This is a genomic window from Amycolatopsis sp. NPDC004079 (genome assembly GCF_040610415.1).
Lineage (GTDB): Bacteria > Actinomycetota > Actinomycetes > Mycobacteriales > Pseudonocardiaceae > Amycolatopsis > Amycolatopsis halotolerans.
In genome coordinates this window covers 54,217-111,505 of record NZ_JBEXMH010000021.1, presented here as the reverse complement: position 1 = coordinate 111,505, position 57,289 = coordinate 54,217, and the positions used below count along the sequence as shown (strand labels likewise).

51 protein-coding genes (2 of these 51 running past the window's edge) are annotated in these 57,289 nt (G+C 69.8%); 25 read left to right on the top strand and 26 right to left on the bottom strand.

From position 1 onward, the window contains the following. A protein-coding gene (locus ABZX37_RS22665; RefSeq protein ID WP_354742462.1) for a DinB family protein crosses the window boundary here: on the bottom strand, positions 1-417 show its 5' portion. The gene continues 129 nt to the left of window position 1, outside the view; only the first 417 of its 546 coding nucleotides appear in the window; the start codon lies at positions 415-417; its stop codon lies beyond the left edge, outside the window. Between the two features lie 117 nt (positions 418-534). On the opposite strand from ABZX37_RS22665, the gene guaA reads away from it, so the two are divergent. Continuing rightward, a complete protein-coding gene (gene guaA / locus ABZX37_RS22660; protein ID WP_354742460.1) occupies positions 535-2,091 on the top strand; it encodes a glutamine-hydrolyzing GMP synthase in 1,557 nt (518 codons plus the stop codon). A gap of 43 nt (positions 2,092-2,134) precedes the next feature. Here guaA and ABZX37_RS22655 read toward each other — a convergent pair whose 3' ends face one another. From ABZX37_RS22655 to ABZX37_RS22630, 6 genes are all read right to left on the bottom strand, one after another. Further along, complete coding sequence (locus ABZX37_RS22655; RefSeq protein ID WP_354742458.1) at positions 2,135-2,365, bottom strand: hypothetical protein; 231 nt, start codon at positions 2,363-2,365, stop codon at positions 2,135-2,137. Next, on the bottom strand, positions 2,358-3,647 hold the full coding sequence (locus ABZX37_RS22650) for a PspC domain-containing protein (protein ID WP_354742456.1): 1,290 nt from the start codon (positions 3,645-3,647) through the stop codon (positions 2,358-2,360). The genes ABZX37_RS22655 and ABZX37_RS22650 overlap by 8 nt, the downstream gene beginning before the upstream one ends. 155 nt (positions 3,648-3,802) lie before the next feature. Beyond that, positions 3,803-4,342: a hypothetical protein gene (locus ABZX37_RS22645; RefSeq protein WP_354742454.1), complete on the bottom strand. Its 540-nt coding sequence runs from the start codon at positions 4,340-4,342 to the stop codon at positions 3,803-3,805. Positions 4,343-4,512: 170 nt separating this feature from the next. Continuing rightward, entirely contained in the window at positions 4,513-5,073 is a 561-nt protein-coding gene (locus tag ABZX37_RS22640; protein ID WP_354742452.1) for a hypothetical protein, read from the bottom strand. After that, positions 5,070-5,567 carry a hypothetical protein gene (locus tag ABZX37_RS22635; RefSeq protein WP_354742450.1) on the bottom strand — a complete coding sequence of 166 codons (498 nt, stop codon included), beginning with the start codon at positions 5,565-5,567 and terminating at the stop codon, positions 5,070-5,072. Before ABZX37_RS22635 ends, ABZX37_RS22640 begins: the two co-directional genes overlap by 4 nt. A 32-nt stretch (positions 5,568-5,599) precedes the next feature. After that, entirely contained in the window at positions 5,600-7,060 is a 1,461-nt protein-coding gene (locus ABZX37_RS22630; protein ID WP_354742448.1) for a hypothetical protein, read from the bottom strand. A 246-nt stretch (positions 7,061-7,306) separates the two neighbouring features. Between ABZX37_RS22630 and ABZX37_RS22625 the strand changes: the two genes are divergently transcribed. Further along, positions 7,307-8,566, top strand: a complete 1,260-nt coding sequence (locus tag ABZX37_RS22625) for a PspC domain-containing protein (protein ID WP_354742513.1) — start codon at positions 7,307-7,309, stop codon at positions 8,564-8,566. A gap of 44 nt (positions 8,567-8,610) precedes the next feature. Further along, a complete protein-coding gene (locus ABZX37_RS22620) occupies positions 8,611-9,279 on the top strand; it encodes a response regulator transcription factor (protein WP_354742446.1) in 669 nt (222 codons plus the stop codon). Here ABZX37_RS22620 and ABZX37_RS22615 read toward each other — a convergent pair. Then, positions 9,276-10,184, bottom strand: coding sequence for a DMT family transporter (locus ABZX37_RS22615; protein ID WP_354742444.1), 909 nt, complete (start codon positions 10,182-10,184; stop codon positions 9,276-9,278). The genes ABZX37_RS22620 and ABZX37_RS22615 overlap by 4 nt on opposite strands. Before the next feature lie 106 nt (positions 10,185-10,290). Here ABZX37_RS22615 and ABZX37_RS22610 point away from each other — a divergent pair, with 106 nt between their 5' ends. Next, on the top strand, positions 10,291-11,193 hold the full coding sequence (locus tag ABZX37_RS22610; protein WP_354742442.1) for a LysR family transcriptional regulator: 903 nt from the start codon (positions 10,291-10,293) through the stop codon (positions 11,191-11,193). Between the two features lie 8 nt (positions 11,194-11,201). On the opposite strand, the gene ABZX37_RS22605 is transcribed toward ABZX37_RS22610, so the two are convergent. The 7 genes from ABZX37_RS22605 to ABZX37_RS22575 all read right to left on the bottom strand — a co-directional run bounded on the left by ABZX37_RS22605 (position 11,202) and on the right by ABZX37_RS22575 (position 18,625). Continuing rightward, positions 11,202-12,371 (bottom strand): serine/threonine-protein kinase, encoded by a 1,170-nt coding sequence (locus ABZX37_RS22605; protein ID WP_354742440.1) that lies wholly within the window; start codon positions 12,369-12,371, stop codon positions 11,202-11,204. 13 nt (positions 12,372-12,384) lie between these two features. Next, positions 12,385-14,028: a protein kinase gene (locus tag ABZX37_RS22600; RefSeq protein ID WP_354742438.1), complete on the bottom strand. Its 1,644-nt coding sequence runs from the start codon at positions 14,026-14,028 to the stop codon at positions 12,385-12,387. Positions 14,029-14,240: 212 nt separating this feature from the next. Continuing rightward, a complete protein-coding gene (locus ABZX37_RS22595; protein WP_354742436.1) occupies positions 14,241-15,140 on the bottom strand; it encodes a hypothetical protein in 900 nt (299 codons plus the stop codon). A gap of 256 nt (positions 15,141-15,396) precedes the next feature. Then, a complete protein-coding gene (locus tag ABZX37_RS22590; RefSeq protein ID WP_354742434.1) occupies positions 15,397-17,019 on the bottom strand; it encodes a hypothetical protein in 1,623 nt (540 codons plus the stop codon). A gap of 347 nt (positions 17,020-17,366) precedes the next feature. Further along, positions 17,367-17,672, bottom strand: a complete 306-nt coding sequence (locus ABZX37_RS22585) for a hypothetical protein (protein WP_344270474.1) — start codon at positions 17,670-17,672, stop codon at positions 17,367-17,369. Positions 17,673-17,729: 57 nt separating this feature from the next. After that, positions 17,730-18,026 carry a chorismate mutase gene (locus ABZX37_RS22580; protein WP_354742432.1) on the bottom strand — a complete coding sequence of 99 codons (297 nt, stop codon included), beginning with the start codon at positions 18,024-18,026 and terminating at the stop codon, positions 17,730-17,732. A gap of 164 nt (positions 18,027-18,190) precedes the next feature. Continuing rightward, positions 18,191-18,625: a DUF1707 domain-containing protein gene (locus tag ABZX37_RS22575; RefSeq protein WP_354742430.1), complete on the bottom strand. Its 435-nt coding sequence runs from the start codon at positions 18,623-18,625 to the stop codon at positions 18,191-18,193. Between the two features lie 134 nt (positions 18,626-18,759). Between ABZX37_RS22575 and pcrA the strand changes: the two genes are divergently transcribed. After that, positions 18,760-21,174: a DNA helicase PcrA gene (gene pcrA, locus ABZX37_RS22570; RefSeq protein WP_354742428.1), complete on the top strand. Its 2,415-nt coding sequence runs from the start codon at positions 18,760-18,762 to the stop codon at positions 21,172-21,174. Between the two features lie 957 nt (positions 21,175-22,131). On the opposite strand, the gene ABZX37_RS22565 is transcribed toward pcrA, so the two are convergent. Next, on the bottom strand, positions 22,132-22,320 hold the full coding sequence (locus ABZX37_RS22565; protein ID WP_354742426.1) for a hypothetical protein: 189 nt from the start codon (positions 22,318-22,320) through the stop codon (positions 22,132-22,134). 78 nt (positions 22,321-22,398) lie between these two features. Continuing rightward, complete coding sequence (locus tag ABZX37_RS22560) at positions 22,399-23,088, bottom strand: M23 family metallopeptidase (protein WP_354742424.1); 690 nt, start codon at positions 23,086-23,088, stop codon at positions 22,399-22,401. Between the two features lie 1,966 nt (positions 23,089-25,054). Between ABZX37_RS22560 and ABZX37_RS22555 the strand changes: the two genes are divergently transcribed. The 8 genes from ABZX37_RS22555 to purH all read left to right on the top strand — a co-directional run bounded on the left by ABZX37_RS22555 (position 25,055) and on the right by purH (position 34,046). Next, positions 25,055-26,665, top strand: a complete 1,611-nt coding sequence (locus ABZX37_RS22555) for a hypothetical protein (protein WP_354742422.1) — start codon at positions 25,055-25,057, stop codon at positions 26,663-26,665. Beyond that, entirely contained in the window at positions 26,662-26,982 is a 321-nt protein-coding gene (locus ABZX37_RS22550) for a hypothetical protein (protein ID WP_354742421.1), read from the top strand. The genes ABZX37_RS22555 and ABZX37_RS22550 overlap by 4 nt, the downstream gene beginning before the upstream one ends. A 118-nt stretch (positions 26,983-27,100) precedes the next feature. After that, positions 27,101-28,270 carry an ADP-forming succinate--CoA ligase subunit beta gene (gene sucC, locus ABZX37_RS22545; RefSeq protein ID WP_354742420.1) on the top strand — a complete coding sequence of 390 codons (1,170 nt, stop codon included), beginning with the start codon at positions 27,101-27,103 and terminating at the stop codon, positions 28,268-28,270. A 1-nt stretch (position 28,271) separates the two neighbouring features. Next, a complete protein-coding gene (gene sucD, locus ABZX37_RS22540; RefSeq protein ID WP_354742419.1) occupies positions 28,272-29,162 on the top strand; it encodes a succinate--CoA ligase subunit alpha in 891 nt (296 codons plus the stop codon). 216 nt (positions 29,163-29,378) lie between these two features. Further along, on the top strand, positions 29,379-30,110 hold the full coding sequence (locus ABZX37_RS22535) for a DUF5336 domain-containing protein (RefSeq protein ID WP_354742417.1): 732 nt from the start codon (positions 29,379-29,381) through the stop codon (positions 30,108-30,110). Positions 30,111-30,265: 155 nt separating this feature from the next. Further along, complete coding sequence (locus ABZX37_RS22530; RefSeq protein WP_354742415.1) at positions 30,266-31,795, top strand: DUF6350 family protein; 1,530 nt, start codon at positions 30,266-30,268, stop codon at positions 31,793-31,795. Positions 31,796-31,869: 74 nt separating this feature from the next. Then, positions 31,870-32,487, top strand: coding sequence for a phosphoribosylglycinamide formyltransferase (gene purN, locus ABZX37_RS22525; protein ID WP_354742413.1), 618 nt, complete (start codon positions 31,870-31,872; stop codon positions 32,485-32,487). Next, complete coding sequence (gene purH / locus ABZX37_RS22520) at positions 32,484-34,046, top strand: bifunctional phosphoribosylaminoimidazolecarboxamide formyltransferase/IMP cyclohydrolase (RefSeq protein ID WP_354742411.1); 1,563 nt, start codon at positions 32,484-32,486, stop codon at positions 34,044-34,046. Before purN ends, purH begins: the two co-directional genes overlap by 4 nt. A 45-nt stretch (positions 34,047-34,091) precedes the next feature. Here purH and ABZX37_RS22515 read toward each other — a convergent pair whose 3' ends face one another. Continuing rightward, on the bottom strand, positions 34,092-34,601 hold the full coding sequence (locus ABZX37_RS22515; protein WP_354742409.1) for a GNAT family protein: 510 nt from the start codon (positions 34,599-34,601) through the stop codon (positions 34,092-34,094). 1,296 nt (positions 34,602-35,897) lie between these two features. Between ABZX37_RS22515 and ABZX37_RS22510 the strand changes: the two genes are divergently transcribed. The 5 genes from ABZX37_RS22510 to ABZX37_RS22490 all read left to right on the top strand — a co-directional run bounded on the left by ABZX37_RS22510 (position 35,898) and on the right by ABZX37_RS22490 (position 42,326). Further along, positions 35,898-36,491, top strand: a complete 594-nt coding sequence (locus tag ABZX37_RS22510; protein WP_354742407.1) for a hypothetical protein — start codon at positions 35,898-35,900, stop codon at positions 36,489-36,491. 50 nt (positions 36,492-36,541) lie between these two features. Beyond that, positions 36,542-38,128 (top strand): DNA polymerase Y family protein, encoded by a 1,587-nt coding sequence (locus tag ABZX37_RS22505; protein WP_354742405.1) that lies wholly within the window; start codon positions 36,542-36,544, stop codon positions 38,126-38,128. A 62-nt stretch (positions 38,129-38,190) separates the two neighbouring features. Continuing rightward, the gene (locus tag ABZX37_RS22500) at positions 38,191-38,313 is read left to right on the top strand and encodes a hypothetical protein (RefSeq protein ID WP_354742403.1); all 123 of its coding nucleotides are present in this window, start codon (positions 38,191-38,193) and stop codon (positions 38,311-38,313) included. Positions 38,314-38,315: 2 nt separating this feature from the next. Then, positions 38,316-41,648 (top strand): error-prone DNA polymerase, encoded by a 3,333-nt coding sequence (locus ABZX37_RS22495; protein ID WP_354742401.1) that lies wholly within the window; start codon positions 38,316-38,318, stop codon positions 41,646-41,648. Positions 41,649-41,738: 90 nt separating this feature from the next. Beyond that, positions 41,739-42,326 (top strand): pentapeptide repeat-containing protein, encoded by a 588-nt coding sequence (locus ABZX37_RS22490; RefSeq protein ID WP_354742399.1) that lies wholly within the window; start codon positions 41,739-41,741, stop codon positions 42,324-42,326. 59 nt (positions 42,327-42,385) lie between these two features. On the opposite strand, the gene ABZX37_RS22485 is transcribed toward ABZX37_RS22490, so the two are convergent. Next, entirely contained in the window at positions 42,386-47,092 is a 4,707-nt protein-coding gene (locus ABZX37_RS22485) for a glycohydrolase toxin TNT-related protein (protein ID WP_354742397.1), read from the bottom strand. A 265-nt stretch (positions 47,093-47,357) separates the two neighbouring features. Between ABZX37_RS22485 and ABZX37_RS22480 the strand changes: the two genes are divergently transcribed. Next, on the top strand, positions 47,358-48,212 hold the full coding sequence (locus ABZX37_RS22480) for a bifunctional methylenetetrahydrofolate dehydrogenase/methenyltetrahydrofolate cyclohydrolase (RefSeq protein WP_354742395.1): 855 nt from the start codon (positions 47,358-47,360) through the stop codon (positions 48,210-48,212). After that, on the top strand, positions 48,212-48,523 hold the full coding sequence (locus ABZX37_RS22475; RefSeq protein WP_354742393.1) for a DUF3017 domain-containing protein: 312 nt from the start codon (positions 48,212-48,214) through the stop codon (positions 48,521-48,523). Before ABZX37_RS22480 ends, ABZX37_RS22475 begins: the two co-directional genes overlap by 1 nt. Before the next feature lie 10 nt (positions 48,524-48,533). Here ABZX37_RS22475 and ABZX37_RS22470 read toward each other — a convergent pair whose 3' ends face one another. After that, on the bottom strand, positions 48,534-49,712 hold the full coding sequence (locus tag ABZX37_RS22470; protein ID WP_354742391.1) for an MFS transporter: 1,179 nt from the start codon (positions 49,710-49,712) through the stop codon (positions 48,534-48,536). 185 nt (positions 49,713-49,897) lie between these two features. Next, positions 49,898-50,221: a metalloregulator ArsR/SmtB family transcription factor gene (locus ABZX37_RS22465; RefSeq protein WP_354742389.1), complete on the bottom strand. Its 324-nt coding sequence runs from the start codon at positions 50,219-50,221 to the stop codon at positions 49,898-49,900. Positions 50,222-50,330: 109 nt separating this feature from the next. On the opposite strand from ABZX37_RS22465, the gene ABZX37_RS22460 reads away from it, so the two are divergent. Together ABZX37_RS22460 and ABZX37_RS22455 are read left to right on the top strand one after the other, a co-directional pair. Beyond that, positions 50,331-51,521 carry an MFS transporter gene (locus ABZX37_RS22460; RefSeq protein ID WP_354742387.1) on the top strand — a complete coding sequence of 397 codons (1,191 nt, stop codon included), beginning with the start codon at positions 50,331-50,333 and terminating at the stop codon, positions 51,519-51,521. Positions 51,522-51,534: 13 nt separating this feature from the next. After that, on the top strand, positions 51,535-52,179 hold the full coding sequence (locus ABZX37_RS22455) for a spermidine synthase (RefSeq protein WP_354742385.1): 645 nt from the start codon (positions 51,535-51,537) through the stop codon (positions 52,177-52,179). A 1-nt stretch (position 52,180) separates the two neighbouring features. Here the strand turns inward: ABZX37_RS22455 and ABZX37_RS22450 are convergent, their stop codons facing one another. Then, positions 52,181-52,762: an HhH-GPD-type base excision DNA repair protein gene (locus tag ABZX37_RS22450; RefSeq protein WP_354742383.1), complete on the bottom strand. Its 582-nt coding sequence runs from the start codon at positions 52,760-52,762 to the stop codon at positions 52,181-52,183. Between the two features lie 27 nt (positions 52,763-52,789). Continuing rightward, a complete protein-coding gene (locus ABZX37_RS22445) occupies positions 52,790-53,551 on the bottom strand; it encodes an AraC family transcriptional regulator (protein ID WP_354742381.1) in 762 nt (253 codons plus the stop codon). 50 nt (positions 53,552-53,601) lie between these two features. Here ABZX37_RS22445 and ABZX37_RS22440 point away from each other — a divergent pair, with 50 nt between their 5' ends. Together ABZX37_RS22440 and ABZX37_RS22435 are read left to right on the top strand one after the other, a co-directional pair. After that, positions 53,602-54,015, top strand: coding sequence for a DUF2000 domain-containing protein (locus ABZX37_RS22440; protein ID WP_354742379.1), 414 nt, complete (start codon positions 53,602-53,604; stop codon positions 54,013-54,015). Positions 54,016-54,084: 69 nt separating this feature from the next. Continuing rightward, a complete protein-coding gene (locus ABZX37_RS22435) occupies positions 54,085-54,591 on the top strand; it encodes a hypothetical protein (RefSeq protein ID WP_354742377.1) in 507 nt (168 codons plus the stop codon). Here ABZX37_RS22435 and ABZX37_RS22430 read toward each other — a convergent pair. Genes ABZX37_RS22430 through ABZX37_RS22420 form a run of 3 tightly spaced genes read right to left on the bottom strand, consistent with a single transcriptional unit; the run spans position 54,588 to position 56,099 of the window. Next, positions 54,588-55,190 (bottom strand): class I SAM-dependent methyltransferase, encoded by a 603-nt coding sequence (locus ABZX37_RS22430; protein WP_354742375.1) that lies wholly within the window; start codon positions 55,188-55,190, stop codon positions 54,588-54,590. The genes ABZX37_RS22435 and ABZX37_RS22430 overlap by 4 nt on opposite strands. Positions 55,191-55,219: 29 nt before the next feature. Further along, positions 55,220-55,585, bottom strand: coding sequence for a DUF2203 domain-containing protein (locus tag ABZX37_RS22425; RefSeq protein WP_116201667.1), 366 nt, complete (start codon positions 55,583-55,585; stop codon positions 55,220-55,222). Positions 55,586-55,622: 37 nt separating this feature from the next. Beyond that, positions 55,623-56,099 carry a hypothetical protein gene (locus ABZX37_RS22420; RefSeq protein WP_354742373.1) on the bottom strand — a complete coding sequence of 159 codons (477 nt, stop codon included), beginning with the start codon at positions 56,097-56,099 and terminating at the stop codon, positions 55,623-55,625. 229 nt (positions 56,100-56,328) lie between these two features. Here ABZX37_RS22420 and ABZX37_RS22415 point away from each other — a divergent pair, with 229 nt between their 5' ends. Next, positions 56,329-57,289: the 5' portion of an NADP-dependent isocitrate dehydrogenase gene (locus tag ABZX37_RS22415; protein ID WP_354742371.1), read on the top strand. 263 nt of this gene lie beyond the right edge of the window; 961 of the gene's 1,224 nt are visible here — the first part of the coding sequence; the start codon lies at positions 56,329-56,331; the stop codon falls past the right edge of the window.

Here is a 57,289-nt window from a genome sequence, read left to right as displayed (position 1 = left end):
GCGAGCCAGCGCTTCGGCGTCGAGACTGCGTACGCCGGCGATCCACGTCGCGTACGCGTCGTCGAGCTGCTTCAGCGCTTCGTCGGCCGTGCCCGCGTACGGGAAGTCCTGATAGGACGTCGGAGGCCCGCCGAAGTGCGACGCGGAGCGCATGGCCAGCACGCCCGGGATGATGTGGCCCAGCCGCCACGCGATCGTGGTCACCGGCGGGGGAGTGGGCTCCGGGAACGAGAAGTCGATGGTGAAGTCGCCGGTGCCGGGTTGTTCGTCGTTCGTGCGGGGGTGAACGGTCCAGCAGTTCGCGACCGGCTGCCAGAAGTACTCGTCGTCGGTGAGGCCCTCCAGCTTCGGGCGCACGTGGTGCTGCCAGTGCCAGTCGAGCTGTTCGGCCAGTTCGTTGGTCCAGTCGTTGGTCATGCGGGCACGGTAAGCCGGTTCGCGGACGGCGGCTGTCCTCATTCCGGGGGCATTGCCGACGTGACGGGGCCCACCTGGGACGATGGTGGCAAAAGCGCTGATACCTGGAGGTCTTGGGTGGCCACTCCCACCGGTCCGGTACTCGTCATGGACTTCGGGGCGCAGTACGCGCAGCTGATCGCCCGCCGCGTGCGCGAGGCGCAGGTCTTCTCCGAGGTCGTGCCGTCGAGCGCGACCGTCGAGGAGCTGCTCGCCAAGAATCCGTCCGCGATCATCCTGTCCGGCGGCCCGTCGAGCGTGTACGCCGAGGGCGCTCCCGCGATGGACCCGAAGCTGGTCGAGGCCGGCGTGCCGATCCTCGGCATCTGCTACGGCCACCAGTTGCTCGCCCGCGCGCTCGGCGGCGTCGTCGAGCCGACCGGCGTGCGCGAGTTCGGCCGCACTGACGTGCGGATTGTTGGCGAGGGCGGCGTCCTGCACACCGGGCTCCCCGACCACCAGACGGCGTGGATGAGCCACAACGACAGCGTCACCAAGGCCCCGGAGGGCTCGGTCGTCACGGCCAGCTCCGACGGTGCCGAGGTCGCCGGTTTCGAGGACGTCGAACGGCGTTTCGCGGGCGTGCAGTACCACCCCGAGGTGGCGCACTCGCCGCACGGCCAGGAGGTGCTGCGCCGGTTCCTGTACGAGATCGCCGGCGTTCAGTCCGGCTGGACCACTTCGTCCATTGTGGACGATCAGGTCGCCAAGGTCGCCGCGCAGATCGGCGACGGGCGGGCGATTTGCGGCCTGTCCGGCGGCGTCGACTCCGCGGTCGCGGCCGCGCTCGTGCAGCGCGCCATCGGCGACCGGCTGACCTGTGTGTTCGTGGACCACGGGCTGCTGCGCGCGGGGGAGCGCACCCAGGTCGAACGCGATTTCGTGGCCGCGACCGGCGTCAACCTGGTGACCGTCGACGCACGCGAGCGGTTCCTGAACGCGCTGGCCGGCGTCACCGACCCGGAGCAGAAGCGCAAGATCATCGGCCGCGAGTTCATCCGCGTGTTCGAGCAGGCTGAGCGCGACCTCAAGGCACAGGGCGACTACCGGTTCCTCGTGCAGGGCACGCTGTACCCGGACGTCGTCGAGTCCGGCGGCGGCGAGGGCACCGCGAACATCAAGAGCCACCACAACGTCGGCGGCCTGCCGGACGACCTGCAGTTCGAGCTGGTCGAACCGCTGCGGCTGCTGTTCAAGGACGAGGTCCGCCGCGTCGGGCTCGAACTGGGGCTGCCGGAGACGATCGTGCAGCGCCAGCCGTTCCCCGGGCCGGGTCTCGGCATCCGGATCATCGGCGAGGTGACCGCGGACCGGCTGGAGACCTTGCGCGAGGCCGACGCGATCGCCCGCGAGGAGCTCACCGCGGCCGGACTGGACCAGGAGATCTGGCAGTGCCCGGTGGTGCTGCTCGCGGACGTCCGCAGCGTCGGCGTCCAGGGCGACGGCCGGACCTACGGTCACCCGATCGTGCTGCGCCCGGTGTCGTCGGAGGACGCGATGACCGCCGACTGGACGCGGCTGCCGTACGAGGTGCTGGAGCGGATCTCGACCCGGATCACGAACGAGGTGTCCGAGGTCAACCGCGTGGTGCTGGACGTGACGAGCAAGCCGCCGGGCACCATCGAGTGGGAATGACGTGAAAAAACGGGGCCCGGACTTCCGGGCCCCGTTTTTTGTTTCACGGCCGTCGTTTGCGGAATGACGCGCCGAGCATCAGAACCCCGCAGAACACCGCGCCGCCCGCGACGATCCAGCGGAAGTCGAAGGTGGGCAGCCAGCTGGAGCCGTCGGTGAGGACGTAGCCGGACACGAGCAGCGTCGCGACTCCCACGATCAGCGTGATCCAGTCGACCCCGCGGCGGCGGACCGGGGCTTCGGGCTCGTCGTAGGAGTAAGGGTTCTCAGCCACGGCGCACCTCCACCTGGCCCACGCCGTTGGTGACGTGGAGCGTGATCTTCTGTCCGCCGACGTTGTCGTCGCCGTTGTCGGTCCCGGTGATGGCCGGCTGGCCGACCCCGTTGGACGTGCGGTTCAGGCAGTCGACCTCACCGGCGCTGTTCTCGCAGGTGAAGGTCACGTCCGCGGTGCGCGGCACGATGACCTCGGTGTTCCCGGCGCCGTTGGAGACCGTGGTGGCGACCGGTTCGCTCGCGGCCAGCTGGGTCAGGTCGATCTTCATGGTGCCCGCGGTGTGCCGGTAGACCGGCTGGAGCTCGGCCGCCGTATGCGGGGTCGCGGTCAGGTCGCCGACGCCGCCGCGCACGTCGAGGTTGTCGAAGGTGCTGGTCGTGAGCACCATCCCGGCGATCGACAGCGGAATCGCGAGCCCGATCAGGCCGCGGGCGCCGCGAGCGAACGCACCCGCCACGAGCCCGACGCCCAGCACGGCGAGCGTCATGCCGATGATGTGCCGCAGCGAGAACCAGTCGAACCCGTTCAGCGAGAGCGCGACCCCGATGCCGGCCACGATCACCGCGACCCCGAGCGTGGCGGCCCCGATCTTGGACCGTCGTCGCGGCGGCCTCGGCGCGGAGTCGTTGTAGTCGCCGCTAGGAGGAGGCGGTGGCGGCGCCGCCGGGTCAGGCAGATCCCAGCCCGCCGGGTCGGCGGCCAGCGGATCCCAGCCCGGGGCCGCCGCCGCGGGAGTCGGGGTGTCGCTGTTCATCGTGAAAGCTCCGGTTCCGGAAGCGGTTCCGTCCGCCGCGAACGCGACGACCGGCGCCGGTCGGTTGTCCTGCCCGCGGGTGCGATGCAGGAGATAAAGGCACGTGGCGAGCAACGCGAACCCGATGAGGCCGCCCCCGTCGAACCAGCCGCCGCCGAAGGTCCACCCGACAACCGGAATCACCGCGACAGTCAAGACGGCCGCGAAGGCCTTCGTCATGGTCGACTGCCCGCGCCCGATCAACGCCTCGAAGCCGGAGACCTCGTCGCCGTCGGAGGGGAAGAACAGCCACCCGAGCAGGTAAAGAACCAGCCCGAACCCCCCGAAAACAGTCGCCGCCGCCAACGCGACCCGAATCACCACCGGATCGATCCCGTAGCGATCCCCCAGCCCGGCCGCGACCCCCGCGACCTTCCGCCCCGAGTGCGGCCGCCGAGGCCTGCTGGCCCAGAAGTCCTTGACGGTCTCCTCGAACCCGTTCAGGGGGTTCGTACGGGGAGGCCGCACGTCGTTCGCACCACTCATGCCTCACAGCATGCTGGACCGCTGGGGGCGGCACATCGGGGAAGGTCCCTGAGGTTATCCCCGAGATTGGTCCCTAGCTGGGCGTCCGTCCGCCGAGTCTGGCCACGAGTCTTCCGTCTTCCGGGCGGGAGCGCGGTGAGTCAGCGAGAGAAGGGTCAGCCCTTGGGGAGGAGCGGGTCCAGCTTGGTCGCCAGGTCCTCTGCGGTTTTGCAGGAGGCGGCGGTGTCCTTGCCGCCGGTCACGAGGATGATCGCGCGAGAGTCGGTCTGAACCGACATGGATATCGTGCACTGGCCGGCCGACCCCAACTCGGCGGGATCTTCGATGAACTTCCGGCCGCCGAGGCTTCCGCTGCGAGCTTGTGTGGTGTTCTTGATGTCACTGTCATAGCGCTGGTCCTCTTGCAGGAGAAGTGCGACGTCGGTCGCGTTCAAGCCGCCGCTGGACTTTTGAGTGACGCAGGCTTTTCGCTCTTGTGCGATAGAAGATTTCGCCTTGGGATAGCCCGCGCCGCTCAATATTTGATCAAGAAGTGCGCACTGGTTCCGGTCGGCGAAGGGGTTTCCGGTGGAGGCGGATGGAGAAGCTGGTGCGTTCGGAGTTGCTTTGCCGTTGACGGATTTGTCGCACGCAGTCAGCGCGATCGCGCCCGCGCCGAGCAGAACCAGGAGCCTAGAGGTTCGGGTTGTGATCATTGGTTGTCAGTTTTCAGTTCAGCTGAGCGAAGGACTACGTGTGTGTTCAATTAATGCGCAATGGCAAGGACTTCTTTTGCTGGTTCAACGGCATCCCTCTGTGTGCGCCGCGTGCGTCCTTCGGGCTGTCGGACCGGGCCTCGCTCGGTCTCTGCCATTGGATACTGCGGTCAGTTCTTCGGGAGCTTCGGGTCCACGGCTACGGCGACTTGCTCGGCCTTTTTGCAGGCACCCGCAGTGTCGGTGCCGGACGCGGCGATGACCAGCGCGCGGGCGTTGGGGCCGACGCTCATTCCGACTTGGCACCCGCCGGCGATTCCCAGTGGCTCCGGTTGCTCGATAAACGGCCGGTCGCCGAGTTTCCCTGAGCGGGAGGTCTTGGGGTCCCGGATGTTGTCGGTGTACTTCTGGCCGTTCTGCAGCGCTATCCCGACAGTGATCGAGAAGAATTTGTCCTGGGCGGTGGACGTGAACTGTGCTTGGCAGCTTCGCTGGGAGTCTGCGACGGAAGGAGTTGCCGGCGAATAGCCCTGCCCGGCGAGAATCTCGTCGAGGATTTTGCATTGATCGAGCGACGCGAAAGGGTTTCCCGAGTTTGCTGCTGAAGGGCTCGGCGTGCTAGGGGCGGTATCCGGTTGCGGTGCACCGCTGACAGAGTTGTCACAACCCGCGACTATGACGAAAGCAACCGCAGTTCCAGCAAGAAGGGCGAATGTGTTTTTCCTCGTCACTGATTGTCCAGTTTCTTGTTCAGTTCCTTGAAGGAAACAGCGTTGGCGCTTTCGTTTTCGCGATAGTTCTTGCGGGCAATAACCATTGCATCCCGGGCGGTCTGCACTGCTTCATACATGGTCTGTAAATTGGGAAGCATTGAGTCTGGCCTGCCGTCGGCGACGGTTGTGTTGAATTTCGCCACCTTATTTGCATACTCAGAGCCGCCCATCTTGGCGTTTTGCGCCAAGAGTCCGAGGCTGTAGTGCATGGGGTCGAAGCCTGTGAGGAAGAAGTCGCACGCCTCCATGTACGCGCGGAACCCCTCCTCATTCACCGCGAACGACCCGTTCTGCGCCAACGTCTTCAGTGTGTTCCCGGCCGTCTTCATCTTCTGCGCGGCCTCATGGCTACCCGGGCCTTCGGTCAGCCCGGCCAGGAAGTCGTTGCCCGCTGTGCCTGCGGCGGGAGAGCTTCCGGCCACCGGCTTCTGGTCCCAAACGATGTCTGCCATCGGTTGCTCCTAGGTCTGCTCGAAGGAAGGAATCAGCCGCCGAGAACCGGGGGAGTGATCTTCTCCCCGTCCGGTCCCCGCTCCGGCTTGACCTCGAAGACCTCGTCCGGATCGATCTGCGTCGGGATCTTGTTCTTGTGTTCCTTGTCCTCTTCCTTCTTCTTCCCAGCACCCGCCGCGCCCGCGCCAGCGGTGCCAGGCTTCCCGGTCTTTCCTGCGTTCGCGGCAGCAGTAGCGCCCCGCTCAAGTCGTTCGGCGGCACCCTTGCCGCCGGACTCGCCGGCCTTTCCGGAACCGCCGGAGCCAGCACCGCCGGTCACCCGGCCGCCGGCGCCACCTCGGCCAGCACCGCCTCCCGACCGGCTGCGCGGAGTGTCCTCACCGGAGCCGGAGTTCCCACCGCCGCCTCCGCCTAGCGCGAGTCCCTCCGGAGAGAGACGGCCGCCGATGTTCGGCGGCGTGCGCAGGTTGTTGCCGCCCCCGGTGAGGCCGGTGTTGCTGAGCGGCCCGGTTCCGCTGGTCACGCCCGGCCCGGGGCTGTAGGGCACTCCGGCCGGAGGCGCGCCGGGGGTTCCTCCGGTCGGCGGGCCAAAAGCGTTCATAGCTGGACCGCCCAACGGCGGATTCGTGCCGTTGAAGCCAGTCGCGGGCCCGCCGGTAATCGGACCACCAGGCCCGGCATAAGGCCCGCTCGAAGTCCCACCGGACACAGTCACCGGCGAGGCACTGCTCGCATGAGTGCTGTCGTTGTTCATCTGCGGCGGCGGCGAGTAAACCGGCTGCGTAGTCGACGTCTCGTGATAAGTCGAGTCCAACCCGTGCATCACCTGGACCGCCTGCTGATGCGCCGCGTCAGCCTGCTGTTGCTTGGCCGCCACGTCGCCCATCGCGATCACGCCCTGCAGCGGGTTGCCGTTCTGGAACTGCTCCGTCGCTTTGGCCATCTCGGCCTTCTGGTCGAACCCAGTGGGCTCCGGCATGTTCTTGTGCGCGTAGTCGGCCGCCGCGGATTGCTGGGAGTAGCGGTTCGACACCAGCTGCATCGCGCTGCCGGTTTTCTCCGTGTGATCGGCCGTGCTCTGGAAGAACGAATGCGCTTGCGTCGCGGCCGTGCCCTGCCACTCCGCACCCGCGGTACTGGCCGCGTTGCGGAACTGGTTGGACACGTCGGCGAGCCAGTTGCCGTAGAAGTTCGTCACGCGGCTGCGTTCGTTGATGCCCTTGAAGTCCAAGCCCTCGTTGACCATCTTGTGCAGGTCTTCGTGGCTGTACGACGCGTAATTCGCGTCCGGCGCGGGCGCGTCGCCGCGGGTTTGCTGGCCCTGGAGCAGCTGCTGGCCCTGCTGGACCGAGTACTGCGAGGCGTCCCGCTCAGTCGCTCCGCGCGTCTCGGGCGAGTCCACGCCTACGGAGAAGATCTGGTTCACGTTCTGCGTCCGGGCGTAGTAGTCGCCCGCGGACTCGACGTGCTCCGCGCGATGCTGCTCGGTCATCTCCGCCCCCGTGTACGCACTGTGATCACTCGCCACCTGCATGGTACCGAGTCCCGGCGGGCGGCAGGGAGGTTCGCCGAATTTCCCGGACCGGCCATCCGGGGGAATGGATCAGGGCCTTCCCCGATGTCCGCGCCGCTCCCGCGTGTGACGATGGACCTCGTGCAGGACTTTCTCGACATCAGTGCCCCAGGGCGGGTTTCCTCGGCCGAAGAGGAGCCCTCGGCACTCGTGTCCGCCCAGGCGATGGAGGTCGCCGAATCCGAACCGCGGCCCAAGATGTACCGGCGGCGCTCCGGGCGGGCTGTCGCGGGCGTCGCGAGCGGGCTCGCGGACCACCTCGGGGTTCCGGTCGTCTGGGTCCGCGTCGTGTTCGCGCTGCTGGCCGCACTCAACGGAGCCGGTCTGCTCGCATACGGCCTGCTCTGGGTGTTCGTGCCGCAGAGCGCCGAAGAAAGCGAGATCGCGCCCAAGGCCCGCGACCGGCAGCAGGCGTACGGGCTGATCGCGCTCGGCATCGGGCTCGCGATCGCCAGCAGCACGCTCACCGGCGCCATCCGCGGCTGGGTCGCGGTGCCGCTCGCGCTCGCCGCGCTCGGTGCGGCGGTCGTCTGGCGGGAGGCGGACGAGTCACAGCGGCGGCGCTGGCGCGTCGGGGCCCGGGACGGACTGGTCGGCGAGGGCGGACGGCTCGCGGCGATCGTCCGGATCCTCGCCGGGGTCGCGCTGGTGGCCACCGGCATCGGCTTCGTCGTGTTCGCCAGCGGCGACTTCGACCAGGTCAAGTTCGCCCTGATCGCGGTGCTCGCGACGCTGATCGGCGTCGCCGTCCTCACCGTTCCGTTCTGGCTGCGGCTGGTCCGCGACCTCGGCGAGGAGCGCCAGGCCCGCATCCGCACCGACGAGCGCGCCGAGATCGCCGCGCACCTGCACGACTCCGTCCTGCAGACCCTCGCGCTGATCCAGCGCCAGGCCGACCAGCCCGCCGAGGTCGCGCGCCTCGCCCGCGGCCAGGAGCGCGAGCTGCGCGGCTGGCTGTACGGCCCCGGCGGCTACGGCAAACCCAGCGACAAGCGGACCAAGGAAGAGGAAGAAGGCACCCGCCAGCAGCTGTCCGAGGCGCTCGCCGCGGCGTGCGGCGAGGTCGAGGACCAGTTCGCGATCTCGGTCGGCCAGGTCGTGGTCGGCGACGCCGAGCTGAACCCGCCGCTCACCGCGCTCGTGCAGGCGGCCCGCGAGGCGATCGTCAACGCGGCCAAGCACGCGGGCGTCGACGAGGTCAGCGTGTTCGCCGAGGTCGAACCCACCGAGGTCACCGTGTTCGTCCGCGACCGCGGCAAGGGCTTCGACCCGGACGTCGTGCCCGCGGACCGGCACGGCCTCGCCGACTCGATCCGCGGCCGGATGGAACGCCACGGCGGCACCTGCAAGCTGCGCACCGCGCCCGGCGAAGGCACCGAGGTCCAGCTCGCCATGCCGGTGAAAGCGAGCAAAGGGGTGGCGTGACCTCGCTATGCTCGGGGGCAGGCGAAGCGAGGGAGTGGGCAGTCGTGACGGAGAGCCAGCGGGAACCGGTCAAGGTCTTTCTCGTGGACGACCACGCGTTGTTCCGCGCGGGAGTGCGCACGGAGCTGGATTCGATCACCGACGAGGTGCAGGTCGTCGGCGAGGCCGGGTCGGTCGCCGAGGCGGTCGCCGGCATCGCGCGCACCAGTCCGCAGGTCGTGCTGCTCGACGTCCACATGCCTGACGGAGGCGGGGCCGAGGTGCTCCGCCGGGTGCGCCCGGAGCTGCCGGACGTGGTGTTCCTCGCGCTGTCGGTGTCCGACGCCGCCGAGGACGTCATCGCGGTCATCCGCGCCGGCGCGCGCGGGTACGTCACCAAGACGATCTCGTCGAAGGAACTCGTCCGCGCGGTGGTCCGGGTGTCCGACGGCGACGCGGTGTTTTCCCCGCGCCTGGCCGGTTTCGTCCTCGACGCTTTCGCCGACCGTCCCGGCTCCGCGCCGATCAACGACCCCGAACTGGACCTGCTCACCCCGCGCGAGCGCGACGTCCTGCGCCTGCTCGCCCGCGGTTACGCGTACAAGGAAATCGCGTCCGAGCTGTTCATCTCGGTGAAGACGGTCGAGACGCACGTGTCGAGCGTCCTGCGCAAGACCCAGCTGTCCAACCGCTACGAGCTGTCCCGCTGGGCCTCGGACCGCCGCCTCGTCTAAGCCGGAGTCAGTTCCTCTTCCGGAGCCACCGCCGGTTTGCGCTGCAACCGGGTCAGCGCGACGCCGACGAGCACCACGAGCATGCCCGCGATCACGCGCAGATTCAGCTGCTCGTGCAGGAACACCGCGCCGAGCGACACCGAGACCACCGGCAGCAGATAGCCGACCACCGACGTGGCCACCGCGCCTTCGCTCGCCAGCAGCTGGTAGTTGAGCGCGAACGCGATTCCGGTCGAACCGAGGCCGAGGATCACCACCGCGATCAGCGCGACCGGGCTCAGGTGCACCGGCGTGAACCCGCCGAACGGCATGGCCAGCACCAGAAACCCCGTGGCCAGCAGCATCTGCCCGGCGGCGATCGCGTACGGCGAGGAGCCGGTGTTCGACAGGTGCCGTCCTTCGTAGACGAACGCGAACCCGTAGCTCGCCGCGGCGGCGAGGCAGGCCAGCGCGCCCCAGCTGAGCAGTCCGGACGCCTGCCACGGCGCGAAGATCAGCAGAATCCCGCCGAGCCCGACCACCAGTCCGGCGATCCGCGTGGCGTTCATCCGGTTCCGCACCCCGAGGAACGGAGCCGCCACGAGCACCCAGAGCGGGGTGGTGGAGTTCAGCACCCCGGTGATGCCGGAGTCCACAGTGGTCTCGCCGATCGCGAAAAGCAGGAACGGCACGGCATTGTGGAAGAACGCCGCGACGAGCAGGTGTCCCCAGGTACGTCGTTCCGCCGGCAGGCTCCGCCGGCCGATCGCGCACAGCGCCAGCAGCACCGCGGCGCCGAGCACGAGCCGCGCGAGTACCAGCTGTACCGGGGAAAACGCTTCCAGCCCCAGCTTGATCCAGAAAAAGCTCGAACCCCACATCAACGCGAGCGCCGCGATCCTCAGCAGCGTCTTCGTCTCGCTCACCCCAGGTCCCTCCTTTGCCTCTCCAGGCCAGCTTCTCCGCGGTGAGCTGTAAGGACAAGCGAAAATAACTGCAGGGACAATTAAGCAAAGCTGTAGGATCGAAGGCATGCTCGATGTACGGCGCATGCAGGTGCTGCGCGCGGTGATCACGAGCGGTTCGATCACTGCCGCAGCAAGGAATCTCGGGTACACGCCGTCGGCGATCAGCCAGCAACTGGCGGTGCTCGAACGCGAAGCGGGCACGCCGTTGCTGGAACGCGTCGGCCGCGGTGTCCAGCCAACCCCGGCCGGAACGCTGTTGTCCGAACACGCCGAGACGCTCAGCGCGGAGCTGGCCCGAGCCGAGGCCGCGCTCACCGAACTGAAGGAAGGCCGCACCGGCAAGCTCGCCATCCGCTACTTCGCCACGGCGGGCGCGACGATGGTGCCGTACGCGGTGGCCGCGCTTCGTCGCGAACACCCCGGAGTGTGGCTCGATCTCAAGCTCATCGACCCGGGCGACCCGCTCACCGAGGTCGAGGAAGGCCGCGCTGACCTGGCGATCATCGTGTATCCGCGGCCGGCGGAGCCGGGCCGGGGCATCGAGCTGGTGCCGCTGCTGGACGATCCGTACCGCGCGGTCCTGCCGCGTGCGCATCGGCTGGCCCGCAAACGTGTTCTCGACCTGACCGACCTCGCCGACGAACCGTGGGTCGGCGTCGATCCGATCCCTGGTGCTTGCCGGGCGATCCTGGAAGGCGCCTGCGCGTCGGCGGGTTTCCACCCGAACGTCGTGGTCGAGTCCGAGGATTATCCGTCGGCACAAGGGTTCATCGCCGCCGGGCTCGGCGTCGGGCTGGTCCCGGAGCTAGGACTCGGCACGCCGCATCCGGGCGTGGTCGTGCGCCGCGTTCGCAATCCGCAGCCGAGCAGGCACATTCACGCGGCGGTGGCCGCGCGGGTCGCGGGCAGTCCGGCCGTGCAGACGTTCCTCGAAGCCATGCAAGAGGCGACCGAGAACGTCGCCTGACGCCCGGCTCAGACGAACAGCAGCTGCGAAACGCCGATCCCGATCAGGATCGCGCACAGGATCGCCGCGACGGTCAGGATGAGCCGCCGACGCGCGGCCGCCTTCTCGCGAACAGCCTGCGCGGACGCGGCCTGCTGCGCCGGGGTGGGCGTGTAGCGGGCGGTCGGCTGCTGCATCGCTTGCTGCTGCATCGGCTGCGGCGGAGCGGGAGCCTGCGGCACCTGCTGGACCGGAAGCTGCATGAGCGGAGCCGGTTGCTGCGCGGGCATCGGCGGTTGCCGCGGCGGCATGATGTGCTGGGTGGCGTCCGGCTGGATCTGCTGCGTGACCTCAGGAAGATTGGGCTGCTGCGTCGGCACCGGCCGCGACGCCGGAACGGTCGGCAGCGCGGGCGCGGTCGGCGGAATGAACGCGGTCTGCTCGCGTCCGACGGTGATCGCCTTCAGCGCGTGGACGGTGTCGTCCATGGTCGGCCGGGCCGACGGGTCAGCGCGCAGCATCTTCTGCAAGGCCCCAGCGAGCGGGCCCGCGTTCTCAGGCGGCCGTTCCGGGGACTGGCCGTCGTCACCGAACGGCGGCACGCCCTCGACCGCGGTGTACAGCGTCGCGCCCAGCGAGAACACGTCTGCAGCTGCCGACGGGGGAGCGCCTCGGGTGACCTCAGGCGCCCGGTAAGCGGCGTGCGGACCGCCGCCGGTGATGCCGATGTCGGTCAGCTTGACGCTGCCGTCGTCCGCGAGCAGCACGGTGTTCGGTTCGAGCGTGCGGTGGACGATGCCCGCCGAGTGAATCGACGCCATCGCGTCGCCGAGCTGAATGCCCAGGAACGCGGCCTGCTCCGGCGTGAGGCGGCCGTGCTCGGCGAGGAACACCGACATCCCGCGCGACGGGATGTACTCCATCACCAGCCACACGTCCTGGCCGTCGGGCAGCACGTCGTACACCGTGATCGCGCACGGATGGTCGATCCTTGCCGCGGCCTTGCCCTCTTCCATCGCCATCGCGCGGGCCTGTTCGGCACGGTCGGTCGGCAGGCCGACGGGCAGGTACATGCGTTTGACGGCGACAGTCCGGAACAGCCGCGTGTCGAACGCGAGCCACACGATGCCCGCGCGGCCGCGCCCGATCGGCTGGTCGAGCCGGTACCGCTCGCCGACGATGCTGCCTTCTGAACTCAATGCTGTCCCTGAATCATCCGGTAGACGGCGGCGGCCCGCTGGTTTCACTCGGCTGCGTCGTCGGTTCCTTGGTGCGCGTCGGCTTCGTCGGCTTGGTTTCCTGCGGCTGGGACTGTTCCTGTGTCGGAGTGTCCTCCGCCGTAGTGGATTTCCGCGAGTGCCGCGTCGACTGGGTCTCTCGTGTTGAGCTTTCCCGGGAAGACGTAGGCGGGGACGTAGTGGTTGCGTCGGAAGGCGGCTGTGTGACGGACGTCGGCGCGACCGCGGACGACGAAGCGGGCGGAGCCGGCTGCGAGGCGTCCGGCGGGTTGCCCGGGGTCAGCAGCCACACGCCGAGCGCGACCAGGCCGACCACTACGACTCCGCCGATCAGCGCGGGCTTCTTCCACGCGCCGGGCTTCTCGTCCTCGTCGTCCTCGGGCGCCGTCTGCACCCGGGTGCGAGGCGCGGGGTCCTCGTCGTACGGGTCGTCCTCGTAGTGCTCTGGCACCGGGACCGCGCGCGTAGCGGCGAGTCCGTTGCGGCTCGGGTCGCCGTAGAGCGGCGGTTCCTGGTAGCCGTCCTGGTGGTAGCCGTGGTCGTCGTAGTCGTCCTCCGGGTAACCGGAGCCCGGCGGGTACGGGTCCTCGCCGTAGTACTGCTGCGCGCTCGGGTCGTACTGCTGCGTGACGCCCGGGTCGTCGAGCAGCGTGCCGGAGTGGCTGGCCTGCTCGTCGTCGTGGTGCAGCAGACCGGCCGCTGCCGCGCCGCCCGCCGCGCCGAGGGCAGCCGCGCCGAGGGTGCCCGAAGACGAGGCCATCATCGTGTCGCCGTCCGCGCCGCCGAGCGGGGTCTCGCCGCGCGCGACCGCGGACAGCAGCTCTTCGCATTCGTCGGCGGTCGGCCGGTGCTGGGTCTCCGGGTGCAGCAGCACCGCGAGCACGCTCGTCAGCGGACCGGACTGCCGCGGCGGGTTGATCTGCCCGGCGGCGACCGCGTGCAGCAGGCTCAGCGTGTTCTCGGAGAGGCCGAACGGCGGCTGTCCCTCGCAGGCGGCGTACAGCGTGGAGCCGAGCGAGAAGACGTCCGACTCGGGGCCGGGGTCGCCGCCGATCGCGACCTCGGGGGCCAGGTAGGCGGGGGTGCCGGCGATCATCCCGGTCTTGGTGACCGTGACGTCGTCCTTGGCCCGCGAGATGCCGAAGTCGGTGATCTTCACGGTGCCGTTGCCGGCGAGCAGGATGTTGCCCGGCTTGATGTCGCGGTGCACGATGCCGACCGCGTGCGCCTCGCGCAGGGCGGCGGAGATCTGCGCGCCGATCCGGGCGACCTCCAGCGGCGGCAAGGTGCCCTTTTCCTGCAGCACCTGCGCCAGGCTGGTGGAAGCCAGGTATTCCATGATCAGGCAGGGCTGGCCGTTGTCGTCGGTGACGACGTCGAACACGGTGATCGCGTTCGGGTGGTGCAGCCGCGCGGCGATCCGGCCCTCGCGCATGGTGCGCTGCCGGGCGTCCTCCGCCTCGTGGTTCTCCAGCCCTGGCTGGAGAAGAAGCTGCTTGATGGCGACCGTACGGCCCAGCACCTCGTCGTGGGCGCGCCAGACGGCCCCCATCGCGCCGGAACCGATCTTTCCGACGATCCGGTACCGGTCGGCGACCAGACGACCCTCGTCGCTCACGCGACCTCCCTTTGGGGCTCCGACTTGCCGGGGCGGGACTTGTCTACCCCAAAGGGGTGAGTTCGAACCCGCCGCAGCACCGGAGCGTAGGCACCTGCTGTGGACCGTGCGCCGGTTTTGCCGAGACCGACCCGTGACAAGGCTAGGCGCTCACTCTGCGCACACGCACGCGGCACACTTCCGACGACCCGGCACAACCACGTTCGCGCAGGTCAGGAGTAGACCGCGGACAGGACGCGGGCCTGGGAGATCACATCCTGCTCGACGACGTCGAACAATTGGGTCACGCGCACCAGGGTGCCGTCGGCCTGGTGGACCAGCGCCACGGCGAACACCGAACCGTCGTCCTGGACGTGCAGTTCCTGGACGTCGATCGAGTCGGCCCCGCTCCACGCGCGGACCAGATCGCCCGTTTCGCCGCGCGCGACGTTCGGGGCGAGCAGCGAAAGCGCGTTCTCCGGCTGGTGGTCGATCGAGGCGTAGAACTTGCGCACCGCTTCGAGTTTCACCGGGTCCGGCGCGGCCGCCGACGAGGTGGCGGACTTCTTGTGCGACTCCGCCGAGAACGGGGCGCTCGGCGCGGAAGACGACGAGGTGCCGGAAGTGGTCTGCGGAGTCGTGGCACCCGAATTCGACGGCGTGGTGGCCGCGGAATCGGTGTGCTTGGACTGGGTCGTGCTTTCGCTCTGCCCCGACGTCGTGCCGCCGGACGAGTGGCTCTTGCGCTGCTGCGGGACGGCCTGGCCGCCGAGCGCTGCCGCGCCGCTGAACCCGGCGGGCATCGCGGTTTCCTCGGCGACCGGAACGGTGGGCCGCGGTCCGCCGCTGAGCAGCGAGGCGGTGACGACGGCGCCGGCGACGAGCGCGCCGGCTCCGACGAGCCCGGCCAGCTTCGCGCGGCGGGCGAGCTTGCTCTCGGGCTCTTCGACGGGGTCCGCGGCCCGGACGACCGGACGGCGGGTGCGCGGCGGCAGGTACTTCTGCGGTTCGCGGAACACCTGCTCGAGATACTCGCGGTCGGCTTCGGCCACGTCCTCGAGCAGCTCCGGCGGGATCACGTCCTCGACGCGCACGGCGTCGGGTTCTCGCCGGGTTCGCTGCCGTTCAAGCACGAAAGTCCTCGCTCTGGGGGTTCGGGGCAGGACACGACACGGTGGCGGTGTCCCCGGGGCGGTCCGGACTGCCGATTCGTGGTCGGCGCCGGGCCTTGTAGTCGCCAGGTAACCCTGTGCCGACAGGCGGCCGCCAGACTCCGTCGCCGGAATGCCGCCGTCGTACGACGAACGGCAGCTTATGTCACCCAACCGGACGAGGGAACAACCGCTCACCGCTCCGCACGTGCATCGGCATTTGCAGACAGAGTGCTGGTCAGCGGCCGTCGTCGGTGATCTTGCCGTTGTCGTCGAACGTGAGCGTGCGCTGCTCGGTGCTCTTGCTGCCGTCCTGGTGCGTGACCTCGACGGTGTTCACCGTGGTGCCGTGCTGCGGGTCGATGGTGACCTTCTTGACCTCGAAGTACGCGACGTCGGCGTAGCGCTTGCGCAGGCCCTGCGCACCCTGCTGCTTGAGGTCGCCGGACGTGACCGACGAGGCCTCCGACGGGTCGGTGGTGACGTTGTTGAAGAACTTCTCGGAGTTGTTGCCCATCGTGTTCGGGTCGGCGGCCGTGAAGTACGGGTCCTTCGTTTCCCGCTGAGCGGGAGTGACCGGCGGCTTCTCCGGCGGCTCGCTCGACGAGGGCGAGTCCGTGGTGGTCGGCGCGGACGTCTTGCCGCCGGTGCCGGTCCCGGGACCGGACGGCGTGGTCACGCCGGTGGAGCTGCTGCTCGCGGAACTGCTCGGGCCGGAGCCCTGCTGCGGGTGCGTGCCGTTGTCCGAGGTGACGCCGTCCGGGCTGGTGCTGGCGCCGCTGCGCGGGACGTTGCCGCCGACCCCGCCGTGCTGTCCGTTCGGGATGAGCGCGCTGAGGTTCGGGTTGCCGCCGTTCTGCCTGCCGGGCCAGCCGCCGCCACCGACCGCGTCGGTCGTCGTGGTGGTGGGCCCGCCGACCAGGAACGTCCCGGCGAACAGCAGCCCGACGACCACCGCGCCGGACGCGCCGGTGGCGAACCACGCGGCCTTGCGCCAGGTCTTCGGCGGGGTGACCGACGCGGGCACCGAGCCGAGATCGAACGTGCCGAGGCCGTCCAGCAGCGGCGCGGCGTACACGCGCACCTCGCCGTCCTGCTGCTCTTCTTTCTCCGGCGTCGAGACGGCGGGCTCGCCGAGGGTGACGCGCTGGCGCCGGGGAGGCTCTTCCGCGACCGAGTTCAGCTCGACGCGTTCGCGAGGGCTGTCCGGCCGGTTGGCGAGCACGGCGGAGGTGGTGGCGACGCGTTCCTGCCGGGTGCGCCGGGTCGGCTGGGGGAGCGCGCTCTCCGGCGGCGGCGCGAAGGCGCGGTGCTCCTCGGGGATCCGGTCCTGCGGGGGCGCGAAAGCTGCGCGGGATTCGGCCCGGCGGCTCTGGGATTCCGGCCGCCGGGCAGGCGGGGCGGCTTGGCGGCGCTGCGGTTCGGCTGATGGGCCAGGGGGAACGACGGTCTGCCGGGGCTCGGCCAGCCGATCGGGGACGGAGGCCTGGCGGCCCTGCGGCTCGACCGGAGCGCGGCGGCGCTGCGGCTGAGGGAGCGGGGGTTCGCCGACCGGCAACGTGCCGCTCGAGGTGGGGAAAACCGGCTGGTTCGGGGCCGGGCGGTTTCCGTCGTCGGGTGCCCGGTTCGAGCGCGGAGCCGGTGCGCCGCGCTGCTGCGGGTTCTCGCTCCCGCGCTGCGCCGGAGCGGCCGGGCCGCCGCCGGTGCGGTGCCGGTGATGACCGGCGGCGCGGGCGGGCACCACGGGAGTCCAGGTGCCGTCGGCGCGGACGCGGTGCCGTCCGGGAACGGTGACCTCGGCGTCCGACACCGCGCCGGGGCGGTCAGCGTGCCGCGGACCGCCCATCGTGTTTCCCGTCATGCCGGTCCGACCCCTCCGCGAGAGGGGCGTGACGGCGCCGGGGCCGTCGTCAACCCGAACGGAGCAGGGAGGAAGAGAACGACGCTTGCGTCCACACTTGCGAACTCCCGAGCAAATGCACGCGCACGCGGAGAACGGCGCGCGGAGCCGCAGCTCCCGCGCGTCCTCCGGGCATAGCCCGGCGCAGACGCCAGGGTCCTCACGGACTTCACAGTAGGAAACCGGCAGGCGAATGTCTTCACCCATCCTGCAACTTGCACCGGTTTCACTCGACCGGGCGCGCCCGAACGGGCGGCACGTCACGCAGCGCAGCATGCCGCCCGGTATTTCCCCAGTTCGGGGACTACTTAGCCGCCACTGCGGTACTTCGCCTGCGTCGACTGGAGGGCCTTGACCGACGTCGCGCCGCTACCGACCGCGATGACGATGGCGAGGATGTCGAGCACGACGTTGCCGGAAGTGAGCAGCCAGGCGAACAGCGAGGCCGCGGTGGCACCGCCGGCCAGCGCCCAGCGGCTGCGCACGTACTGCGCCACCGGGGCCCCGCCCGCCCGCTTGCCCGCCGCGTTGTTCAGCATGGCCAGGTAGCCGACGTGGCCGAGGGACGCCAGCACGCTCGCGATCGCGATGATGACGGCGATGATGTTAATCATGTGTCCAGTCTGCCCGGTTTCCGTGCGGCGCGAATCGGGGATGCCCCGGATACCGCGTCAGCGGCCCAGCCTGCCGCGGCCGAGGTTCAGCAGCAGCATCGCGAGCTGACGGCCCTCCGGGCCCAGTTCGCGGTAGCGCGCGAGCACGTCCATCTCGCGGTTGTAGACGATTTTCGTGCCGCCCGCGGCCATCCGGGCCGCGCCGATGGTCTTCGACACCTCTACCCGGCGCTTCACGAGCCGGAGGATTTCGGAGTCGAGGAAGTCGATCTCCTCGCGAAGCGACGAGATGTCGTCGCCCGCCGGGGTGTGCTCGGCGGGCTGTCCGTCGGCGTTCTGCGTCTGCGCGTTCATCGGGACCTCTCTGAAGTCCGGACTCCCCATGGCCCTGGGACGGCGAAAGCCCCGGGTCCAGTGGACTCCGGGGCTGCGGGTGATGGCGGGTGGGGCACTACGCGATCACGGGAGCCGGAGTCCGGGTCCCGTAAAAAAATCGCTCGCTGTTGTGCCGCACGGGTTCAGTATGGCACAGGCGCGCCCGGTCGCCGCCGGAACGCCCGCACCCGCGCGTGCAGCACCAGGCTGATGAACAGCCAGAACAACGGCATCGCCGGCCAGAAGAAGAGCGCGCCGCCGACGGCCCATCGGACGATCAGCAAGGTCGCGAGCACCGCGACGATCCCGAGATGTACGCGCAGCGCCGGATGTTCGCGCAAGGCGGCCCGGGTGAGCGGCCAGCCGCCGCCGCGCGGTCGTACTGGCTCCGGGCGGGGGAGATCGGAGGTGAGTTCGCCGAGTTCGTCGGTAAAGCGGACGGCGTAGACCGCGCGCAGCCGCTCTTCCACCTCTTCGAGAGTGAGCCGTCCTTCGGAACCGGCGGCCTGGATGGTCTCGGCGACGCGCTCGCGGTCGCCGTCGGAAGCCCTCAGCCGGGCGGGAATCTTGTCGTCCATGCTGTTCGATGCTCCGCGTCGCGGCGGCCTCGCGCGTCGGACGCGAGGCGACACTGCGGCGTACGTCGACAAGCGCAGGCCGACCCCGTGGCTGTTCCGGGACTGTCGTACCCCCGGGGTAGCGTTGACAGACGATGGACACCCTCTTCGATCTCCCCGCAGACCCGCCCGCCCGCGCTGCCCGGCCGGGAACCGCAGACCTGCTCGAGGACCTCAACCCCGCCCAGCGCGAGGCGGTGACGCACGCCGGAGGTCCGCTGCTGGTCGTCGCGGGAGCCGGATCGGGCAAGACGCGCGTGCTCACGCGCCGGATCGCCTACCTGCTCGGCCAGCGCGGCGTGCACCCGGGCGAGATCATGGCGATCACGTTCACCAACAAGGCCGCCGCCGAGATGCGCGAACGCGTCGCGGCGCTCGTCGGCAAACGCGCGAACGCGATGTGGGTGTCCACGTTCCACTCGATGTGCGTGCGGATCCTGCGCCGCGAGGCGAAAACCCTCGACATGTCGTCGAGTTTCTCCATCTACGACTCGGACGACACGAAGCGGCTCATCACGCTCGTGGCGCGCGATCTCGACATCGACCCGAAGAAGTATGCCGCGCGCACGCTCGCGGTGCACATCTCGAACCTCAAGAACGAACTGGTCGATCCGGACGAGGCGGCCTCGAAGGCGGCCAACGACCTGGAGCGCCGGGTCGCCGAGGTCTACACCGAGTACCAGCGCAGGCTGGCGAGCGCGAACGCGTTCGACTTCGACGACCTGATCATGCGGACAGTGTCGTTGCTGCAAGCGTTCCCGGACGTCGCGGAGTACTACCGGCGGCGCTTCCGGCACGTCCTGGTCGACGAGTACCAGGACACCAACCACGCGCAGTACACCTTGGTGCGCGTGCTGGCCGGCACCGAGGCCACGGATACGGGGATCGAGCCCGCCGAACTGTGCGTGGTCGGCGACGCGGACCAGTCCATCTACGCCTTCCGCGGCGCGACCATCCGCAACATCGAGGAATTCGAACGCGACTTCCCGAACGCGCACACGATTCTGCTGGAGCAGAACTACCGTTCCACGCAAACGATCCTGTCCGCGGCCAACGCCGTGATCGCACGCAACCCCAACCGGCGCGCCAAGCGGCTGTGGACCGATTCGGGCGACGGCGAGAAGATCGTCGGCTACGTGTCGGACAACGACCACGACGAGGCCGCGTTCGTCGCCGGGGAGATCGACTCGCTGGCGGAGAAGGGCGAGGCGGACTACTCGGATGTCGCGGTGTTCTACCGCACCAACAACCAGTCGCGAGTGTTCGAGGAAATCTTCATCCGGCTGGGCCTGCCGTACAAGGTCGTCGGCGGCGTGCGGTTCTACGAGCGGCGCGAAGTGCGGGACATGATCGCGTACCTGCGCGTCCTCGCGAACCCGGACGACACGGTCAGCCTGCGGCGGATTCTCAACGTCCCCAAGCGCGGCATCGGCGACCGTGCCGAAGCGGTCGTCGCGACGCACGCGGAACGGGAGCGGATCTCGTTCTGGGCCGCGTTGCGCGATGCGGTCGAGGACAAGGTGGCGCTGCTGAACCCGCGCTCGGCCAAGGCGATCACCGGATTCGTGACGCTGCTGGACGAACTGCAGGAGATGGCGTCGTCCGGCACCGAGGTGCACGACCTGCTCGAAGCGGTCCTGGAGCGCACCGGCTACCGCGCGGAGCTCGAGGAATCGGACGACCCGCAGGACGCTTCGCGCGTTGAGAACCTCACCGAATTGGTGACCGTGGCGCGCGAATTCGCCGAGTTCACCGCCGAGGTCACCAACGACGAAAACGCGGAACTGGTCCTGGACGACGGCGTCCCCGCCCCTGGCTCGCTTCCTGCTTTCCTGGAGCGAGTTTCGTTGGTCGCGGACGCCGACTCGATCCCCGCCGCAGACGGCGGCGAGGAAGGCGACGGCGGTGCGGGCGTGGTCACTTTGATGACCGTGCACACCGCCAAGGGGCTGGAGTACCCGGTCGTCTTCTGCACCGGCTGGGAAGACGGCGTCTTCCCGCACATGCGCGCCCTGGGCGATCCCGCGGAGCTGGCCGAAGAACGCCGCCTGGCCTACGTGGCGATTACCCGTGCGCGGCAACGACTTTACGTGTCACGTGCGCTGACTCGGTCGGCCTGGGGGCAGCCGCAGATGAACCCGGCTTCCCGCTTCCTGGACGAACTGCCGCCGGACCTCGTCGACTGGCGGCGCCTGGAACCGTCCTCGCCCGGCTTCGGAAACTTCGGCTCCTCTTCCGGTTCCTCCTCGGGCCCTCGAGCCGCGACGACGTGGGGCCGCCGGTCCTCGACGTCGTCTACGTCTTCGAGTTCGCCGTTCGGGAAGGGCTGGAAGGAGACGGTGGCTCTGAAGCTGGACGTCGGAGACCGGGTGAGCCACGACAAGTACGGCCTGGGCACGGTCATCTCCTGCGACGGCATCGGCCCGCGCGCGACGGCGACGATCGACTTCGGAGCCTCGGGCAAGGTCCGGCTCATGCTGATCGGCAGCGTGCCGATGGTGAAACTCTGACTACTGCCGCGGTCCCGGTGCTCTGATCCTCCGTGCCGGGGTGCCGAGGCGTGTCCCTCGATAGCTCCTTGTCGGCTAAGCCCGACTCCTGGGCCGGATTCTCCGTGATCCCGCCCGCCAGCACGGTCGGGCAGATCGAGCCGGGCGGGGCTTCCAATGCCCGCCGCTGCGCTCGCCGACCTCGCGGATGAGGTCGTCTCCGTGCCGCCGCTGCTCCGCGGGTTGCCCAAGCTGGTTCGTCACGGCAGGGACTGGCTGCGCCGATACCCGGCACAGCTCTCGTCTCCATCTCTGCCTCCGCACGGTCCGCTGCGCGCTACTGGATGTCTCTCCGGGCGCTGGCCCCTCGACCCTCTGGCGTCTGATGCTGTCCGTGCTCACAACATGCAGCGATCGTGCCCGGAGCCGGAGCCGCGATGCCTTCCCCTGCCCCGTTCTGGACATCTTTCGCCGGACCGAGTGAACTCCCCAGCGATCCACCCGATCTTGTCGGTCCCCTCCGGCATACTTGGCTTCATCGAACACAAGTTCGATGAAATGCGGTATGCTGTGGAAGGGACGCAGGGGATGGACGCGGTGCTGTTTGGGGTATTTGCCGCTGGGGTACAGGAGTACTTGAGGAGAGTCGCGGGGACGGTTGCTGTGGGGACGGCAACCCGGCCAGCTCGGGACGTGCCAGGGGATGTGGCACGGCTGGCCGCGGCATGGCGCGCATTGCTGAGGCAACACGCATTGGGACCAGACGGCAGATGCGTCGTCTGCGGAGGAACGTCGCGCGCCGACGAGGGAATCGCGCGATGGATGCCGTGGCGAAGACGCGCGGACCTGTGCACCGTGTGGCAGGTAGCAGTCGCCTATTTCGTCCGTCGCCTTCCTGGCAACGATCCGTGACGCCCGTACCAGGCGGCGTGAGTCCAGCGCATCAGCTGCCTGACCGGCGAGATGCGTGGTTCGAGGTCAGGCAGCGACCATCGTGCGGCGGTTGGCTAGCGGATGATCCGCGCGGTTCAGGCTCAGATGGCGATGGTCCTGCGGCAGCAGCTGGCCCTCGCCGCGCTCCAGGCGATGGCCTCGCGGGTGGTCGGCCCGGCGAAGTGCGGGGAAGTAGTTCTCGTTCTCGGACCATTCGATCAGCAGCTGCGCCATGTCGTCGAGGCTCAGCGCGGGCAAGCAGGATCATCTGGCTGTCACCACGCCAATTGCCCAACGAGCGAGACGTGCAGGTCAGCTGACGTTCACGCCGCGGGCAGCGAGCCACGGGCGCGGGTCGATCTTCTTGCTGCCGTCCTGCCACACCTCGAAGTGCAGGTGCGGACCGGTGCTCTCGCCGCGGTTGCCGATCTCGGCGATCTGCTCGCCGCACTTGACCTTCTGGCCCTCGCGGACGGAGAAGCTGTTCATGTGGCCGTAGACCTGGATGGTGCCGTCGTCGAGCTGGACGCGTACCCAGAGGCCGAAGCCGCTGGCCGGGCCGGCCTGGATGACGGTGCCGTCGGAGGCGGCGTAGATCGGGGTGCCGATCGAGTTGGCGATGTCGATGCCGAGGTGGCTCGTGCCCCAGCGGGCGCCGAAGCCGGAGGTGAACGTGCCGTGAGCGGGCATGCAGGTCTTCGGACGGGCGGCCTCTTCGGCGGCTTGGCGCGCGGCTTCGGTTTCCGCCTGCACGCGGGCCTTGGTGACCTTGGCGCTGTCGGCCATCTTCGCGGCTTCGGCGGAGGCGTCGACGGCGTGGCCGCTCGGCAGCAGTTCGGGAGCTCCCCCGGAGCCCGCGCTGCCGAGGGTGAACGAGGCGCTCGCGTTCTGTGCGTTGGCGAGCGGGGTGACCGCGGCGTCGGAATCCCCGCCGCTGGTCGACTTGAGGGTCTGCCCGGCGGCGGCTGCGGCGAACGCGCCGGCCGCGACGGCGGCGACCACGACCCGCCCGCGGAGGGCGGAGGAGGGCGGAGAGATGCGGTGCTGTCCCCGGACACGAATGACTGCACCGTCCAGTGCGTCTTTCAGCGCCGGGGAAGGGGCTTGGCCGCCGGGGGAGCGGTGTGAAGCCAAGACAGGGCCTTCCATCGTCGGGGAGCCGGGTGGAAGAGAACTCGGGCGGGGGATCCCGTGAACGAACCTCGGGGGTGATTCGCTCAGCGTTCTGCTTCGTGACCTGACTGTAATGGGGACCGGAGGACAGTAACGAAGCGGCGCCTCAATGAGCAAGGCGCGACCGGGCTTTCGGCCGAACGAGTGGCACGCATCGAGCTTCTAGCTGTGGAAACTACCCAAAGTTAATCGAGAACTACTTCACTGCGTGTGACCCGAGTCACATACCTTCGGATGGCCCAACGCCGCTGAGGCCCTCCCGGCGGCGTAGCGGACGAAATAACCGGCCGCCCGGGTGCGTTGAAGCAGTTTCACGCCGATTCTTGTGATGCCGCTCACTCGCATCAGGCCCACCGGACACTCTTCGACGGTTTCGCCTCGCGACGCTCCGCGCCCACTCTCCGGCGACGGATCTTTCCCGCCCCGAGCCGCCTGGACCGCAGGTCGACACCGGGTCCGTCTGCTTCCCCGATTGCGCCAGGACCCTGCCTGGTCAGCCCCTTGTTTCCGAAACAACGCCCGGCAGCTTCGGCTTGGCTGGATTCGGCCGGTTGCCTGCCCTCCCCGGCAGGCCCCGGCCACCCCGTCCCTGGCCGGGCGGATCGTCCCCACGATCTGCCAGTGCCTGTCGCCGATCCCTTCGCGACTCAGCCGGTGCCTGCTCCCGGCAGGCCCTGGCCGTCTCCGTCCCTGTCAGGCCCTCCCCGGCCTGACAGGGACGGAGATCGCGGCTCCCCTCCGCGATGCGGCCGTTCACCTGCCCTCCCCGGCAGGTCTCGGCCATCTCCACCTCGGTCCCGGCAAGTCGTCCCCACGACCTGCCGGCACCCACCGCGGCCTCCCCGCCGCGGCCTGGTCGGGCGCCTGCCACGAACAGGCATCCGACCTCGTTCATCGCCCCCGCGATGTGTCCCCGTGCTTCATCCCGTGCCGGAGTGACGCCCCGAACGGCACTCCCTTACGCGACTTCCCCGAAGTTTTTCCTCGACGCTCCCTCCGGCCCTTCGGTCCTCTGCCGTCGAGACCTCCGGCCCGCGCCCCTCTTACGCGGATCGGAGGATTTTTTCTTCGCATCTGTCAGACGCGCGGGGACGGCCGGAGGTTCATCCGGTGCCGAATTCACCTGGAAGTGCGTTCCGGCCTGGTCGGGGCGGCCCTGCCGTCCGCCTGCCGGGACTGGTCCTTGCTAGCGTCGCGAGCGATGACTCCGCCGACCCCAGAGCCTCCCGACGGCGACTCCGCCCCGGACACCCCGGGCCGTCCCGCCGGATCCCGGCGTCCCAGCCTCGCCGAGCGCAAGGCCGCCGCCCGCGCCCGAGCCCGACGCGACGCCGGTCGCGCGAAATCGGACCCAGCCGACAGTCCCGCCGACTCATCCCGCCGGGCCGGAGCGGCTTCTGTTGGAGGCTCGCCCGACCGTGGCGAGGCGCAGTCGGCGGAGAGCTCAGCCGACTCGTCCCGCGGGGCTGAGGCAATCGCGGAAAGTTCAGCTGCCCCGTCCGGCGGCGGCGAGTCCGCGACGAAAGACCCGGCCACTCAGTCCGGCCGAGGAGACGCGGCAGCCTCACGACCGCGCGACAAGGCCGCACCGGCAGGAGTGTCCAGCCGCCAAGACGCCGACGCTGACCCGACCGAGCGGAGGTCGGCGCCCCGCACCATCCCAAGCCGCCGAGGCACAAGCCGAGACTCGAACCGAGACTCGAACCGAGGCGAGAACCCGCCCCTCCTGGACCTCACCGACCAGGCCCCCTCCCCAAGGCTCCGCGCCGCCACCGCGCTCCTCGGTCTCGGCGCCTTGGCCCTCGCCGCCGGATCCGTCGTCCCGGTCTCGCCCGACGCCGGACCGGGCTACCTCTCCTGGCCGCTTCTCGTCATCCTCGCCGTAGTCCCGGCCGGGATCGCGTTCGCGGCGGCTCGCAGCGGGCGGCACGGGCTGGCCGCCGGTCTCGTCACCGGCCTCGCCGCTCTCGCGCCGGGGCGGTTGATTCTCGATCTTCAATTCCTCGTCAACGGCTCCAAGACCATCCGTCCCGAGCTGTATCTCCCAGACCGCCTGCTCGACCGCAGCGGTGTGGGCATCGGGTTCTGGCTGCTGATCGCCGGGCACCTGCTGACGCTCGTCGCCGGGATCATGGCCGCACAGGTCGTTCGTGAGCGCAACGAGATCGCCGGAGGGGACGACAAACGCCGCTGGCGGTTGATCATTCCGCTGCTCGCCGTAGTCGCCGCGGTCGGATTGCTGATGACTCCGGTCCTCTCCGACGATCCGTTTCTCCTTGCGCGGTCAGCGTTTGAGGGGCCAGGGCTGGCCCTCGCCGGTTACCTTCTCCTCGCCGGTGCGCTGCCGGTCGCCGCGGTGCTCGGGGTTTTCGCCGGGTCCGACGGTGTCGCTCGCGGGACGCTCGGCGGGATCGTCGCGGCGGTGCTGGCCGTCGCGGTGCCGACGTTCGTCGCCGGGCTGGCCGTATCGGGGCTCGAAGTCTCGACGGGCGCGTATCTCGCCGTCGTGCCGATGGTGCTGGTCCTCGTCCTCACTCCACTTGCGACACCGCAGCAGACGCAAACCGAACGCACCGATCTGGCCGGCGAGGCCCGCGTTCCGGGGCTCACGATCTGGCGCGCGCTCACCGCGTTGCTCGCCTTGCTGACCGGAATCGCGGCGGCGATCGGCGCATCAGCGCCGCAACTCGGCAACAGCACGGACAGCCCGGCCCGCCTGCAACTGCTGATCGCGGCCATTCTTGTCGTGCTGCCAACACCTTTCCTTCTCGCGAGCCGTACCGCGCCGTTCGCACGCGGGGTGCTCGCGGTGTTGTGGGCTGGCGTCGTTCTCGCGGGAACGGCAGTGCTCAGTACCGCCATCACCGCTTCCGAGGCGACGGGACTCGGCGGGCTCGGCGGCGCGATCAGTTACCACCTTGGCGCGGGAGCCGTTTTCACCGCGATCGCACTCGGTCTCGCCGGGCTTACCGGATTGGCCGCGGTGGTGACCGGCGTCGTGGAACGCGACGACACCGGTACCGAAGGGCCGCGATCCCGAGTTCTGATTCCGGCCGGAATCACCGCTGTGCTGGCGATCGCGACGTTCGGCACGCCGGTGTTCACCGCGCGGGATTACGCGGCACCCGGTCTCTGGTCCGATTTCGACACTCCGTCGTGGGGATTGCTCGCCGGGGTGCTCGTCGTTCTCGGGACACTCGGGTTGAGCGTGCGTTCGCGGCCCGGCGCCGCGGCGGCGGGACTGACCGGAGCGGCGGTGCTCCTTGCCTTGCATGTCGCCGAGATTCCGCTGGTCAGTTCTCTGTTCTCCACCGCGAAGCCGGGCGCGGGTTTCTGGCTTGGGCTCGCCGCGACAGCAGTGGCAGTGGTCGCCGCCGTCACCGCGGCTGCCGGTGCGAAGAAGTGAGTCCGCGGCGCGTCGTCCTCGTGGAGTTGGCTGAAGAAACCGCGGCGATTCCCTTGGCACGAATGCTGCGCGACGCCGGTCTCGAAGTCGTCCACGTTGGACACCTCGACACGACGGAAAAGATCGTGCGGACAACCGAACAGGAGGATCCAGACATTCTGGGCCTCCTCGGTGGTCCAATACCCGAGGGCCTCGCCGAAGCGCTCCTCGGCGCGAACGTCGTCGAGCTGGGCGAGGAAAGCCCCGAAAAGGCCGCCGAAATGCTTGTCGGTGGGCGGTCTCACACCCTCGGCACACCCTCTGACCGCGCACGGTGACCGACTTCACCAGGTGCGGCGTCCCCTGTGTCTGCGCTGGTCGCTAACCTCGACTGGTCCGACAGCGCGGTCCGGAAAACGGACCACCACAGTGGCGTGTCGTCAGGAGACTGGAGTAGTGGACCTCTACGAGTACCAGGCGAGGGATCTCTTCGCCGCCCACGGAGTACCGGTTCTGCCGGGCGCCGTGGCAAGCACCCCGGAAGAAGCCAAGGCCGCCGCGGAGCAGATCGGCACCCAGGTCGTCGTCAAGGCGCAGGTGAAGGTCGGCGGCCGGGGCAAGGCGGGCGGCGTCAAGCTGGCCCAGACGCCCGACGAGGCGAAGGAGAAGGCGGAAGCCATCCTCGGCCTCGACATCAAGGGCCACATCACGCACCGCGTGCTGGTGGCGGAAGCATCGGACATCGCGTCCGAGTACTACTTCTCCTTCCTTCTCGACCGCGCCAACCGCACTTTCCTCGCGATGGCGTCGTCCGAGGGCGGCATGGAGATCGAGCAGCTCGCGGTCGAGCGCCCGGACGCGCTCGCCAAGATCCCGGTCGACGCGATCAAGGGCGTCGACAAGGCGACGGCGCTCGAGATCCTGAAGGCCGGCAACTTCCCGGCCGACATCATCGACGAGGCCGCCGACGTCGTGGTGAAGCTGTGGGAGACCTTCGTCTCCGAGGACGCCACCCTGGTCGAGGTCAACCCGCTGGTCCGCGACCCGCAGGACAAGATCATCGCCCTCGACGGCAAGGTCACCCTCGACGAGAACGCCGCCTTCCGCCACCCGGCGCACGAGGAGCTCGTCGACAAGCAGGCCGAGAACCCGCTCGAGGCGAAGGCCAAGGCCAAGAACCTCAACTACGTCAAGCTCGAGGGCGAAGTCGGGATCATCGGCAACGGCGCGGGCCTCGTGATGTCCACTTTGGACGTCGTGGCGTACGCGGGCGAGAAGCACGGCGGCGTCAAGCCCGCCAACTTCCTCGACATCGGCGGCGGCGCGTCGGCCGAGGTCATGGCGGCCGGGCTGGACGTCATCCTCAACGACACCGACGTCAAGAGCGTGTTCGTGAACGTCTTCGGCGGCATCACCGCGTGCGACGCGGTCGCGAACGGCATCGTCGAGGCGCTGAAGATCCTGGGCGACGAGGCCACCAAGCCGCTGGTCGTCCGCCTGGACGGCAACAACGTCGTCGAGGGTCGCCAGATCCTGGCCGACGCGAACCACCCGCTGGTCACCGTGGTGGACACAATGGACAACGCGGCCGACAAGGCTGCCGAGCTCGCCGCGGCAGGTGCGTGAGATGTCGATCCTGATCAACGAGAACAGCAAGGTCATCGTCCAGGGGCTCACCGGCTCCGAGGGCATGAAGCACGCGACCAAGATGCTGAAGTCCGGCACCAACATCGTGGGCGGCGTCAACGCCCGCAAGGCCGGCCAGACGGTCACCATCGAGGGCAAGGACCTCACCGTGTTCGGCACGGTCGAGGAGGCCATCAAGGAGACCGGCGCCGACGTGTCGGTCATCTTCGTGCCGCCGAAGTTCGCCAAGGACGCGGTCATCGAGGCGATTGACGCCGAGATCCCGCTGGCCGTCGTCATCACCGAGGGCATCCCGGTGCACGACTCGGCCTACTTCTGGGCGCACGCGGTCGCGACCGGCAACAAGACCCGGATCATCGGGCCGAACTGCCCCGGCGTGATCAGCCCCGGCAAGTCGAACGCGGGCATCATCCCGTCCGACATCTCCGCCGCCGGCGGCATCGGTCTCGTGTCGAAGTCGGGCACGCTGACCTACCAGATGATGTACGAGCTGCGCGACATCGGTTTCTCGACCGCTGTCGGCATCGGCGGCGACCCGGTCATCGGCACCACCCACATCGACGCCCTCGAGGCGTTCGAGAAGGACGCCGACACCAAGGTCATCGTGATGATCGGCGAGATCGGCGGCGACGCCGAGGAGCGCGCCGCGGCTTACATCAAGGAGAACGTGACCAAGCCGGTCGTCGGCTACGTCGCGGGCTTCACCGCCCCTGAGGGCAAGACGATGGGCCACGCGGGCGCGATCGTCTCCGGTTCGTCGGGCACCGCCGCGGCGAAGAAGGAGGCCCTCGAGGCCGCCGGCGTCAAGGTCGGCAAGACCCCGAGCGAGACCGCGGTTCTCGCTCGCGAGCTGTACAACAGCCTCGGCTGACCAGCAGCGACTCCAACGGCGGAGGCCGGGCACCGACACGGTGCCCGGCCTTCGTCGTTTCCGCCCGCAACCGATCCGGCGCTCGGTGCGTCCAACCTCGCGGACGCCAAGGGCGGATGCGCTAGCGTGCAGTCACTCGTGAGCGGGGGACGCCGCCGGCGCGCCCGGGCGCCGCAGGATCTCGAACCGCCGGTCGATGAGACAGGAGACCTTCCGATGACCTTCCCCAGTGGCGGGCCCGGCTACCCCCAGCAGGGCCAGCCGTCCCAGGGACCGCCCCCGTCGGGCGGGTTCCCGCAGCAGCCCCAGCCGCAGCAGGGCCCGCCTGCCTCGGGCGCCGGAACGCCGCCGAACCTTCCGCTGCTGCTGTCCCTCGGCGTGGCCGGGCTCGGGCTGGTGCAGTACTTCCTCGGCTTCGCCGCCGAGGCGGGCACGGCCGGGCAGGCCATTCTGTTCCTGCTCGTCGGCGGTCTGCTGTCGGCGATGAACCTGCTGCCCAAGGGCCCGAAGACGCTGCCGTTCGCCGCGCTGTTCAGCGTGCTCGGCGGGCTGGGCGCGCTCGACTCCGTCATCTCCGGGCGTTCGTCTGCCATCGTGATCGTGGTGCTGATCCTCGGTCTCCTGCAGATGGCCGCGGCGGTCGCCGTGCTGCTGTTCGAGTACGGCGTGCTCAAGCCGCCGGCTCCGCAGCCGTCCGCTCCGGCGTACCAGCAGCCCTACGGCCAGCCGGGCCAGTACCAGCCGACTCAGTACCAGCCGGCTCCCGGCCAGCAGTCGCCCCAGCAGGCTCCGGGACAGCAGCCGCCTTCCCCGCAGCAGCCGCCCGCCACGCCGCCTCCGGGCGGACAGGCCACGACGTACGCGCCGCAGCAGGGCCAGTTCTTCCAGCCGCCTGCCGACCAGAACAAACCGGGCACGCCGCCCGGAGGTTTCGGACAGCAAGGCTGATACCCCTTCGCGCCACCCACCCGCTGTGACTCTCCGTGTCACAGCGGGTGTTTTTATTGCCCTCGTGCCACGACCGGGTGGGCGTTGGATTCGCCACGTCCGCCGGGCGGCGTGCCTCACCCGGACGGCCGAGCGCGGATGTCATGGTCGGGAACATGCAGGTGCTCACCAGTCCCGGACGCCCCGCGGGCGACGAGCCGGTGGGCGACTCCCTTGACCAGGATGTCCCGCAGGCACCCCGGTCGCGGGTGTTGCTCGTCGCGGCGCTCGGCCCGCTCGTCACCGGCTACGCGGCGGTCGCCACCCTGCTCGCGCTCGTCACTCTGACTGCCCAGCACGCGGTCTTCTCCTTCGGCGGTGTGCTGCTGTCGGCGGGACCCGGCTGGCTGGCCGCCTATCAGGTCGAACTCGGGATTGGCGGTCATCCGCTCGGGATGCTGCCGCTGCTGCCGACGGTTGGCGTGGTGCTGCTGGTCGCGCGGGCGGCGGCCAATGCGGTGCGCCGGCTGCGCTGCGCCCGGCTGCGGCACACAGTCCCGTTGATCGCCACGATTTCCGGCGCGCATCTGGTGTTCGGCGTGCTGATCTCGCTGCTGTCGATCGGCGAACCGGTACGGGCGAACTTCTGGCTCGCCGCGGTGGTGCCCGCCGTGATCTCCGGACTCGCGGCTACCGGCGGGGTGCTTCGGCGGTTCGGGATGCCGCAGGTGCTCGCCGATCGGCTCGACCCGCTGGCCCTTCGCGGTTTGCGGGCAGGTCTGCTCGGGCTGTTCGCGCTGCTGGCGGCGGGCGCTCTGACGCTGACCGCCGCCACGGCGCTGTCCGCGCGCACGGTGTCCAGCCTGTTCGAGCCGTCGTTCGGCGGCAGCTTCGGACTGTTCCTGCTTTCCGTGTTGTACCTGCCGAACGCCGTGGTCGCGGCGATGTCGTTCGTGAGCGGGCCGGGATTCAGCATCGGGACCCTCGACGTGCACCTCATCGGCTACCGCGGCGGTTCCGTCCCCGGGGTACCGCTGCTCGGCGGCATTCCCGAGCACGCCGCGTCGTGGTGGCCGGTGCTGCTGGTGCTGCCGCTGGCGGTCGGGGTGCTGGTCGGCTGGTCGGTCCGCGCGGTGGACGAGGACCCGGCGGCGCGGCTGCGGGTCGTGGTCGTCGCGGGCGCGGTCGTCGGGTTCGGCTGCGTGCTGCTGGGCACGCTCGCCGGCGGACGGCTCGGCGACGGTCCGTTCGACCCGGTCAGCGTGCCGGTCGGGGTGGCGTCGATCGTGGCGTTCTGCTGGATCGTGATTCCGGCGGGGTTCGTGGCGTTCTTCGCGGGGGCGCACTCTCCGATGCAGCCGGTGGGCTCGCTTGAGGTGGAGGACGAGGAGCCGGAAGCCGAAGCCGAGTCCGAGTCGGATGAGGCTGAGGCTGAGGACGGCGAGCCGGAAGAGTCCGAGTCCGATGAGGACGTCGCGGACGAGGAATCCGAAGACGCCGAGGACTCCCCGGACGACGAGGACTTCGACGCCGAGGCCGACGCCGAACTGGGCCTCGACCTGCCGGAGGACGAGCCGGAAACCGAGGCCGCCGCGACCGAGGACAAGGCTGAAGACGAGCCCGAAGCCCCCGTCGAAGAGCCGGACGCTGTGACCGAGTCCACCGAGGACTCCGGCGACGCGAAGCCCGCCGAGGACGACCGTTAGGGTTGGGGCGACCTGGTGAAGCGCCGTGCGCCCGAGGCGTACCGCCGTGCAAGGAGCCCGTTCTGGCCAGCCGCTTGGAACTGCCCACTCCGGTGAAGATCGTCGTGCTCGCGTCCGGTTCCGGCACGCTGCTGCAGGCTGTGCTCGACGCGGTCGGACAGCCCGGGTTCCCGGCCTCCGTCGCGGCCGTCGGCGCGGATCGCACCGGCATCGAGGCGCTCACGCGGGCGGAGCGGGCCGACGTGCCGTCGTTCACCGTCCGTGTCGCCGACCATCCGGACCGGGCCGCGTGGGACCGCGCGCTCGCCGAGGCCGTCGCGGCTTACCGGCCCGACCTCGTGGTGTCCGCGGGCTTCATGAAGATCCTCGGGCCGGAGTTCCTGTCGCGGTTCGCGGGCCGCGTGATCAACACCCATCCCGCGCTGCTGCCGTCGTTCCCCGGGATGCACGCGGTCGCCGACGCGCTGGCCGCGGGCGTGCGCGTCACCGGATCGACGGTGCATTTCGTCGACGCCGGGGTGGACACCGGCCCGGTCATCGCCCAGGAGGCGGTGCCGGTGGAGACCGACGACACCGAAGACGTCCTGCACGAGCGGATCAAAGCCGTGGAACGCAGGCTGCTGGTTGAAACGATCGAGCGACTCGGCCGTGGTGGGTGCACCGTGGACGGACGAAAGGTGAGGTTTTCGTGAGCACAGCACAGGGGCGGCGCCCGGTCCGGCGCGCGCTGATCGGCGTCTCGGACAAGGCCGGCCTGCTCGAGCTCGCGACCGGCCTGCACGCGGCCGGCGTGGAGATCGTGTCGACCGGCGGCACGGCGAAGGTCATCGCGAACGCCGGGGTCCCGGTCACGCCGGTCGAGCAGGTCACCGGGTTCCCGGAGTCGTTTGACGGCCGGGTCAAGACGCTGCACCCGCGCGTGCACGCCGGACTGCTCGCCGACCAGGGCAACGACGACCACGTCGCGCAGCTCAAGCAGCTCGACATCGCGGCGTTCGACCTGCTCGTGGTGAACCTGTACCCGTTCCAGGCGACCGTCGCGTCCGGCGCGAGTCCCGAGGACTGCGTCGAGAACATCGACATCGGCGGTCCCGCGATGGTGCGCGCGGCCGCGAAGAACCACGGCAGCGTCGCTGTCGTCGTGGACCCGGCGCGGTACGCGTGGGTGCTCGAGCAGGTCTCCGCGGGCGGCTTCGAACTCTCGGACCGTAAGCGGCTCGCTGCGCAGGCGTACGCGCACACGGCTGCGTACGACACGGCTGTCGCTTCGTGGTTCGCCAACGCGTACGCGCCTTCGGACGACAGCGGCTTCCCGGACTTCCTCGGCGCGACGTGGGACCGTGCGGACGTACTGCGCTACGGCGAGAACCCGCACCAGAAGGCGGCGCTGTACCGCAGCGCGCAGCCGGGCCTCGCGCACGCGGAGCAGCTTCACGGCAAGGCGATGTCGTACAACAACTACGTCGACACTGACGCCGCGCGCCGGGCCGCCTTCGACTTCTCCGAGCCTGCTGTCGCGATCATCAAGCACGCCAACCCGTGCGGGATCGCTGTCGGCGCGGACATCGCCGAAGCGCACCGTAAGGCGCACGCTTGCGACCCGGTGTCCGCTTACGGCGGCGTGATCGCCACGAACCGCCCGGTGAGCGTCGCGGCGGCGGAGCAGATCGCCGAGGTCTTCACTGAGGTTGTGCTCGCCCCCGACTTCGAGCCGGAAGCGCTGGAGATCTTGCAGCGCAAGAAGAACGTGCGGCTGCTGAAGCTGCCCGCGATCGAGAACGCGGCCCCGGTGGAGTTCCGGCCGATCTCCGGCGGCGTGCTCGTGCAGACCGCCGACGCGATCGACGCCCCCGGCGACAACCCGGCGAACTGGGAGCTGGCCACCGGCTCGCCCGCCGACGAGCAGACCCTGGCGGACCTGGAATTCGCGTGGCGGGCCCTGCGCGCGGTGAAGTCCAACGCGATCCTGCTGGCGCACGAGCAGGCGACCGTCGGCGTCGGCATGGGCCAGGTCAACCGCGTCGACTCGTCGCGGCTGGCGGTCTCGCGGGCGGGCGACCGGGCGAAGGGCTCGGTCGGCGCGTCGGACGCTTTCTTCCCGTTCCCGGACGGGCTCGAGGTGCTGATCGAGGCCGGCGTGCGCGCCGTCGTGCAGCCCGGCGGGTCCATTCGCGACGCCGAGGTGATCGCCGCCGCCGAGGCCGCCGGGATCACGCTGTACCTGACCGGAACGCGGCACTTCGCGCACTGATTTTGTTGCTGGCCGGCCGGGACTCATCGAGTCCCGGCCGGTTTTTCATCCCTCGCGCAAGATCGCGTAGACGACTTCGTCGCGGTAGCCGCCGTCACGCCAGGTGACCTGGCACAGCAGGCCTTCGCGATGGAAGCCGGTCTTTTCGAGCACCTGCTGCCCGTCGAGGTCCTCGCTGTCGACGAAGGCTTCGAGCCGATGCGCGCGGGTGTGCTGGAAGAGCTGGTCGACGAGCAGCCGATACGCCTTGTCCGTGCCGTGTCCGCGATAGTCCGGCAGCAACGTGACGCCGACCCGGAAGCACCCGCCGACCGGCCCGCCTCGATCGGCCGCCTCCCAGGTAGCCATCCCGGCGACGGCCGAGTCGACGGTCACCGCGACCGCGCTTGAAGCCGGGCTGAGGAACCCGTCCTCAGCGAAGCGGCGTCGTGCCCGCGGCCCGGTGAAACTCGTCCACTGGAAGGCCGCGGCGGCGTCCGGGTCCGTGGAGAACCGGTCGAGCACCGGCAGGTCAGCTTCGGCGAAACCCCGCAGGGCGATGTGTCCTGTCTTCATCAGGGTTCCCAGTGTAAAGAGCCGTTTTCCTGGTGTCCGGTGATCTTTCGGGTTCTTTCTCCGTGCTCGCTTGACAGCCGGGGAGGGGGCGAGTGAGACTGAGCTGTGTCGAACGGATGTTCGATACTGTTCGGCGCAACGGTGTGTATTTGGATGTGATTGTTGGGTGACCGTGCGGATTCCGCACGGATGAGGATGCGGAACCGCCTTCCCCGCGGTGCGCCGACGTCCGTCCCGGGCTTGGTTTGACGACCTTGCTTCCGGGGCTGGTCGTCGGCTGATCTTGGCGGAGGGAGGAAGCCGGTGACGACCGGAGTGGCTTCGGGGGCTGCTTCTTCGGAGCTCGCCTTTTCGGGGGCTGCTTCGGAGATCGCGGGAGTTTCAGAGGCCGCGGGGGCCTTTGAGGGGACTGCCGCGGACGGTCCGGTCGCGGCTGGCTTTTCTGGGGCGGGTGAGGCTTCGGCGACGGCCGAGGACCTGACCGTGCCGATCCTTCCTGCTGGCTCTGCTCCGGCCGATCTCCTTGGCATTGCGAGGATTCCGGCGAAGCCGAAAAAACCCGCCAGGCCGTCTGGGAAGAACTTCCCCGGCGCGGAAGCCGCGGCTTCCGCCCCCACGAGCGTGCCGAAGGCGCGGCTGGCACGCTCGTGGGAAGTATCGGTGCCGTGGTCGGCGATCGAAGCGTTCGCGAAGGAACGAACGCCGGTCGCCGCGATGTCCGCGGGTTCGCCGAGGGTGATGTTCTCGTTGGGGGAGAACGGATCTCGTGCTCGGCCGAGTTCTCTGGACGTGGCGTTCGAGCCATGGATGCCAGTCAACTTCGGCCGAACGGCAGAAGCCGGCTCGTCGACGGGGCTTCGTTCGCAGGCGCGGTCAGGCCCGTCAGCCGAATCCGGTCGTGAACTTCCCGCCCGGATTGCGGCGTCCGCTGACGCGTGCATGTCCAGCGGACCCGATTCACCGACTCCGCTCACCCCGCCGACTCGGCTGCACCCAGCAATCCCGCCTCATTCCGGTCCGAAAACTCCGTCCGAGGCTCCGCTTGCTCCTCCGACCCCGCTGCGCCCTGCAATGCCACCCGACCAGGCAACCTCACCCCGCTCAGAAACTCCCGACTCGCCGAAACTCCGTCCCCCGACCCGGCTTCACCCCGCCGACTCGCCCGAGCCCACGCCTGATCCCGCTGACCCGGCACACCCGCTGGCCAAACTGACCGCCCTCCCCGGCGTCAGCACTGCCAGCACCGTCGCGGCCGAGCGGGCTTCCCAGACCGACTGGGGACGCGCCGCCGGGCGGATGCTCCCCGTGGCTCCAGCCCTGGCGGATCTCCTCCCCGGGGCCGGGTTGCGACGCGGAAGCATCGTCGCGGTCCACCATTCCACCTCCTTGCTGTTCGCGTTGCTCGCGGAGGCGACCGTCGCCGGGGCATGGGCTGCGGTCGTCGGTGCTCCGTCGCTGGGGATTGTCGCGGCGGCCGAGCACGGGGTCGCCGTTTCGCGGCTCGCGTTGGTTCCTCAGCCGGGGGCCGAATACCAAGCCGTGATGGCCGCTTTGCTCGACGGCGTCGACCTGGTAGTCACCGAGCCTCGTTCAGTCCGGCCGGATGTCGCACGCAGGCTCGCGGCAAGGGCGAGGAATCGCGGGGCGGTGCTGCTTTCGTTGGGGCCCTGGCCTTCCGCCGATGTCGAACTGCACTGCACCCCCGGAGCCTGGACCGGGGTGCTTGAGCACGGTGCCGGTCACCTCCGTTCCCGCCCCGTCGAAGTGCATGCCCGCGGTCGCGGCGCGGCGGCTCGGCCTCGGTCGGCGTCGGTGTTTCTGCCCGGCCCGGACGGGCGGGTTTCCCGGGGCGAGAAGCGCGTCGCGGCGCAGGAAGAGGCAGTCGGGTGACCAAGACTGTCTACAAAGGACAAAAAGATCCACGCCGCCATCCAACACGGATGCTGGTCCTGTGGTGCCCGGACTGGCCCGCGGTCGCTGCCGTCGCCGCGGCGGGGAGTGTGCTTACTCGGCCTGCGGCGGTATTCCATGCCAACCGGGTCGTCGCGTGCACTGCGGTCGCGCGGACGCGGAACATCCGGCGCGGGATGCGGCGGCGAGAAGCGGAATCCCAATGTCCGGACCTGGCGGTGTTCGGCGTAGACGACGCCCGGGACGCGCGATTGTTCGAGAACGTCGCGTCGGCGGTGGAGGAACTGGTCGTCGGGCTGGAAGTGGTGCGGCCCGGGCTTCTCGCGGTTCCCGTCGCGGGTGCGGCCGGGTATTTCGGCGGTGAACCGCGGCTCGCGGAGAAACTGGTGGATCAGGTGGCCGCGGCGGCCGGGGTCGAATGTCAGGTCGGCGTGGCGGAAGGATTGTTCGCGGCGACCCTCGCCGCGCGGCAGGGGGCGCTGGTCGAACCTGGGCGGACGGCCGAATTTCTCGCCCCATTGCCGGTGCTCGAGCTGGACCAGCCGGGTTCTGAGCGAGCGGATCTGGTCGGCCTGCTCGTCCGGCTCGGGTTGCGCACGCTCGGCGCCTTCGCCGAACTCGGCGAGCGGGACGTCGCCGCTCGGTTCGGGCGCACCGGGGTGCTCGCGCATCGGCTGGCCCGGGGGCTGTCCGACCGGCCGCCGTTGCGCCGCAGCCCGCCGCCGGAATTGTCGCTCGCCGAATCGTTCGATCCGGTGCTCGCCCGGGTGGATGTCGCCGCGTTCATGGCCAAAAAACTCGGCGCGCGGTTCCACGCCGCGCTCGCCGATCGCGGGCTCGCGTGCACTCGATTGGGTATATACGCGACCACCGAGAACGGCGAGCAGCTCGGTCGCGTCTGGCGTTGTGCGGAACCGCTTACGCCGCAAGGGGTCGCGGATCGGGTCCGGTGGCAGTTCGAGGGCTGGCTCAAGGCCGCGCCCGGCGAACGGCCCACGGCCGGGGTCGCGCGGTTGCGGCTCGAACCGGAAGAGACTGTCGAAGGGAGGTCATTGCAGCTGGGGCTGTGGCGGGGGAGCGATCCCGGAGCCGGTCCCGGCGAGGACGAGGAATTGGCCGCCGAACGGGCGGGCCGGGCGTTCGTGCGAGTCCAAGGCTTGCTCGGCCCGGAAGGAGTGGTCACGCCGCTGCTCGACGGCGGACGCGATCCGGCGAGCCGGGTCCGGCTCATTCCGTGGGGCGATCCGCGGGAACCCGTCGGACCGCCGGACGCCACGTGGCCTGCCCGGCTGCCCTCCCCGTCTCCGGCGACGGTGCTGGAACAACCGTTGCCAGTCCAGGTCATCGACGATCAGGGGCGGCCAGTCGGCCTCACCGCGCGCAAACGGCTGACCGCGCCGCCGCACGGACTTCGCGTCGCGGGCGGGCCGCCCCGGCCGATCACCGGATGGGCCGGTCCGTGGCCGGTCACGTCGGGCCGTCGTTCGACCGGCCCGCAGCGGGCCCGGCTGCAACTGTTGCTCGCGGCAGGGGAGAACGAGGCGCCGGAGGCGGTGCTCGTCCTCTGCTCCGGAACTGAAAATCCAGTGTGGACAGTGGAGGGAAGTTACGACTGACCGGTAAAGACCTGACCATCCTTGCCGAGAAACCCTGTGGAAACAACGAAAGGAAGCCGCAGATGATGGACCACGACCTGCCGACGCCCCGCGTACCGGTCGAACCGCCGTGCCCGTTCGACCCGGCGCTGCTCGTGCCGCTGATCCCGCAACCCCGTCGATCGCCTGAGAACCGGGTGGACTGACGATGGGCTGGAACAACCCGCCGGTCCCGTGGAAGGACCTCGCGCGGGCGCTGTCGGGCGGGATGCCGCCCGGCGACCACGGCGACAGTCCCGCGTGGGGCCGCAAGCGCGAGGCGTATCGCCGCCCCGCCGACATCCCGCCGCCGCGAAGCGACCTGGAATCCGGGCCGCGAGTGGCGTACGCCGAACTGCACTGCCACTCCAACTTCAGTTTCCTCGACGGCGCCAGCCACCCCGAGGAACTGGTGGAGGAGGCCGCGCGGTTGCGGCTCGACGCGATCGCGCTCACCGACCACGACGGCATGTACGGTGTGGTCCGCTTCGCCGAGGCGGCCAAAGAGCTAGGCGTCGCAACGGTATTCGGCACCGAGCTGAGCTTCGGGCTGTCCGGGCCGCAAAACGGCGTCGCCGACCCCGAAGGCGAACACCTCCTCCTGCTGGCCCGCGGCGACGACGGCTACCGCAGCCTGTGCCGCGCGATCACCGCCGGGCAGCTGCGTGGCCACGAAGACGAAAAAGCGGAACGTGCCGAAAAAGGCCGCCCGATCTACGATCTGCACGCGGTGGCGGAGGAAGTCGCGGGGAAATGCGCGGTGCTTACCGGCTGCCGCAAGGGATCCGTGCGATCGGCGCTGGTGCGCGAAGGCCCGGATGCCGCGCTCGCCGAGCTGCGTCGATTAGTCGACCTCTTCGGCCAAACCCAGGTATACGTCGAACTGATCGACCACGGCCAGCCGCTCGACAGCGTGCACAACGACCTGCTCGCCGAGATGGCCAGCGAACTCAAGCTGCCCACCGTCGCCACCACCGCCGCGCACTACGCCCGGCCGGAACGCGGCCGTCTAGCGGACGCGCTCGCCGCCATCCGCGCCCGGCGCGGCATCGACGACCTCGAAGGCTGGCTGCCCGGCGACGCTGCCGCGTTCTTGCGCTCCGGCAACGAAATGGCGGAAGTCTTCCAGCGGTACCCGGGCGCGGTGCAGCGATCGGCGTTGCTGGGCATGGAATGCGCCTTCCCGCTTGAGCATCTCGCGCCGGAACTGCCGCCGTTCGACGTGCCGGATGGCGAGACCGAGACCACGCACCTGCGAACCCTCGTCAAGAAGGGCTTTGAAGAGCGCTACTCGGGCAAAGAGCACGAAGACAAGGCTTGGCAGCAGATCGAGCACGAGATGGCGGTGATCGAGAAACTCGAGTTCCCCGGGTACTTCCTGATCGTCTGGGACATCGTCCGGTTCTGCCGGGACAGCGGAATCCTGTGCCAGGGAAGAGGTTCCGCGGCCAACTCGGCGGTGTGCTACGCGCTCGGGATCACCAATGTCGATCCCATCGAGTACCACCTGCTCTTCGAACGGTTCCTCGCGCCCGACCGCGACGGCTACCCGGACATCGACATCGACATCGAGTCCGACCGGCGCGAGGAAGCGATCCAGTACGTCTACGGCAAACACGGCAGGCTCAACGCCGCACAGGTCGCGAACGTGATCACCTACCGTGCCCGCTCGGCGATCCGCGACGCCGCCCGGGCGCTCGGCTACTCGCCCGGCCAGCAGGACGCGTGGAGCAAGCAGATTGACCGCTGGGGCGCCTTGCAGCGCACGGAGAAGGACCACGACCACGACATCCCGCGCGACGTCGTGCAACTCGCCTTCGCGCTCGAAGACTTCCCGCGGCACCTCGGCATCCACTCCGGCGGCATGGTGATGTGCCGGGAACCGGTGAGCCAGGTGTGCCCGGTCGAATGGGCGCGGATGGAGAACCGCAGCGTGCTGCAGTGGGAGAAGGAGGATTGCGCCGCGGCGGGGCTGGTGAAGTTCGACCTGCTCGGGCTCGGCATGCTCTCCGCGCTGCACTACATGCTCGATCTGGTCGAGGAATACAAGGGCGAGAGGATCGATCTCGCCGAGCTGAACCTCAACGACGAGAACATCTACGACATGCTTTGCCGCGCCGACGCGATCGGCGTGTTCCAGGTGGAGAGCCGGGCCCAGCTGGCGACCTTGCCGCGGTTGCGGCCGCGGGAGTTCTACGACCTGGCCGTGGAAGTCGCGCTGATCCGTCCCGGCCCGATCCAAGGCGGTTCGGTGCACCCGTACATCCGCCGCAAACAAGGGCGCGAGAAGTGGGAGTACGACCATCCGCGGCTGAAGAACGCTCTGGAGAAGACACTGGGGGTGCCGCTGTTCCAGGAGCAGATGATGCAGATCGCCCTGGACGTCGCGAGCTTCACCCCGGCCGAGGCCGACCAGTTGCGGCACGCGATGGGGTCGAAACGGTCGCAGCGGAAAATGGAACGGCTGCACAAGCGGTTCCTCGACGGAGCCGTCGCCAACGAGGTGGACGCGGAGCTGGCGGAGAAGATCTTCCAGAAGCTCAAGGCGTTCGCCAACTTCGGCTTCCCGGAAAGCCACGCGCTGAGCTTCGCGCATCTGGTGTTCGCGAGCGCGTACTTCAAGCACTACCACCCGGACGCGTTCTGTGCGGGTCTGCTGCGGGCGCAACCGATGGGGTTCTACTCGCCGCAGTCGCTGGTGGCGGACGCGCGACGGCACGGCGTCACCACTCTCGGTCCGGACATCAACCTGAGCCTCCCGCACGCGACGCTGGAAGCGTTGCCGGACAACGGAAAGCTTCACGCGGTGCGCGGCGGGCTCAGCACTGTCCGGATGATCGGCGAAACACTGGCCGAGGAGATCGTGGCGGAACGGCGGGCGAACGGCCGGTACGAGAGCATGTCCGACCTCGGCCGGCGCGTCCAGCTGACCACGCCGCAGCTGGAGGCACTGGCCACCGCGGGTGCGTTCAGTGCGTTCGGCCCGGACCGGAGGCAGGCGTTGTGGTCCGCGGGCGCGGTCGCGCAGGACAGGCCGGAGAAACTGCCCGGCACCGGTGTCGGCGTGGACGCGCCGATGCTGCCCGGGATGGACGGGCTCGACCTCGCCGTCGCCGACGTGTGGGCCACCGGGATCTCGCCGGACAGCTACCCGACGGAGTTCATCCGCGACCGGCTCGACGCGCTCGGGGTGATCACCGCCGACCAGCTGCTGGGCCGGGACGACGGGGAACGAGTGCTCGTCGGGGGAGCGGTCACGCACCGCCAGCGTCCGGCGACCGCCGGTGGAGTCACGTTCCTGAACCTCGAGGACGAGACCGGCATGGTGAACGTGATCTGCACCCTCGGGCTGTGGCAACGGTTCCACCGGATCGCGCGGGGCAGTGCGGCGCTGCTGGTGCACGGCGTGCTCGAAAAAGCGGACGGCGTGGCGAGCGTGCGCGCACAGAAACTCGAGCAGCTGACGCTGCGGATTCCCACGAGATCGCGGGACTTCCGATGACCGGCGGGCAGTTCGTGGACACACGCCTTCCGGCGGCTCGCAGCCACCCCGTCGACGAGGCGGTGCCGGGGCTGATGTCATCCTGTCGGGGTGACGGAGACTGGCGAGGACTACACCGAAGCGCGACTTTCCGGCCAGTGGTGGGAAAAACGCCAGTTCGTGGGTTGCGACTTCACCGAGGCGGACCTGCGCGACCTGCGTACTCGTGGTTGCACCTTCGACAACTGCGACTTCACCAAGGTCGACCTCGCCGGCTCGCGGCACGACGCGTCGGCGTTCCGCTCGTGCACGTTCGACCGCTCGGTGCTCGCCGACAGCCGCTGGTCGTCGTGCTCGCTGCTTGGTTCGTCCTTTGTGGACTGTCGATACACCGGGATCGCGCTGACCGAATGCGATCTGTCGCTGGCGTCGTTCGCGCGCGGCCGGTTGCGGAAACTGGACCTGTCGGGTCTGCGGATGCGGGAAGTGAACCTCAACGAGACGGATCTGACGGATTCCGACCTGCGGGGCACGGATCTGTCCGGGTCCCGGATGATCGGCACGAAACTTCCCGGAGCCGACCTTCGTGGCGCGGTCGTCGACGCGAACGGGCTGGTGCAGGCGGATCTGCGCGGCGCGTACGTGGACGTCGAACTGGCGGTGTCGTTCGCCGCGGCCCATGGCTTGGTCGTCAAGTAGCCCGTTTCCGAGCATGGAAAAGGGGCGAAGCCCGCTGGCCCCGCCCCTTTTCCGCGTCCTCAGTCGATCGGCGGTTCGCCCGGGTCGAGTTCGATCAGGTCGCCCTCGGCGAGCAGCTCTTCGATGCTCGCCGGAAGCAGGTACGCCGACCCGCCGCCCGGCTGGTTGAACCACGGGATCGCCACCCCGGCAAGGGTTTCGAGCGGCCGCTGCACCCGGTACACGTGGTACGGCCGGTTCACCCACTCCGGCACCAGCGAACGCTCCTCGAACGGGGTGCCCGCCGCGTAGGTCAGGTTGCCGTTCGGGCCGCCGAAGCGGTCCAGTTCGCTGCCCGCGGGCAGTTCACGCAGTTCCTTGCCGCGGAACAGGGTCAGCGGCGGTTCCCCGGACAGCGGCCCGATAGGCCACTGCCCGCTGCCGCCGGAGCCGTTGGCGCGCACCGGTTCCTCGCGCCGCACCGGCGGTTCCCGCCGCGGCGGCGGGCCGACCGGAGGCGCGACCTGGGTGGGCGGCGCGCTGACCGGCGAGGCGATCTGCGTCGGCGGGGCGCTGACCGGAGGAGCCACCTGGGTCGGCGGGCTCACCGGTGCCGCGATCTGCGTCGGCGGAGCGGGCGGCGGGGTCTGCCGGGCAGGCGGTTCGTCGTCGGCCAGCAGCTGATCGGCAGGCGTGAACGCGGTCTGCTCCTGCGGCGGCACGTTCTCGCGCGGCCGGATCGGGAACGAACCCGTCGCGACCTCCGGCGACAACGTCGCGACCACCGGCGGCTTCGGCACGTCCGCGACTGGCTCGGCCTTCGCGGGGGCTTCCGGCGCGACGTACCCGTCGGGGTACAGCAGCACCTTGCCGAGCATGAACGCCGCGGCGTCCTCCGCGTCGCCGAACACCGCCGGGTTGATCAGCTCGCCGTCGTACCAGCCGACGCGCCAGCCTTCGCCCACCTGCTCGACGCTCCACCCGCGTTCGGTGGGTCCGCCGAGCCGGTACGCGGCCTCGGGCACGTTCAGCTCGTCGAGCTTCGCCTGCAGGTCGGCCAGCTCCGGTTCGGCCGGCTGCTCCCGCCGCGCGACCGGGGCCGGTTCCGCCTGCTCCCGTGCCGCGCGCCGCCCGCCGGACGGCGGGGGCACCGGCATCTCCGGCACCGGAAGCCCGCCGGGGATCTCGGACCCCGGCATGATCATCGCGGTCGGCGGACCCGAGTCGTACTCGGCCTCGCGCCGGTTGTCGTCCTCGTAACCACTGGAGTGCGTGAACAGTTCGGCACGCTGCTCGTCGTCGTCGCGGGACGGTTCGTTGCCGTGCGTGAAGAGCACCGGCTCGTCGTGCCCGGCGTCGACCGGCTCGTGGACGTCGGTCTGGTCCTCGTCGTCGTCCGGGTGCCCCGGGCCGGTGCCGTTGCGACCGGGGACGAGGTCGTGGTGGACGTCGGTGTGGTCCTCGTCGTCGTAGTGACCGTCGTGACCGTTGTCGTAGCGGTCGTACTGCGCACCGTCGAAGTCCTGCTCGAACGGCGGCTCCGCAGGACGCTCCGGCACGGTGCCGTGGCGACCCTCGGCCTCCTTCTCGCGACCCCGACCGTGCGCGGCGGCAAGCCCGGCCGCGGCCAAGCCGCCAGCCGCGGCGATCCCGGCCGCAGCCGCGCCGACGTGACTGCCGTGCTCGTCCGCCGGTTCGGCCTGGCTGCCGGTCTCCGCGCCGCGCCGACCGCCGTCCTCGGCGTTCAGCCGCACGTCTTCCCGACGGCTGTCGTCCGATTCGGCATCCGGCTGGGCCCGCCGACGGCCACCCTCCTGGCCGTTGTCCGCCGCCGCGCCGCGACGGCCCGTGTCCGGCTCGGCGGTGTGCCGGTTCGAGTCCGGTTCGTCAACGGAGCTGTCCGCGCCGATGAGCCCGTCGGCACCGATGAGGCCATTCGCGCCGACGAGCCCGTCCTCGGTACGCGGGGCAGCAGGCTGCTCGAACGCTCCGACGCCGGGGACGTTGCTCCCGTGCGCGTCGAGGTGCTCGTCGTACCCGTGGGCGTCGTCGTAGCCGGTTGCCGGGCCATCGGCGTGGTGCGCGGACTCGTCGTAACCCGCTTCGTCGTGCCCGTGCTGACCGGCGGCTTCGTCGTATCCGTGCGGCTCCGCGTACTGCTCGTGGGATGCGGCGTCCTCGTACCCGTGCTGGTCGGAGTAACCGCTCTCGTGGCCTTCGTAGCCGTGCTCGGCGTCGTATCCGCGGGCGTCCTGCGGTGCGGATTCGTCGTATTCGCCGTGGGACGCGGAGTCGCGGTAGCCGTCTTCGTGGCCGGACTCGTCGTAACCCTCGTCGTGCTGGCCGTAGCCCTCGGCGTGGTCTCGCTGGTCGTAACCTTCGCCGTGACCTTGCTGGTCGTACCCGGTGGCCTGACCGTGCTGGTCGTAGGCGGAGCCGGGGTGATCCTGCTGGCTGTAGCCGTCGGCGTCGTGGTGGCCAGGCTGGTCGTAACCGGCAGCGTCGTGGGCTCGGTCGTCGTAGCCAGCCTCGCGCGGGTCGTGGGTGCCGTTCGCGTCGCGGGGGTCGGCCTGCTCGTCAGTTCCGCGCGAGCCAGCGAACCCAGCAGCTCCCGCTGCGCCGACGACGCCCGCCGCAGCGGCTGCGCCCAGCCCGTGCGACCCGCCGGGACTGTCCGGCCCGCCCGAGACCGGGGCGGACACTCGAGTGCCCTGCGGACCACTCGACGCTCCGGGACCGTTCTGCGCGCCCGGGCCCTGCGGACCAGGCCGGTCGGAACCATGTGCGGCCGGTTCGAAGGGATCCTCCGAACCGCCACGCGCGCCGGGACCGCCGCGGTCGTCGTAGCCGGATTCATCCGCTGCGTCGGGCCTGCCGAATTCGTCGGCCGGATGGAAGCTGTCGGGGCCGTCCGGTCGGCCAGTCGCGCCGGGCCTACCGGACTCCGGGCCGCTGAACTCGTTGGCCGCGCCGAGGCCGTCGTGGCCGAAATCGTCCGGGCCGCTTGCCGCGCGGGGAGCATCGGCTGCTCCGGGCCTGCGGGAACCGGGGGCTCCGAACTCGTTCGCGGAGTCGTAGCCTTCGGGGCCGTCTGGCCGACCTGCGGTGCCGGGCCTGCGGGTGCCGGGATCGCCGAACTCGTTTGCCGAGTCGTAGCTTTCGGGGCCGTCTGGCCGACCTGCGGTGCCGGGCCTGCGGGAGCTGGGATCGCCGAACTCGTTCGCCGAGTCGTAGTTGCCGGAGCCGCCGAAGTCGTCGGCTGGGTGGAAGTCGTCGGGCCTGGCGGGATTGCGGTTGTCGAAGTCGTCGGCCGGGCCGCGCCTCTCGGGGCCCGGGCCGCCGGGCCTGCCGGAGCCGGGGCTGCCGAAGTCGTCCGCCGGGTGGAAGTTCTCGGAGCCGCCGGTCGTGCCGGGCCTGCCGGGATCGGGAGTTCCGAAGTCGTCGGCCGGGTGGAAGTTGTCGGGGCTGCTGCCCTTTCCGCCAGCCGCGCCGAGTGCGGCTGCGCCCAGACCGGCGGCGCCGAGTCCGGCCGCGGCTGCGCCGATTCCGGCTGCGCCCGGGCCGCCGGAACCAGTGCTGCCGGAGCCGGGGCCGTCAGCACCGGGGCCGCCGGAGCCAGGACCGTGGGAATCGAATCCGCCGCCGGGGCCAGCGGGACCGCCAACGCCGTTCGGTCCGCCCGGTGCACCTGCACCGCCGGGGCCGCCAGCGTTAGCCGCACCACCGAGGCCACCAGGAGCTCCAGCGCCGCCAGGCCCGCCCGGTCCGCCAGCACCAGGTCCACCGGCCCCGGATCCGCCAGGACCGCCAGCGCCGGGCCCACCGGAGCCAGGACCGCCCGGCCCACCGGCCCCCGGTCCGCCAGCGCCCGGTCCGCCAGCGCCCGGTCCGCCAGGCCCACCAACAGGACCACCCGGCGCGCCAGCGCCAGGAGCAGGCCGCTGCTGAGGGGTCTGGTTCCCGCGAGTCAGATAAGCCGCCGCACCCTGCAGGGTCAGCTCATCGACCTGCGGAAGCTGGAACCCGTTGGCCCGGATGTGCTCGATCAGGTCCGCTTCCGGCGAGACGCCGTACGTGCGGAGGTAGAAGTTCACCGCGGCCGGCCAGATCCAGTGGCCGTCGCTGTGGAAGGCGACCGGCACGGTCGCTTCGGGAGTCTGGGCGAGCCGGTCGATGTCGTAGCCGCGGTCCTGGACCACGAGCGGCGCGTGGTCCAGGTAGTCCAGCAGCCGGTCTTGCTCGTCGACGTCCAGGTCAGGACGGTTGATGACGGGGCGGCCGGCCGGGCCGATGGTGTCGAAGATCCGCGCGATGCGGAAGTGCGGGCCGGGCTGTTCCGGGCCGAGGCCGGACATCCGGCGGATCAGCCACTCGGGCACGTTCTCCTCGGTGCGCGGGAACATCCGCAGCTCGTCGGAGTACGCCTGGGGCGGCGGGGCGAGGTGCCAGCCGGGCTCGTCGCGGTTGTACTCGAGGTTGTAGCTGGAGGGGTGGTCCAGCTGGTACCGCGCGTTGAACCAGGTGCCCCGGCCGTCGCGGTACATGCCCGCGCGGAGTCTGCCGAAGAGGGTCGCGATGTCGTGCGTCGCGATCCATTCCTGGGCGGAGCCGTCTTCGAGCACGATCTCGCCGGTCAGCTCGTGGTACCTGCCGACGGCTCGGTACTCCGCGGAGACTTTGCGCCAGTCGCGCGGGGCGGCGCGCAGCAGGGCCAGTCCGATCTGCTTGACCAGAGTGTCCTGCTCCGTCGCGTTCAGCTGCGTCGTCGGTTGTGCCACAGAGAACATTTTGACTGTTCGCGCGCGCGAACGCACCCCGCATAGGGCATTTGCCACCCTAGGGCCGGTGGACGTGCCCGCTGACCTCGACGGACGCGATATGGCACGGGTCACACGCCAGGGTGGGTGATGCAGTGGAGCCTCTCCAGCTTAAGACGCCGCACGGCTGATTCGACGGAAGACGCGCGGGCCGATCGGGTGGTGTCATGGGCACACAGAGTGCAGAGCCCACTCCTGACCGGCAGCCCGCGGCGGCTCTGCGACAATGGCCGCCGTGACGGCGAAGATTCTCGACGGCAAGGCCACGAAGAACGCCATTTTCGCAGAGCTGCGCCCGCGAGTGGCCGCGCTCGCGGAGCAGGGGATCATCCCTGGGCTGGGCACGGTGCTGGTCGGCGACGACCCCGGTTCCCACTCCTACGTGAAGATGAAGCACGCGGACAGCGCGAAGATCGGCGTCAACTCGATCCGCCGCGACCTGCCCGCGGACATCTCGCAGGAGAAGCTCGAAGCCGTCATCGACGAGCTGAACGCCGACCCGGCCTGCCACGGCTACCTCGTCCAGCTGCCGCTGCCGAAGCACCTCGACGCGAACCGCGTCCTGGAGCGCATCGATCCGGAGAAGGACGCCGACGGCCTCGCGCCGATCAGCCTCGGCCGGCTCGTGCTCGGCGAAGCGGGCGCGCTGCCGTGCACCCCGTACGGAATCATCGAGCTGCTCAAGCGGCACGGCGTCGAGCTGAACGGCGCGCAGGTCACTGTGGTCGGCCGCGGCATCACCGTCGGTCGCACGCTTGGCCTGCTGCTCACCCGCCGCAGCGAGAACTCCACTGTCACGCTTTGCCACACCGGCACCCGTGACCTCGCCGCCGAGGTGCGCCGCGCGGACATCGTGATCGCCGCGGCGGGCGTGCCCGGGATCATCAAGCCGGACATGGTCAAACCCGGCGCGGCGGTGCTGGACGTCGGCGTTTCGCATGTGGACGGCAAGCTCACCGGCGACGTCGACCCGGCGGTCGCCGAGGTGGCCGGCTGGATCTCGCCGAACCCCGGCGGCGTCGGCCCGATGACGCGGGCGATGCTGGTCACCAACGTCGTCGAGGCCGCGGAACGCGCGGCCGCCCGCTGATGGCGATGACCGGTCAACGGCAGCGCGGCGATCGTCCCTGGCTCGTCCACGTGCCGTTCGCGATGATCATGCTGCTGCTGGCCGTGGCCGTGGTGCGGGCCTTTCAGTACCACTGGCGCGAGGGCGCGGTGCTGGTCGCCGTCGCGTTGTTCGTCGGCGGTGCGCTGCGCGCGGTGCTGCCGGAGGAGCGCGCCGGGCTGCTGGCGATTCGCGGCAAGGTCGTCGACATCCTCACCTACGGCGCGTTGTGCGCCGCGGTGCTCTACATCTCGCTGACGATCGTCGGCGGCCCGTTCGACGCCTCGTCCTGACGGGACTCGGTCAGGACGCGAGCGCGAGTTCCTTCTGGACCCGCGCCTCGCGCCGGTCCAGCAATCCGGACACCGCGGCGATCGACACCCCGAGCACGGCCAGCAGCGCGCCGACCCAGTTCGGGGCCAGCAGGCCGAGGCCGCCCGCGATGACCAGGCCGCCGAGGTACGCGCCGATCGAGTTGGCGATGTTGAACGCCGACTGGACGGCGGCCGAAACCAGCGACGGCGTGCCGCCCGCCTTCTCCATGATCCGCGCCTGCATCATCGGGCCGATCATGAAGCCCGCGACGCCCACGAAGAAGATCGTGATCGCCGCGCCGACCTTGCCCTGCGCGGTCACGGTGAAGATCGCGAGCACGGTGGCCAGCGAGAGCAGCGCGACGTACAGGCTCGGCATCAGCTTCTTGTCCGCGAGCCGTCCGCCAAGGTAGTTGCCGATCGTCATGCCGACGCCGGCGAGCGAGAGCAGCACCGTGACGTTGGCGGGCGAGTATCCGGCGACGTCGGTCAGCATCGGCGCGATGTAGGACATGCAGGCGAACACGCCGCCGAGGCCGAACATCACGATCGCCAGCGCCAGCCACACCTGCGGACGGCGGAACGCGCCGAGTTCGCCGCGGATCGACGGGTCGGCCGGGCGGCCCTGGTGCGGCACCAGTTTCGCGATGGCGGCGATGGCGAGCAGGCCGATCACCGCGACGACGCCGAACGTCGCGCGCCAGCCGACCTGCTGGCCGAGCAGCGTGCCGAGCGGGACGCCGATGACGTTCGCCAGCGTCAGGCCCATGAACATCATCGACACGGCCTTCGCGCGCTGGCCCGGCTGCGCGAGGCTGGACGCGACGACCGCGCCCGCCCCGAAGAACGCGCCGTGCGGCAGCCCGGCGAGGAACCGGAACGCGATGCCGAAGTCCTGGTTCGGCGAGAGCGCGAACAGCGCGTTGCCGACCGTGAACAGGCCCATCATCGCCAGCAGCATGGTTTTGCGCGGCAGCCGGACGGCCAATGCGGTGAGCAGCGGAGCGCCGATCACCACGCCGAGCGCGTAGGCGGAGATGAAGTAGCCCGCGGACGGGATGTCGATGTGGAAGTCCGCGGCGGTCAGGGGCAGCACACCCATCATCACGAACTCGGTGGTACCGATGCCGAAGGCACCGACGGCGAGCGCGAGCAACGCGACGGGCACGGCTCTCCCTTCCTGGAGAAATCGTTTTCTCAGCGCCTGGGTCACAGGCTTCTGAAGCGCTTTAGAACGAGGGCAAAAAACTAGACAGCACCGACGTCGTCGTGCTGTCTCGCTCTAGTTGAACCGATGGAGGGCGGCCTTGTCATCCCGGTATTCGGGTGAGGCCCGCCACGTAGCGCGACCGCTCAGCGCGGCGCGGCCAGCACGCCGTCGAGCAGGCCGGGGAACAGCACGTCGAGATCGTTGCGGCGCAAGGAGTTGTACCGGGTGGTGCCTTCCTGGCGGCCGACGATCACCCCGGCCTGGCGCAGCGTCGCGAGGTGATGGGTGAGTGTGGACTTGGTCACCGGCACCTCGAAACCGCTGCACGAGATCTCCGTTTCGGAGTTCGCCAGCTGCCGGACCATTGCCAGGCGGACCGGGTCGGCCAGTGCGCGGAGCACCGCTTCGACGGTGATCTCGTCGCGGTCCGGATAGGCGAGCGGCGGGAGCGGCACGGAAGCGGGCATGCGTCCATAGTACGACGGCTGTCGAAATTGTCGGTGCGGCCGTGTACGGTCGGCATCGAACTACGACGTTCATCGAACTATCCGTTCAGGTCTCATTGGGGGGACATTCATGTCCAGCGTCTCGTCCTCGGCGGCGGCCCGGAACTCGGTGCTCGCGTTCGGGGCCTTCGGCGTCGGCACCAGCGGCTACATCGTGGCCGGGCTGCTGCCGGCGCTGACCTCCGAGCTGCACATCTCCGCGACGGCCGCGGCGCAGCTCGTCACCTCGTTCGCCATCGCGTACGCGGTGGGCTCGCCGTTGTTCGCCGCGGCCACCGGCCGGTGGGAACGGCGGACGCTGCTGGTCGCCGCGCTCGCGGTGGCCGCGGTCGGGAACATCTTCGCGGCCGTCGCGCCGGGGTACACCACATTGCTGATCGCGCGGGTCGTCACGGCGATCGGGGCCGCCGTCTACACCCCGGCCGCCACCGCCGTCGCCGCGGAATTGACCACGCCGGACCGTCGCGGCCGAGCCGTTTCGCTGGTGTTCGGGGGGCTCACCATCGCGCTGATCTTCGGTGTTCCGCTGGGCAGCGTGATCTCCCAGCAGTTCGGTTACGAGGGCGCGTTCCTGTTCGTCGGCATTCTCTCGGCACTCGGCGCGCTCGGGGTGCGGGTCGCGTTGCCGAAGGTCGCGCCGCCGCCCGCGGTCAGGCTCGCCGAGCGGTTCGCGGTCGCCCGGGACAAGCGGATCGTCGCGCTGCTCGTCACCACCACGCTCGCCTGCCTCGCCGCGTTCATGGTCTACACGCTGGTGTCGCCGGTTCTGGCCGCCACGGCTGGGGTTTCCGGCGGGACGGTCACGGTGCTGCTGTTCTGCTACGGCATCGGCGGCGCGATCGGCAACTTCGCCGGCGGCCGCGCGGCCGACCGGTGGGGTCCGCGCAAGCCGCTGCTGATCATCCTCGCCGGGTTCACCGCCGTGATGGTGCTGCTGCCGTTCACCGCGACGACAGTCGTCGGGGCCGGGATCACGTTGTTCGTGTGGGGCTTGGCGAACTGGTCGTTCAGCCCGCCGGTGCAGCATCGGCTCATCGAGCTGTCGCCGGGGCACGCCGGTCTCGCGCTGTCGCTCAACGCGTCGGCGATCTACCTGGGCGTCGGCCTGTCCGGTGTCGTCGGCGGTGCGGTGCTGACCTCGGCCGGGGCGACTGTCCTGCCGGAGATCGCCGCGGTCCTCGCCGCCGCGGCCGCGCTGGTGGTCGTGTTCTTCTGGGGCACGAGGAAGCGGGTTGAGGTCCGCGAGGAGGTCGCGGTCTGAGAAGCTGCCGGGCGTGGCGGAGGTACTGGAGACCGTGCCCGGGCACGGCGGAGAACTGGTGCTGCGGCGCGACGGCGCCGAGTTCGAGGTGATCGAAAACGGGATGTTCCTGATGGACACCCGAAACGGCGAGTCGGAGCGGCTGCTCGTGACCGGAGCGGCCGACCGGCTCGCCTCCGGCGCGCGGGTGGTGATCGGCGGACTCGGCGTCGGGTTTTCTTTGCGCGCCGCGCTGGACCATTCCGCGGTCGGCTCCGTGGTTGTGGTGGAACGCGAACCGGCGGTGATCGCCTGGAACCGCACCGGCCCGCTGCGCGAGGTCCACGGCGGGGCATTGGACGATCCGAGGGTGACCGTGGTCGAGGCGGATCTGCTGGAGTGGCTGCGGACGACCGGCGAGACGTTCGACGCGCTGTGCCTGGACATCGACAACGGTCCAGAGTGGACGGTCACCGAGGGGAATGCGTCGCTGTACTCGGCTTCCGGTCTGGAACGGTTGTCTCAGCTGCTGCGTCCGGGTGGGGTGCTGGCGGTGTGGAGCGCGGGCGCGGCGCCGGGGTTCACGGCTCGGCTGCGGGAGCGGTTCGCCGAGGTGGACGTGGTGGAGATTCCGGTGCCGCGCGGGGAACCGGACGTGGTCTGGTTCGCGCGGGGCTGAGTCAATTCGCCTTGGCGGCGGCCTTCGCGGCCTTCTTGAACGCGCGCACCTCACCGAGCGTCTTGGCGTCCGTCACGTCCGCAATAGACCGACGAGATCCGCGATCTCCGTACGCGCCCGCGGCTTCACGCCAGCCTTTCGGGGCCACTCCGCGTTGTTTGCCCAGCAGCGCCAGGAAGATTTTCGCCTTCTGCTCGCCGAAACCGGGCAGTGCCTTGAGGCGCTTGAGCACCTCTTCGCCGTCCGGCTTGGGGCGGCCGTCGAGCCAGATGCCTTCGGTGCGGCCGTCGTAGTTCTCGATGATGTGCAGCGCCAGCGCGTGCACGCGGCGGGCCATCGAGCCGCCGTAGCGGTGGATCGCGGGCGGGACCACGCACATCTCGACGAAGGTGTCGACGTCCGTCGCGGCGATCTTGGCGAGGTCGAAGCCGGCCATCCGGTCGGCGATCTTCCGCGGGCCCGCGAAGGCGTGCTCCATCGGGTACTGCTGGTCCAGGAGCATCCCGGTGAGCAGGGCGAACGGGTCGTCGTTGAGCAGCTTGTCGGCCGCCGGGTCGCCGGTCAGGTGCAGTTCGCGCAGCATGGGGCCATCTTCGCACAAACCGCCCGGTCAGCCGCGTGCGAAGCGGGCCGGGGTGGTGCCGAGGTAGCGGCGGAAGTGGCGGGTCAGGTGTGCCTGGTCGGTGAAGCCCGCGGTCGTGGCGACGGCTGCGGGTGGGGTGCCGTCGAGCAGGAGCCTTCGGGCGTGGTCGACGCGGCGGCCGGTGACGTACCGGTGCGGTGGCAGTCCGAAGCGGCGGCCGAAGGCGCGGACCAGGTGGACGGGGTGTGCGCCCAGCACCTCGGACGCGTCGGCCAGCGTCAGCGAATCCGGTAGGCGTTCGTCGAGGAGGTCGCGCAGGTCGTCGGCCAGGCTGCGGTCGGGCTGCGTAATGGTCGGGCGGCCGAGGTGCAGCCGGAGCCGCTGGGCGACCAGGGCGAGGCGGCTTTCGGCTTCCAGCGGTTCGGCGAGCGACTGGTGCAGCTGGTGGATTCTGGTGCGCAGCAACGGATCCGGCAGGCTCGGCTGATCGACGGCGGCTCCGATCAGGTCGTCGCCGAGCACGTCGGCGTCGAGGTAAAGCACGCGTTTGCGGAAGCCCTGGCTCGTGGCGGCGCGGCCGTCGTGCGCGACGTTCGGCGGCAGCAGCGTGACGGCCGTGCCGAGTGCGCCGTGGTGGTGCCGGTCGAGGTCGTAGCTGATCGCGCCGTCGTCGACGATCAGCAGCGTCCAGGTGTCGTGCGTGTGCGCGGGGTAGGCGTGATCGGTGAACCGGGCGTGGAACGCCTCGGCGATTCCGGGCACCGAAGGACGCCAGGCCGACACCGTCATGTTCAAAACGTACAAGACCCGCACGCGGCGCCGGGCCGATGCTGTCCCGCATGAACCGATTCGACACGAAGATCGCTGTGCTGCTGCGGGACGATCTGGCCTCGTGGCAACGGCTGAACGTCACGGCGTTCCTGGTGAGCGGCGTGGCCCACACGACGCCCGAACTGATCGGCGAGCCCTACCTCGACGCCGACGACACCGAGTACCTGCCGATGTTCCGCCAGCCGGTACTCGTGTTCGCGGGCACCGCCGAGACGCTCGCGCTGGCGCACAGCCGGGCGCTCACGCGGGGTCTGCGGTTCTCGATCTTCACCGACGAGCTGTTCCAGACCGGCAATGACGTCGACAATCGCGCCGCGGTGCGAGCGGTGCCGACGGAGAAGCTGGCGTTGGCCGGGATGGCCGTGCACGGGCCGAAGAACGCGGTGGACAAGATCCTCAAGGGCGCTCAGCTGCACGGCTGAACGGAGTATTTTTCGCCGCAGCGCAGGGAATCCTGCCAAGATCGCAAGCGACCCTAGGGGAGGGAAATCATGCGAAGAATCTTGGCGGTCGTCGCTGCGGCGGGCATCGCGTGCGGGACGGCATCGGTCGCGCACGCCGACCCGGTCGGCTTCAGCTACACCTCGGATGCTGGCGCTTACCCGTTCGAGGGCAGTGCTTTGTGGACTGCTGGCGAGGTCACGGCGTGGGAGTACGGCGACGCGGTGAAGGTGAACGCCGAGACTCCAGACGGCTGGGACTGGGCACGCCTCGAACTCAGCGCTCCTGCCGGACAACAGTTGCACGAGGGCACCTACTCGGGTGCCAGCGTCCGAGAACCGAGTTCGCCGCAGGCCGCGACGCCGAGCTTCATCGCGTTTCGCGGGACCCGCGCAGACCCCGGAGGTGCCTGCGCGGCCCCTGGCGCGACCGCCGACTTCACCGTTTCCCGCCTGGCCCGCGCGGCCGACGGAGCGGTGACCGACCTCGACGTCACCTTCGTCCTGCACTGCTCCGCCGCTGCTGCTACTCGCGGCGAAGCGCACTTCCACCGTTAAGCCTCCGCGAAAACCGCGAAAACCTGCCGTACCCGGTCACCCTGATCAAGCGTCACGTGCTGTGCCGTCGCTGAGCTGAATCCGGCGTCGGTGGCCAGCGCGGCGGCTTCGTCGAGGGTGCCGGGGACGCGCAGGTCCCGCGGGAAGACGTCGGCGAACTTGCCGGTCGGCTTGAAGCGTTCCGACGACACCATGCTGAACGCCAGCTTGCCGCCGGGACGCAGCACGCGCCGCCAGTCGGCCAGTGCGCGCGGTCCGAGGAAGTGCAGTGCCGAAGCGCAGACGACCGCGTCGGCCTCGCCGTCGCCGATCGGCAGCGGGACCGCGGAGCCGACGTGCCAGGAGATCCGGCCGTCCGGGTCGCGGTCGGCGGCCTTGCCCCGGGCGATCTCGATCATCGCGGGGGAGAGGTCGATGGCGAACACGGCGGTCGGTTCCAGCTGCCGGAGCGCCGCGTAGGCAGCCGCGCCGGTGCCTGCCGCGACGTCGATCAGCAGGGTGGGCTTGGGGGCCAGGCCGCCGATCAGCCGCTCGGCCACATACGGGTGGAAGGTGTCCTCGTCGTATCCCGCCGCGTCGGCGTCGAAAAGTGTGCTCACCTAGCCACCGTAGTGGGCTTGACCAGTGATTATCCGGGCAATCGGCGACGGCCGGCGAAACCGAGGTCGGCCCGGTGGTACCAGGTCAGCTCCCGGTCGCCCTCGAGCCAGCACAACAGCACGTCGTCGCCGTCGAGCGAGGCCGGGAAGTCCACCAGCAGCGGGGCGAACCCCTTCAGCTCGGCCCCGGTCGCCTGGATCGCGGTCATCAGGTCGTCCAGCCGGGCCTGCGCGGCCTTCCACTCCGGCAGGCCGCCGAGGCTGGTGTCCCGCCCGCCCGGACGCAGGGACGCGGCGAGCTCGGCGGCGTCGGCACGGACCCGGATCAGTTCGGCGAGAACGGGAAGCAGCCGGGCGAGTTCGGTGCGGGCCTCGGCTACGGTGAACAATCCCATCTGCAAATAGTCTCACCGGGCCCGCGCCGTCTTGCCGCTACCTGCGTCGCCGCCCGAATGTCGCGGCCAGGCCCGCGCCGACCAGCAGGAATCCCGCACCGAGCAGCGCGCCGGACACCAGCCAGCCGCCGAATCCGGCCGCCAGCTCGTCGCCCGGCAGCAGGCGCAGCAGGTCGATGCCAGTCCGCGGCGACACCAGCGTGGCGACCCCGGGCAGCACGCCCCAGACCACCCCGCCGACGACCGGCCCGGCCGACGACCACGCACCGAGCAGGGCCACCCCGACGAGCAGCAGCGCGCCGATCACCATCAGCGTCGTGCCGAGGCCGTCGCCGTGTTCGCCGAAGGTCGCGGAGACCCGCGTCTGCTGGCGGTAGCCGCCGAAGGCCAGCACGCCGATCGCGATCGGCGTGAGCACGAGGCCGCACAGTCCGCTCAGCACGCGCGCGACGGCGCGGCTGGCGGGCTGGCTGACCATCGCCGGTTGGGCGGGGTAGGGCGCGGGGTACGACATGGTGTGGCCTCCCAGGCTGTGGTTACGCGATGGGATGCTCGCCGGGCCCGTCCGGTTCCCCTCGGCCGGGCGCCCGGATCGTGCCCGGTCGGAGAGCCGCGTCAAGGGTGGTAGAGACTTGATTCCGACCACTTCTGGAACCATCCAGCTCTGTTAAGCAGTACGCTTGTACCGCTATCGGAGAGCGAAGAAGCGAACGCGAAGATCCGCGGAAGGAGCACCGCTGCTCATGGCCAAGATCAAGGTCCAGGGCACCGTTGTCGAACTCGACGGCGACGAGATGACCCGCATCATTTGGCAGTTCATCAAGGACAAGCTGATCCACCCGTACCTGGACGTCAACCTGGACTACTACGACCTGGGCATCGAGGAGCGGGACCGCACCGACGACCAGATCACGGTCGACGCCGCCAACGCCATCAAGCAGCACGGCGTCGGCGTCAAGTGCGCCACGATCACGCCCGACGAGGCGCGCGTGGAGGAGTTCGGCCTCAAGAAGATGTGGGTGTCCCCGAACGGGACCATCCGCAACATCCTCGGCGGCGTGATCTTCCGCGAGCCGATCGTCATGCGGAACGTGCCGCGTCTGGTACCCGGCTGGACCAAGCCGATCATCATCGGCCGGCACGCACACGGCGACCAGTACAAGGCCACCAACTTCAAGGTTCCCGGCCCGGGCACCCTGACGATGACCTACACCCCCGAAGACGGCTCCGAGCCGATGGAGTTCCAGGTCGCGAACTTCCCCGAAGGCGGCGGCGTCGCGATGGGGATGTACAACTACCGCAAGTCGATCGAGGACTTCGCGCGCGCGTCGCTGCAGTACGGCCTCGACCGCGAGTACCCGGTCTACCTGTCGACCAAGAACACGATCCTCAAGGCCTACGACGGCATGTTCAAGGACGTGTTCCAGGACATCTTCGAGGCCGAGTTCAAGGCCGACTTCGACGCCAAGGGCATCACCTACGAGCACCGGCTGATCGACGACATGGTCGCCGCGTCGCTCAAGTGGGAGGGCGGCTACGTCTGGGCGTGCAAGAACTACGACGGCGACGTCCAGTCCGACACCGTCGCGCAGGGCTTCGGTTCGCTCGGCCTGATGACCTCGGTGCTGCGCACGCCGGACGGCAAGACGGTCGAGGCCGAGGCCGCGCACGGCACGGTCACCCGGCACTACCGCCAGCACCAGC

Excerpts from the sequence above, each read along its gene's own strand:
- ABZX37_RS22565 (WP_354742426.1), bottom strand. The coding sequence starts at position 22,320 with ATGGCGCAGCTGCTGATCGAATGGTCCGAGAACGAGAACTACTTCCCC.
- ABZX37_RS22645 (WP_354742454.1), bottom strand. The coding sequence starts at position 4,342 with ATGATCACAACCCGAACCTCTAGGCTCCTGGTTCTGCTCGGCGCGGGC.
- sucD (WP_354742419.1), top strand. The coding sequence starts at position 28,272 with ATGTCGATCCTGATCAACGAGAACAGCAAGGTCATCGTCCAGGGGCTC.
- ABZX37_RS22650 (WP_354742456.1), bottom strand. The coding sequence starts at position 3,647 with ATGAGTGGTGCGAACGACGTGCGGCCTCCCCGTACGAACCCCCTGAAC.
- ABZX37_RS22495 (WP_354742401.1), top strand. The coding sequence starts at position 38,316 with ATGGGCTGGAACAACCCGCCGGTCCCGTGGAAGGACCTCGCGCGGGCG.
- ABZX37_RS22515 (WP_354742409.1), bottom strand. The coding sequence starts at position 34,601 with ATGAAGACAGGACACATCGCCCTGCGGGGTTTCGCCGAAGCTGACCTG.
- pcrA (WP_354742428.1), top strand. The coding sequence starts at position 18,760 with ATGGACACCCTCTTCGATCTCCCCGCAGACCCGCCCGCCCGCGCTGCC.
- ABZX37_RS22625 (WP_354742513.1), top strand. The coding sequence starts at position 7,307 with ATGGAGGTCGCCGAATCCGAACCGCGGCCCAAGATGTACCGGCGGCGC.
- ABZX37_RS22425 (WP_116201667.1), bottom strand. The coding sequence starts at position 55,585 with ATGGGATTGTTCACCGTAGCCGAGGCCCGCACCGAACTCGCCCGGCTG.
- ABZX37_RS22580 (WP_354742432.1), bottom strand. The coding sequence starts at position 18,026 with ATGAACGCGCAGACGCAGAACGCCGACGGACAGCCCGCCGAGCACACC.
- ABZX37_RS22465 (WP_354742389.1), bottom strand. The coding sequence starts at position 50,221 with ATGCCCGCTTCCGTGCCGCTCCCGCCGCTCGCCTATCCGGACCGCGAC.
- ABZX37_RS22475 (WP_354742393.1), top strand. The coding sequence starts at position 48,212 with ATGGCGATGACCGGTCAACGGCAGCGCGGCGATCGTCCCTGGCTCGTC.
- ABZX37_RS22610 (WP_354742442.1), top strand. The coding sequence starts at position 10,291 with ATGCTCGATGTACGGCGCATGCAGGTGCTGCGCGCGGTGATCACGAGC.
- ABZX37_RS22500 (WP_354742403.1), top strand. The coding sequence starts at position 38,191 with ATGATGGACCACGACCTGCCGACGCCCCGCGTACCGGTCGAACCGCCG.
- ABZX37_RS22445 (WP_354742381.1), bottom strand. The coding sequence starts at position 53,551 with ATGACGGTGTCGGCCTGGCGTCCTTCGGTGCCCGGAATCGCCGAGGCG.
- ABZX37_RS22635 (WP_354742450.1), bottom strand. The coding sequence starts at position 5,567 with ATGGCAGACATCGTTTGGGACCAGAAGCCGGTGGCCGGAAGCTCTCCC.
- ABZX37_RS22435 (WP_354742377.1), top strand. The coding sequence starts at position 54,085 with ATGCGAAGAATCTTGGCGGTCGTCGCTGCGGCGGGCATCGCGTGCGGG.
- ABZX37_RS22485 (WP_354742397.1), bottom strand. The coding sequence starts at position 47,092 with ATGTTCTCTGTGGCACAACCGACGACGCAGCTGAACGCGACGGAGCAG.
- ABZX37_RS22590 (WP_354742434.1), bottom strand. The coding sequence starts at position 17,019 with ATGACGGGAAACACGATGGGCGGTCCGCGGCACGCTGACCGCCCCGGC.
- ABZX37_RS22440 (WP_354742379.1), top strand. The coding sequence starts at position 53,602 with ATGAACCGATTCGACACGAAGATCGCTGTGCTGCTGCGGGACGATCTG.
- ABZX37_RS22510 (WP_354742407.1), top strand. The coding sequence starts at position 35,898 with ATGCTCCCCGTGGCTCCAGCCCTGGCGGATCTCCTCCCCGGGGCCGGG.
- ABZX37_RS22420 (WP_354742373.1), bottom strand. The coding sequence starts at position 56,099 with ATGTCGTACCCCGCGCCCTACCCCGCCCAACCGGCGATGGTCAGCCAG.
- ABZX37_RS22460 (WP_354742387.1), top strand. The coding sequence starts at position 50,331 with ATGTCCAGCGTCTCGTCCTCGGCGGCGGCCCGGAACTCGGTGCTCGCG.
- ABZX37_RS22530 (WP_354742415.1), top strand. The coding sequence starts at position 30,266 with ATGCAGGTGCTCACCAGTCCCGGACGCCCCGCGGGCGACGAGCCGGTG.
- ABZX37_RS22575 (WP_354742430.1), bottom strand. The coding sequence starts at position 18,625 with ATGGACGACAAGATTCCCGCCCGGCTGAGGGCTTCCGACGGCGACCGC.
- ABZX37_RS22450 (WP_354742383.1), bottom strand. The coding sequence starts at position 52,762 with ATGCTGCGCGAACTGCACCTGACCGGCGACCCGGCGGCCGACAAGCTG.
- ABZX37_RS22630 (WP_354742448.1), bottom strand. The coding sequence starts at position 7,060 with ATGACCGAGCAGCATCGCGCGGAGCACGTCGAGTCCGCGGGCGACTAC.
- ABZX37_RS22505 (WP_354742405.1), top strand. The coding sequence starts at position 36,542 with ATGCTGGTCCTGTGGTGCCCGGACTGGCCCGCGGTCGCTGCCGTCGCC.
- ABZX37_RS22535 (WP_354742417.1), top strand. The coding sequence starts at position 29,379 with ATGACCTTCCCCAGTGGCGGGCCCGGCTACCCCCAGCAGGGCCAGCCG.
- ABZX37_RS22585 (WP_344270474.1), bottom strand. The coding sequence starts at position 17,672 with ATGATTAACATCATCGCCGTCATCATCGCGATCGCGAGCGTGCTGGCG.